Source organism: Arthrobacter sp. JB02-1C (assembly GCF_057748045.1).
Window position 1 is genome coordinate 281,787 of sequence record NZ_CM173235.1, and the last position, 56,203, is coordinate 337,989.

56 protein-coding genes, 1 tRNA gene and 1 pseudogene (1 of these 58 running past the window's edge) are annotated in these 56,203 nt (G+C 68.2%); 27 read left to right on the top strand and 31 right to left on the bottom strand.

The annotated features are described in order from the left end of the window. Positions 1–103 precede the first annotated feature (103 nt). The gene (locus AC3ANP_RS01330; protein ID WP_488331573.1) at positions 104–1,303 is read left to right on the top strand and encodes an acetyl-CoA C-acetyltransferase; all 1,200 of its coding nucleotides are present in this window, start codon (positions 104–106) and stop codon (positions 1,301–1,303) included. Continuing rightward, positions 1,303–1,806, top strand: a complete 504-nt coding sequence (locus tag AC3ANP_RS01335) for an aminoacyl-tRNA deacylase (protein ID WP_488331574.1) — start codon at positions 1,303–1,305, stop codon at positions 1,804–1,806. Before AC3ANP_RS01330 ends, AC3ANP_RS01335 begins: the two co-directional genes overlap by 1 nt. 156 nt (positions 1,807–1,962) lie before the next feature. Here the strand turns inward: AC3ANP_RS01335 and AC3ANP_RS01340 are convergent, their stop codons facing one another. From AC3ANP_RS01340 to AC3ANP_RS01385, 10 genes are all read right to left on the bottom strand, one after another. Continuing rightward, entirely contained in the window at positions 1,963–3,795 is a 1,833-nt protein-coding gene (locus tag AC3ANP_RS01340; protein WP_488331575.1) for a bifunctional metallophosphatase/5'-nucleotidase, read from the bottom strand. A gap of 211 nt (positions 3,796–4,006) precedes the next feature. Continuing rightward, on the bottom strand, positions 4,007–4,384 hold the full coding sequence (gene rplL, locus AC3ANP_RS01345) for a 50S ribosomal protein L7/L12 (protein ID WP_488331576.1): 378 nt from the start codon (positions 4,382–4,384) through the stop codon (positions 4,007–4,009). 75 nt (positions 4,385–4,459) lie between these two features. Beyond that, entirely contained in the window at positions 4,460–5,056 is a 597-nt protein-coding gene (rplJ, locus tag AC3ANP_RS01350) for a 50S ribosomal protein L10 (protein WP_488331577.1), read from the bottom strand. A 293-nt stretch (positions 5,057–5,349) separates the two neighbouring features. After that, positions 5,350–6,468: a GNAT family N-acetyltransferase gene (locus AC3ANP_RS01355; RefSeq protein WP_488331578.1), complete on the bottom strand. Its 1,119-nt coding sequence runs from the start codon at positions 6,466–6,468 to the stop codon at positions 5,350–5,352. 143 nt (positions 6,469–6,611) lie between these two features. Then, the gene (locus AC3ANP_RS01360) at positions 6,612–7,721 is read right to left on the bottom strand and encodes a GNAT family N-acetyltransferase (RefSeq protein WP_488331579.1); all 1,110 of its coding nucleotides are present in this window, start codon (positions 7,719–7,721) and stop codon (positions 6,612–6,614) included. Between the two features lie 80 nt (positions 7,722–7,801). Further along, complete coding sequence (rplA, locus tag AC3ANP_RS01365; protein WP_488331580.1) at positions 7,802–8,509, bottom strand: 50S ribosomal protein L1; 708 nt, start codon at positions 8,507–8,509, stop codon at positions 7,802–7,804. Positions 8,510–8,682: 173 nt separating this feature from the next. After that, positions 8,683–9,114, bottom strand: a complete 432-nt coding sequence (gene rplK, locus AC3ANP_RS01370) for a 50S ribosomal protein L11 (RefSeq protein WP_488331581.1) — start codon at positions 9,112–9,114, stop codon at positions 8,683–8,685. Between the two features lie 130 nt (positions 9,115–9,244). After that, on the bottom strand, positions 9,245–10,051 hold the full coding sequence (gene nusG, locus AC3ANP_RS01375; protein ID WP_488331582.1) for a transcription termination/antitermination protein NusG: 807 nt from the start codon (positions 10,049–10,051) through the stop codon (positions 9,245–9,247). 110 nt (positions 10,052–10,161) lie between these two features. Next, positions 10,162–10,446, bottom strand: a complete 285-nt coding sequence (gene secE, locus AC3ANP_RS01380; RefSeq protein WP_488331583.1) for a preprotein translocase subunit SecE — start codon at positions 10,444–10,446, stop codon at positions 10,162–10,164. 82 nt (positions 10,447–10,528) lie between these two features. Next, positions 10,529–10,601, bottom strand: a tRNA-Trp gene (locus AC3ANP_RS01385). Positions 10,602–10,888: 287 nt separating this feature from the next. Between AC3ANP_RS01385 and AC3ANP_RS01390 the strand changes: the two genes are divergently transcribed. After that, complete coding sequence (locus AC3ANP_RS01390; RefSeq protein WP_488331584.1) at positions 10,889–12,103, top strand: pyridoxal phosphate-dependent aminotransferase; 1,215 nt, start codon at positions 10,889–10,891, stop codon at positions 12,101–12,103. A gap of 80 nt (positions 12,104–12,183) precedes the next feature. On the opposite strand, the gene AC3ANP_RS01395 is transcribed toward AC3ANP_RS01390, so the two are convergent. Together AC3ANP_RS01395 and AC3ANP_RS01400 are read right to left on the bottom strand one after the other, a co-directional pair. Next, positions 12,184–12,816 carry a LuxR C-terminal-related transcriptional regulator gene (locus AC3ANP_RS01395; protein ID WP_488333120.1) on the bottom strand — a complete coding sequence of 211 codons (633 nt, stop codon included), beginning with the start codon at positions 12,814–12,816 and terminating at the stop codon, positions 12,184–12,186. A 65-nt stretch (positions 12,817–12,881) separates the two neighbouring features. Continuing rightward, entirely contained in the window at positions 12,882–14,222 is a 1,341-nt protein-coding gene (locus AC3ANP_RS01400) for an ATP-binding protein (RefSeq protein ID WP_488331585.1), read from the bottom strand. A 125-nt stretch (positions 14,223–14,347) separates the two neighbouring features. On the opposite strand from AC3ANP_RS01400, the gene AC3ANP_RS01405 reads away from it, so the two are divergent. The 5 genes from AC3ANP_RS01405 (at position 14,348) to AC3ANP_RS01425 (ending at position 18,370) form a co-directional block, all read left to right on the top strand. After that, positions 14,348–15,883, top strand: coding sequence for a PspC domain-containing protein (locus tag AC3ANP_RS01405; protein ID WP_488331586.1), 1,536 nt, complete (start codon positions 14,348–14,350; stop codon positions 15,881–15,883). A gap of 2 nt (positions 15,884–15,885) precedes the next feature. Beyond that, entirely contained in the window at positions 15,886–16,158 is a 273-nt protein-coding gene (locus AC3ANP_RS01410; RefSeq protein WP_488331587.1) for a hypothetical protein, read from the top strand. A 3-nt stretch (positions 16,159–16,161) separates the two neighbouring features. Next, positions 16,162–16,416, top strand: a complete 255-nt coding sequence (locus tag AC3ANP_RS01415; protein WP_488331588.1) for a PspC domain-containing protein — start codon at positions 16,162–16,164, stop codon at positions 16,414–16,416. Between the two features lie 176 nt (positions 16,417–16,592). Further along, the gene (locus AC3ANP_RS01420) at positions 16,593–17,618 is read left to right on the top strand and encodes a 6-phosphofructokinase (RefSeq protein WP_488331589.1); all 1,026 of its coding nucleotides are present in this window, start codon (positions 16,593–16,595) and stop codon (positions 17,616–17,618) included. 41 nt (positions 17,619–17,659) lie between these two features. Beyond that, positions 17,660–18,370 (top strand): GNAT family N-acetyltransferase, encoded by a 711-nt coding sequence (locus AC3ANP_RS01425; protein ID WP_488331590.1) that lies wholly within the window; start codon positions 17,660–17,662, stop codon positions 18,368–18,370. Positions 18,371–18,423: 53 nt separating this feature from the next. On the opposite strand, the gene AC3ANP_RS01430 is transcribed toward AC3ANP_RS01425, so the two are convergent. The 6 genes and pseudogenes from AC3ANP_RS01430 to AC3ANP_RS01455 form a co-directional block, all read right to left on the bottom strand. Continuing rightward, positions 18,424–19,980, bottom strand: a complete 1,557-nt coding sequence (locus AC3ANP_RS01430; RefSeq protein WP_488331591.1) for a DHA2 family efflux MFS transporter permease subunit — start codon at positions 19,978–19,980, stop codon at positions 18,424–18,426. 112 nt (positions 19,981–20,092) lie between these two features. Further along, positions 20,093–20,512, bottom strand: coding sequence for an ankyrin repeat domain-containing protein (locus AC3ANP_RS01435; RefSeq protein ID WP_488331592.1), 420 nt, complete (start codon positions 20,510–20,512; stop codon positions 20,093–20,095). After that, positions 20,509–21,591, bottom strand: coding sequence for a CAF17-like 4Fe-4S cluster assembly/insertion protein YgfZ (ygfZ, locus tag AC3ANP_RS01440; RefSeq protein ID WP_488331593.1), 1,083 nt, complete (start codon positions 21,589–21,591; stop codon positions 20,509–20,511). The genes AC3ANP_RS01435 and ygfZ overlap by 4 nt, the downstream gene beginning before the upstream one ends. Before the next feature lie 22 nt (positions 21,592–21,613). Further along, positions 21,614–21,744 (bottom strand): annotated as a pseudogene (locus AC3ANP_RS01445) (flavodoxin family protein); the annotation flags it as partial. A 24-nt stretch (positions 21,745–21,768) separates the two neighbouring features. After that, the gene (locus AC3ANP_RS01450) at positions 21,769–22,383 is read right to left on the bottom strand and encodes a nitrobindin family protein (protein WP_488331594.1); all 615 of its coding nucleotides are present in this window, start codon (positions 22,381–22,383) and stop codon (positions 21,769–21,771) included. 179 nt (positions 22,384–22,562) lie between these two features. Next, positions 22,563–23,297, bottom strand: a complete 735-nt coding sequence (locus AC3ANP_RS01455) for a permease (RefSeq protein ID WP_488331595.1) — start codon at positions 23,295–23,297, stop codon at positions 22,563–22,565. A gap of 376 nt (positions 23,298–23,673) precedes the next feature. Between AC3ANP_RS01455 and AC3ANP_RS01460 the strand changes: the two genes are divergently transcribed. The 13 genes from AC3ANP_RS01460 (at position 23,674) to asd (ending at position 36,277) form a co-directional block, all read left to right on the top strand. After that, the gene (locus AC3ANP_RS01460; RefSeq protein ID WP_488331596.1) at positions 23,674–24,372 is read left to right on the top strand and encodes a winged helix-turn-helix transcriptional regulator; all 699 of its coding nucleotides are present in this window, start codon (positions 23,674–23,676) and stop codon (positions 24,370–24,372) included. 233 nt (positions 24,373–24,605) lie between these two features. Next, the gene (gene mshD, locus AC3ANP_RS01465) at positions 24,606–25,598 is read left to right on the top strand and encodes a mycothiol synthase (protein ID WP_488331597.1); all 993 of its coding nucleotides are present in this window, start codon (positions 24,606–24,608) and stop codon (positions 25,596–25,598) included. Positions 25,599–25,699: 101 nt separating this feature from the next. Further along, positions 25,700–27,964 (top strand): RNA degradosome polyphosphate kinase, encoded by a 2,265-nt coding sequence (locus AC3ANP_RS01470; RefSeq protein ID WP_488331598.1) that lies wholly within the window; start codon positions 25,700–25,702, stop codon positions 27,962–27,964. Between the two features lie 11 nt (positions 27,965–27,975). Continuing rightward, on the top strand, positions 27,976–28,941 hold the full coding sequence (locus AC3ANP_RS01475; RefSeq protein WP_488331599.1) for an NUDIX hydrolase: 966 nt from the start codon (positions 27,976–27,978) through the stop codon (positions 28,939–28,941). A gap of 75 nt (positions 28,942–29,016) precedes the next feature. After that, the gene (locus AC3ANP_RS01480; RefSeq protein WP_488331600.1) at positions 29,017–30,666 is read left to right on the top strand and encodes a hypothetical protein; all 1,650 of its coding nucleotides are present in this window, start codon (positions 29,017–29,019) and stop codon (positions 30,664–30,666) included. Further along, on the top strand, positions 30,663–31,094 hold the full coding sequence (locus AC3ANP_RS01485; RefSeq protein WP_488331601.1) for a GntR family transcriptional regulator: 432 nt from the start codon (positions 30,663–30,665) through the stop codon (positions 31,092–31,094). Before AC3ANP_RS01480 ends, AC3ANP_RS01485 begins: the two co-directional genes overlap by 4 nt. A gap of 9 nt (positions 31,095–31,103) precedes the next feature. Continuing rightward, the gene (locus AC3ANP_RS01490; protein WP_488331602.1) at positions 31,104–31,907 is read left to right on the top strand and encodes a thymidylate synthase; all 804 of its coding nucleotides are present in this window, start codon (positions 31,104–31,106) and stop codon (positions 31,905–31,907) included. Between the two features lie 122 nt (positions 31,908–32,029). After that, a complete protein-coding gene (locus AC3ANP_RS01495; RefSeq protein WP_488333121.1) occupies positions 32,030–32,497 on the top strand; it encodes a dihydrofolate reductase in 468 nt (155 codons plus the stop codon). Further along, positions 32,497–32,715 (top strand): NF038396 family protein, encoded by a 219-nt coding sequence (locus AC3ANP_RS01500; RefSeq protein WP_488331603.1) that lies wholly within the window; start codon positions 32,497–32,499, stop codon positions 32,713–32,715. Before AC3ANP_RS01495 ends, AC3ANP_RS01500 begins: the two co-directional genes overlap by 1 nt. 208 nt (positions 32,716–32,923) lie before the next feature. Then, positions 32,924–34,036 carry a WXG100 family type VII secretion target gene (locus tag AC3ANP_RS01505; protein WP_488331604.1) on the top strand — a complete coding sequence of 371 codons (1,113 nt, stop codon included), beginning with the start codon at positions 32,924–32,926 and terminating at the stop codon, positions 34,034–34,036. Positions 34,037–34,045: 9 nt separating this feature from the next. After that, positions 34,046–34,699 carry a hypothetical protein gene (locus AC3ANP_RS01510; RefSeq protein ID WP_488331605.1) on the top strand — a complete coding sequence of 218 codons (654 nt, stop codon included), beginning with the start codon at positions 34,046–34,048 and terminating at the stop codon, positions 34,697–34,699. Next, positions 34,686–35,066 carry a hypothetical protein gene (locus AC3ANP_RS01515; RefSeq protein WP_488331606.1) on the top strand — a complete coding sequence of 127 codons (381 nt, stop codon included), beginning with the start codon at positions 34,686–34,688 and terminating at the stop codon, positions 35,064–35,066. Before AC3ANP_RS01510 ends, AC3ANP_RS01515 begins: the two co-directional genes overlap by 14 nt. Before the next feature lie 68 nt (positions 35,067–35,134). Next, the gene (gene asd, locus AC3ANP_RS01520) at positions 35,135–36,277 is read left to right on the top strand and encodes an aspartate-semialdehyde dehydrogenase (RefSeq protein ID WP_488331607.1); all 1,143 of its coding nucleotides are present in this window, start codon (positions 35,135–35,137) and stop codon (positions 36,275–36,277) included. Between the two features lie 6 nt (positions 36,278–36,283). Here asd and AC3ANP_RS01525 read toward each other — a convergent pair whose 3' ends face one another. Next, positions 36,284–37,399, bottom strand: a complete 1,116-nt coding sequence (locus AC3ANP_RS01525; protein ID WP_488331608.1) for a winged helix DNA-binding domain-containing protein — start codon at positions 37,397–37,399, stop codon at positions 36,284–36,286. Between the two features lie 88 nt (positions 37,400–37,487). Between AC3ANP_RS01525 and AC3ANP_RS01530 the strand changes: the two genes are divergently transcribed. Next, positions 37,488–38,000 carry a hypothetical protein gene (locus tag AC3ANP_RS01530; protein ID WP_488331609.1) on the top strand — a complete coding sequence of 171 codons (513 nt, stop codon included), beginning with the start codon at positions 37,488–37,490 and terminating at the stop codon, positions 37,998–38,000. 15 nt (positions 38,001–38,015) lie between these two features. Here the strand turns inward: AC3ANP_RS01530 and AC3ANP_RS01535 are convergent, their stop codons facing one another. The 5 genes from AC3ANP_RS01535 to AC3ANP_RS01555 form a co-directional block, all read right to left on the bottom strand. After that, positions 38,016–39,083, bottom strand: coding sequence for a UDP-N-acetylmuramate dehydrogenase (locus tag AC3ANP_RS01535; protein ID WP_488331610.1), 1,068 nt, complete (start codon positions 39,081–39,083; stop codon positions 38,016–38,018). 30 nt (positions 39,084–39,113) lie between these two features. Next, positions 39,114–40,352 carry an IS110 family RNA-guided transposase gene (locus AC3ANP_RS01540; RefSeq protein WP_488330904.1) on the bottom strand — a complete coding sequence of 413 codons (1,239 nt, stop codon included), beginning with the start codon at positions 40,350–40,352 and terminating at the stop codon, positions 39,114–39,116. Between the two features lie 302 nt (positions 40,353–40,654). After that, positions 40,655–41,935 (bottom strand): MFS transporter, encoded by a 1,281-nt coding sequence (locus tag AC3ANP_RS01545; protein ID WP_488331611.1) that lies wholly within the window; start codon positions 41,933–41,935, stop codon positions 40,655–40,657. A 14-nt stretch (positions 41,936–41,949) separates the two neighbouring features. Next, positions 41,950–42,387, bottom strand: a complete 438-nt coding sequence (locus AC3ANP_RS01550; protein ID WP_488331612.1) for a MaoC family dehydratase — start codon at positions 42,385–42,387, stop codon at positions 41,950–41,952. A 3-nt stretch (positions 42,388–42,390) separates the two neighbouring features. Next, positions 42,391–42,867, bottom strand: coding sequence for an FAS1-like dehydratase domain-containing protein (locus AC3ANP_RS01555; RefSeq protein ID WP_488331613.1), 477 nt, complete (start codon positions 42,865–42,867; stop codon positions 42,391–42,393). Positions 42,868–43,009: 142 nt separating this feature from the next. Between AC3ANP_RS01555 and AC3ANP_RS01560 the strand changes: the two genes are divergently transcribed. Next, complete coding sequence (locus AC3ANP_RS01560; RefSeq protein ID WP_488331614.1) at positions 43,010–43,387, top strand: ArsR/SmtB family transcription factor; 378 nt, start codon at positions 43,010–43,012, stop codon at positions 43,385–43,387. Further along, positions 43,384–45,063, top strand: coding sequence for a SulP family inorganic anion transporter (locus AC3ANP_RS01565; protein WP_488331615.1), 1,680 nt, complete (start codon positions 43,384–43,386; stop codon positions 45,061–45,063). Before AC3ANP_RS01560 ends, AC3ANP_RS01565 begins: the two co-directional genes overlap by 4 nt. On the opposite strand, the gene AC3ANP_RS01570 is transcribed toward AC3ANP_RS01565, so the two are convergent. From AC3ANP_RS01570 to AC3ANP_RS01585, 4 genes are all read right to left on the bottom strand, one after another. Then, positions 45,053–45,277 (bottom strand): DUF3188 domain-containing protein, encoded by a 225-nt coding sequence (locus AC3ANP_RS01570; protein ID WP_488331616.1) that lies wholly within the window; start codon positions 45,275–45,277, stop codon positions 45,053–45,055. The genes AC3ANP_RS01565 and AC3ANP_RS01570 overlap by 11 nt on opposite strands. Before the next feature lie 403 nt (positions 45,278–45,680). Further along, entirely contained in the window at positions 45,681–46,544 is an 864-nt protein-coding gene (locus tag AC3ANP_RS01575) for an HpcH/HpaI aldolase/citrate lyase family protein (protein ID WP_488331617.1), read from the bottom strand. Positions 46,545–46,638: 94 nt separating this feature from the next. Beyond that, entirely contained in the window at positions 46,639–47,556 is a 918-nt protein-coding gene (locus AC3ANP_RS01580) for an aldo/keto reductase (protein ID WP_488333122.1), read from the bottom strand. Between the two features lie 56 nt (positions 47,557–47,612). Beyond that, positions 47,613–49,319, bottom strand: a complete 1,707-nt coding sequence (locus tag AC3ANP_RS01585) for a glycoside hydrolase family 13 protein (protein WP_488331618.1) — start codon at positions 49,317–49,319, stop codon at positions 47,613–47,615. An 87-nt stretch (positions 49,320–49,406) separates the two neighbouring features. Between AC3ANP_RS01585 and AC3ANP_RS01590 the strand changes: the two genes are divergently transcribed. After that, on the top strand, positions 49,407–50,711 hold the full coding sequence (locus tag AC3ANP_RS01590) for an ROK family protein (RefSeq protein ID WP_488331619.1): 1,305 nt from the start codon (positions 49,407–49,409) through the stop codon (positions 50,709–50,711). Here AC3ANP_RS01590 and nhaA read toward each other — a convergent pair. After that, positions 50,650–52,491: a Na+/H+ antiporter NhaA gene (nhaA, locus tag AC3ANP_RS01595; RefSeq protein WP_488331620.1), complete on the bottom strand. Its 1,842-nt coding sequence runs from the start codon at positions 52,489–52,491 to the stop codon at positions 50,650–50,652. The genes AC3ANP_RS01590 and nhaA overlap by 62 nt on opposite strands. 222 nt (positions 52,492–52,713) lie before the next feature. Between nhaA and AC3ANP_RS01600 the strand changes: the two genes are divergently transcribed. Both AC3ANP_RS01600 and AC3ANP_RS01605 read left to right on the top strand, forming a co-directional pair. Beyond that, on the top strand, positions 52,714–54,183 hold the full coding sequence (locus tag AC3ANP_RS01600) for an MFS transporter (protein WP_488331621.1): 1,470 nt from the start codon (positions 52,714–52,716) through the stop codon (positions 54,181–54,183). Beyond that, entirely contained in the window at positions 54,176–54,781 is a 606-nt protein-coding gene (locus AC3ANP_RS01605) for a universal stress protein (protein ID WP_488331622.1), read from the top strand. Before AC3ANP_RS01600 ends, AC3ANP_RS01605 begins: the two co-directional genes overlap by 8 nt. 16 nt (positions 54,782–54,797) lie before the next feature. On the opposite strand, the gene AC3ANP_RS01610 is transcribed toward AC3ANP_RS01605, so the two are convergent. Continuing rightward, positions 54,798–55,457, bottom strand: a complete 660-nt coding sequence (locus tag AC3ANP_RS01610; RefSeq protein ID WP_488331623.1) for an SDR family oxidoreductase — start codon at positions 55,455–55,457, stop codon at positions 54,798–54,800. Between the two features lie 124 nt (positions 55,458–55,581). Beyond that, on the bottom strand, positions 55,582–56,203 hold the 3' portion of the coding sequence (locus tag AC3ANP_RS01615; RefSeq protein WP_488331624.1) for a response regulator. The gene runs 74 nt beyond the window's last position; only the last 622 of its 696 coding nucleotides appear in the window; its start codon lies off the right edge, out of view; the stop codon is at positions 55,582–55,584.

Here is a 56,203-nt window from a genome sequence, read left to right on the forward strand (position 1 = left end):
AAGGGCCCTTCCGGCGTTTTAATTCAATAGCTGGTCGGCCCGTGAGGGTGACCGGGCCCACGGTAGCCTGTGAATACGCCATTAGAGATCGGAAGAGACAGCCATGAGTAACCCCACGGACAACAATGATGTTGTCATCCTCGCCGCCGCCCGCACCCCGCAGGGCCGGCTGAACGGCCAGCTGGCGAGTTTCACCGCCGTCGAGCTTGGTGCCCATGCAATCCGGGCGGCCCTCGATGCCAGCAGCGTGAAGCCAGACCAGGTCGATGCGGTCATCATGGGGCAGGTCCTGCAGGCCGGCGCGGGCCAGAACCCGGCCCGGCAGAGCGCCATTGCCGCCGGCATCGGCTGGAACATTCCGGCGGTCACGATCAACAAGGTCTGCCTGTCCGGGCTGACCGCGGTGATCGACGCGGCCCGGATGATCCGCAGCGGCGACGCCACCGTCGTCGTCGCCGGTGGCCAGGAGTCCATGACCCGGGCACCGCACCTGCTGCCGGGCTCGCGGCAGGGCTGGACCTACGGCTCGGTCCAGGCGCTCGATGCCGCCGCCCATGACGGCCTCACCGATGCCTTTGACGGCCAGTCCATGGGACTCTCGACGGAAAGCAAGAACCTCACCCTCGGCATCGACCGGACGGCCCAGGACGAGGTGGCGGCGGCCTCGCACCAGCGTGCCGCGGTGGCCGCCAAGGAGGGCGTCTTCGACGGCGAGATCGCCCCGATCAGCGTCAAGCAACGCAAGGGCGAACCGATCCAGGTCCGTACCGACGAGGGTGTCCGGCCGGACACGTCCGTCGCCTCCCTGGCAGGCCTGCGGGCGGCCTTCGCGACCGACGGCACCATCACCGCCGGCAATTCCTCCCCGCTCTCCGACGGCGCCGCCGCCCTCGTGGTGACGTCGCGGAAGTTTGCCGAGGAGAACGGCCTCGAGTACCTGGCCGTGGTTGGCAAGCCCGGCCAGGTCGCGGGCCCGGACAACTCGCTGCACTCCCAGCCGTCCAATGCCATCAACGCCGCCCTCGCAAAGGCCGGCTGGACCACCGCTGATTTGGATTTCATCGAGATTAACGAGGCGTTCGGCTCCGTCGCCGTCCAGTCCCTCAAGGATCTCGGCTACCCCCTCGAGCAGTGCAACATCCACGGCGGGGCCATCGCCCTGGGCCACCCGATCGGAGCTTCCGGAGCCCGGCTGGCGCTGCATGCCGCGCACGAACTGAAGCGGCGTGGCACCGGCAAGGCTGCCGTGTCGCTTTGCGGCGGCGGCGGCCAGGGCGAGGCCCTGTTGCTGTACCGCGACTGATGACGGAACTGACCGGCGGCCAGGGGCGGGGCGGCAGCGCGGGCCGGGAGCGATTCCTGGCCGACGCCGCCGCCCATGGCCTCACCGTGGAACTGGTGGAGCGGTTCGCCGCGAACAGCCTGGCGGAAGCAGCCGCCATTCTGGGCATCCGACCGGCCGACATCGTCAAGTCGCTGGTGGTCAAGCACAAGGACGGCAGCTTCCTTTTCGCGCTGATCCCCGGCGACCGGCAGATTTCCTGGCCCAAGCTCCGCGAACTGCTCGGCGTGAACAAACTCTCGCTGCCGCACGCCGACGTCGCTCTGGCCGCGACCGGGTACGAGCGCGGCACGATCACCCCGCTCGGAAGTACCACCGCGTGGCCGGTGTACGCCGACAGCAGCATCAGCGGCCGGCGGATCTCACTGGGCGCCGGGGAGCACGGCTACAGCGCCTTCGTCGATGCGGACGCCTTGACCGCGGCCCTCGGCGCCGTCGTCGCGGACATCTCCGAACCCGCCTAGCCCGAACTCGCACAACCGGGTTAACAACCGGGTTCATAGCCGGGCCAGGTACAGTGCCCTCTCTGGCAGCTGCCTCACCCGTCGGCTGCTCCGTAACTGCCGTTATCAGCGCTCAGAAGGGCACTTACGGAGCAACCGATGGTGATGGGCGGGGGGTCAGGCGGTCACGGTCAGCGGCTTGCCGTTGACCGTGAGCCGCCAGTTGTCCTGGCTGAAGACCGCGGCGTCCAGGCTTCCGTGGGCTACGACGTAGTCGATAATGCGCTGCCGGATTTCCTGCTGGCTGTTCGACAGCACCGGTGCCGTCTTCACGGCCGGGAAGTTTCCGCCGCCGCTCTGCCGGTAGTTGTTGATCGCCATCGCAAACTCCTGGTCCGCGGGCACCGGGACACCGCCATAGCTGACGTTGGTGATCCTGTCCCCCACCGGCCGGGCCAGGTCGATCTCGTAGTTCAGCGGCGCGTCAAGGCCGTAGACGGCGTCGTAGTTGTAGTCCGGGGTGCCGTTCGGAGCCAGCGCGGTTGCGGCGTTGGTGACGTCCTGGGCCCGGGCTGTGGTGGCCGTGACCGGCTTGAAGTACTGTGCGGACCACTCCAGATAGGCCTTGAGCTGGGCGCCCGTCACCTCGATGGAGAGCAGGGTGTTGTCAAAGATGTAGAGCCCCGCCACATCGCGGATGGTCAGCGGGCCGGCCGGGATATCCACCGAACGCGAAAACGCGGCGGCAATCGAGAGCACCGGCAGCCCGGCGGCCGGGCCGTTGGCCAGCTCCGCCTTGATGGTGGTTGCCTGGACGTAGTTGATCGCGTCGATGGCGGCCGAGTCTGCCCAGCACGCCGTCGCGGTGGAGAGCGGCGCGGTCGAGGAGCCGATCACCTGGTTGACGTACTGCACTGTCGCCTCGTGCCCGGCCTGCACTGCGGTGACGACGGCGGGATCCGCGTCCACGGTCTTGGCGTCGAGCAGGTGGGAGTGCGCCGAGGTGACGGTCCACCGGCCGCGTTCCTTGACGAGGTCCAGGTCGATGACGGCCACCCGCATGCCCCACTTCAGCGGTTCGGTCAGGAGTATCTGCCGCCCGGTGGCCTTGTTGGTGACGTACCGCTGCGGGATTTCGAGGTGCGCGTGCCCGACCAGGATGGCGTCGATGCCGGGAACCTCTTCGGCCAGCTGGGTTGAAGCGTTTTCGGCGAAGGGCAGCGCGTCACCGTAGGAAGATCCCGGCGTGGCGCCCGAGTGGCTGGAGACGACGACGACGTCGGCCCCGGCAGCCTTCATCTCCGGGATCACGGACCTGGCCTCCTCGACAATGCCGTTGAAATCGAGCTTGCCCGCGACATTGTCCCGGTCCCAAAGCGCGCAGCCGGGGGTGACGAAACCGACCAGGCCGACGGTCAGCCAGCCGTTCTCGGTCTTGACCCGCTTGAGCACGTAGGGGGTGAAGGCGCGCCGGCCGGTCCCGGCGTCGTGCACGTTCGCACCGAGCAGCGGAAAGTCCAGCTGCTTCTCCCAAGTGCGCAGGAGCGGGATCCCGTAGTTGAATTCGTGGTTGCCCAACGCCACGGCGTCATAACCCACGGCGTTCATGGCCAAGGCCATCGGATGCTTGACCGTGCTGGAAATCGGGTTGATCTTGGCGAAGTAATAGGCCAGGGGTGTCCCCTGGATGGTGTCGCCCGCGTCGATGGTGAGGGTATTGCCCGCCCCGCGTTCTGCCCGGACGGCCTTGATCAAGGTGGAAGCCTGGGCGATGCCGATCTTGTTGCCGGCATTGTCCGCGTAGGTCTCGTCTTTGAAGTAGTCCCAGTTGAAGACGTTGTTGTGCAGGTCCGTGGTGCCGAGCACCGTCAGCGTGAACTGCTTCCTGGTGTTCGCGGGTGCGGCCTGTGCCGCCGGCGCGCCGGAGAGGGCGGTGGCCGCGGCACCGCCACCGACGAGGGCCGCGGCGAGCATGGTCCGGCGGGAGAGTGCAGGGTTCGGGTCGATCATTGTGTGAGCTCCTCAGGGGTGGGCGGCCGGTCGGCACAGTGCCAGAGTCTATGGGCTGCGGGCCGCCGGGGAAGGGAGAACGCCCCCTCGTTTTCCCTAAGTTCACCAAATCATTTCCACAGGTCACGCAGGAAATCCCCGCCCACCGAAGTGGACGGGGATTTCCGGTAAAGAACTGGGCCGCTCCGCGGAGCCGCCCGGGCAGCGCGAGTTACTTGAGGGTAACCGTTGCGCCGGCCTCTTCGAGCTGAGCCTTTGCCTTCTCGGCAGCTTCCTTGGTGGCGCCTTCGAGAACAGCCTTCGGAGCGCTGTCAACAACGTCCTTGGCTTCCTTCAGACCCAGGGAAGTGATGGCACGAACTTCCTTGATCACTGCGATCTTCTTCTCGCCAGCAGATTCGAGGATAACGTCGAATTCGGTCTGCTCTTCAGCCTCTTCAGCAGCAGCGCCACCGGCGGGGCCGGCAACTGCGACAGCAGCAGCGGTGACTTCGAAGGTCTCTTCGAAGAGCTTGACGAACTCGGAGAGCTCGATGATGGTCAGTTCCTTGAAAGCTTCAATGAGCTCTTCGTTGGTGAGCTTCGCCATGGTTGGCGTCCTTCCTATAGTGGTGCTCGGCGGCCGGAGCCTAGCGTTCGCACCGGAGTCTGGTCTGAAAGAGAGTTAGTTCTCTTCGGTAGCTGCGGCGTCGGCCGGAGCGGCAGCTTCGGCTTCCTCAGCGGCGGGTGCTTCGGCTTCTTCAGCGGCGGGTGCTTCGGCTGCTGCCGGCGCACCGTTCTCTTCTTCAAGCTTGAGGCGCAGAGCATCAATGATGCGTACAGCGGCGGCAGCAGGGGCCTTCAGGACGCCTGCAACCTTGGCGAGCTGCAGCTCGCGGGACTCGAGTGCTGCCAGGGCGGCAACTTCGGTGGCGTTCAGTGCCTTGCCCTCGAAGTAACCGGTCTTGATGACCAGCTGCTTGTTGGCCTTGGCAAAATCCGTCAGGCTCTTGGCAGCGGCAACTGCGTCACCCTTGATGAACGCGATTGCAGTGGGGCCGGCGAACTGTCCGTCGAATGCTTCGACGCCAGCTTCCTTGGCTGCAATGGCGGTAAGGGTGTTCTTGACGACCGAGAACTTGGTTTCCTGGCCGAGAGAAACACGCAGCTGCTTGAGCTGTGCAACGGTGAGCCCACGGTATTCGGTCAGGACAGCGGCGTTCGATTCCTTGAAATCGTTAGTGATCTCAGCTACTGCTGAAACCTTGCTAGGCGTTGCCATAACCCTCCTTCCGGGGATAATGCCGGTTTGTCCGGGTCCCCGCTCAGAATGAGCTAAAACTAAAAACGCCCCGCGCAGATGCACGGGGCTTGTCTCGACGCGGGCTTGCCGCGGAGCTTTGCTCGTTCACCTGCGCCGGCCGCCCTACGTTGAGGGTCCTTCGTCCGGAGACCCACTGGGCCTCCCCGCGCGGCTGCAGAAGTGAGCCTTGCCTGGGAGAGTGGATTTCCAACAACCGACGGTCTTTGGTTTCTCCAGCTTACGGGACGGCACCGTGGTGCTCCAAATCGGGCTTAGCTGACGCTCGGTCCGAAGTCCGGCAACTCTTTCTGCCAGATGCCGGTTACGCCGGCCGTGGTGAACCCCAGTTGCCGGTTAACCGTCAGCAGGTACCGGTTTTCCGGGGCGTTCCAGGTGTACAGCACGCGCGCGTCGGGGAACTGCTCGCTGAGCCGTTGCATGTTGCCCACCTTGATCAGCAGGCCGAGCTTGTTGCCCCGGTGTTCCCGCAGGATCACCGTATCGTCTTGGAACACGACGTCGGGCCGCAGCGCCAGGACGCTTATGGTGGTCAGCCCCACCAGCGCGCCGGAGGCGAGGTGTTCGACGGCGGTGACCACGGTCCGGCGGCCCTGTGCGATGGCTACGTCCTCGGCTTCGCGCAGGATGCCGCCGTCGAAGACCATGTCGCCGTCGTCCGCGCCCGGGACCCCGTCCTCCCGCGCATGGTTCTCCAGTGCCGCCACCGCCTCGAGCCACTGTTCCGGGCACCGGTCTGTCCAGTGGTGCAGCCGGTACCGTCCCGCGTTGGCTTCCTCGGCCTCGGCGTTGAGGTCGGCGACCAGCACGCTGTCCAGCGGCAGCGTGCAGGAGCTGAACTGTTCGATGTGCTGCAAGGTGTAGCCGGTGTGCTGCGCGAACTCGACCTCGCGGCTTTTCAGCGGGACGAAGCCGAGGCCCGAGCCGGGCATCAGTTGCCCGGCAGCGTTGTCTGCCAGCGTCGCGCCAGGGTGGTTGGTGTCGACCAGGATGGTGCGCCTGCCCTCGTCCCGGGCAAAGTGTTCGGCGGCCTCCAGCAGTTGCCGGCCCACGCCCCGGCCCTGGAACTCCGGCAGGATGTCGAGGGTGAATTCGGCGACGTCCAGGTTGTCCGCCAGCGGCAGCGCGATGTCTACGGTACCCACGATCACGCCGCCGACCCTGGCCACCAGGATGACCTGGCGCTCGTAGGGGTCGGCCATTTCCAACAGCTTCTCCAGCGGGGCGTAGGCGAGATCGTCACTGCCCCAGGTCTGCATCCGCACCTTGCGGCCCACCTCGACGGCGGCAATAAAGTCGGCTGCATCCGGCGTGTCCAAGGAATCCGGGATCCACAGCTGCTCGACGCGCACCTCGTCTGCCGTAGCGGGCATCTTCCCAGCCGATCTGCCGCCCAATGCTCCACCCCCAATGAGTGGCCCGGCTAGCGTCGGGCTTCAAGCGCCAGCATATGCCCGTTTCGGCGTGCATTCCATGCCCGGTTTTGTGATTGGACCGCCGCGGCCCCGGAGCGTCCTCAGCGGGTTGCGGTCTCCTTTTTGCTTGCGGTCCGCTGCCATTCGCCGTCCCAGCCGGCCGGCCGGAAGCCGAGCGCGGTGTTGATCGCCAGCATGTGGCCGTTTTCCGCCGCGTTGTAGGTAGCGACGCGTTCCACGGCCGGGAACTCCGCCAGCCGCCGAAGGTTGGCGATCTTGACCAGCATGCCCAGCCGGTGGCCGCGGTGGGTCGCGGCGACCAGGGTGTCATCCTGTTCGGCAAGCCAGGGTTTGCTGGGCGCGAGTTCCAGCACTGAGTAGGCGGCCAGTTCCCCGCTGTCCCGATGCCGGGCCGCGGTCACCAGCGAGACGTTTCCGGCGCGCTTCCAGGTGTCCTCGACGTGCCGGACCCGTGCCTCATCCCACTGCTCCGCTTCGAAACGGAGTCCGCCGGAAGGCGCGTCGGTGCTCATCCGGGACATCAGCTGGGCCAGCTGGGCCACGTATTCGTCCGGGCAGCGGTCGGTCCAGGAGAGCAGCTCGTACCCGGCCGCCTTGCTGCGCGCCTCGCTCTCGAGCCTGTCGAGGTCCGGCACTGCCGCCGCCAGCTCCAGGCTGCTGTACCTCTCGACCTGTTCCAGCCGGTAGCCCGCCGCGGCGGCGAAGCGGACATTCCGTGCCGCCGCCGGCAGGGCTCCCGTGCCGGTCAGCGGCGTGAGCACCGCCGGGCCGTCCGGGTCGAAGTCCGCGGGGTGTTCGGTGAAGCTCATCAGCGTGCTGCGTCCCTCGGCTTCAGCCAGGGCCTCCACATGCGCCAGCAGCGTCCGGCCGATGCCCCGGCCGGTATACCCGGCGAGGACAGCCACGTGCAGGAGCCCCACGTCCAGGTTCTCCTGCTGGTCGAACCGGATCCAGGACCTCGCGACCATGTCGCCGTCGACGCGGACGAAGAAGAGCCTGGTCCGCGAGTAGGCGGTGTCCCGCCAGAATTGCAGCCGCGCCGGCGCCGGCGTCGCCCGGTCCAGGCTGCCCCAGCTTTCCAGCGTGAGCGCGTCGCAGAGGCGCCCGAATTGGAGAAATTCGGCGGCGTCCGGCCCGGCAAGGGAGTTGGGCAGCTTCAGGGGCTCGATGAGGTGTGTGCTGGCAGTCACCCGCACAGCTTAACCGCCCGGAGCGCGGAAAAGGCCGCCCCGCGGAGGCGGGACGGCCTTTTCCTGGTACCTGCGGAGGATTACGCCTCGGTGAGGACCTTGGTGACCTGGGGGTCGACGGCAATGCCGGGACCGAACGTGGTGGCGACGGTGGCCTTCTGGATGTAGCGGCCCTTGGAAGCGGACGGCTTGAGGCGAAGAACCTCTTCCAGTGCGGCTGCGTAGTTCTCGGCCAGCTTCACGGCGTCGAAGGAAACCTTGCCGATGATGAAGTGCAGGTTCGAGTGCTTGTCGACGCGGAAGTCGATCTTGCCGCCCTTGATGTCGTTGACAGCCTTGGTGACGTCGGCGGTCACGGTACCGGTCTTCGGGTTTGGCATCAGGTTGCGCGGGCCCAGAACCTTACCGAGGCGGCCAACCTTGCCCATCAGGTCAGGGGTGGCGACGGCGGCGTCGAAGTCGGTCCAGCCGCCCTGGATCTTTTCGATCAGGTCGTCGGAGCCAACGAAGTCGGCGCCGGCGGCGATAGCGGCCTCAGCCTTGTCGCCCGTGGCGAAGACGAGGACGCGGGCGACCTTGCCGGTGCCGTGCGGCAGGTTGACGGTGCCGCGCACCATCTGGTCCGCCTTGCGGGGGTCCACGCCGAGGCGGAAAGCGACCTCAACGGTGGCGTCGAACTTGGACGGGTTGGTGTCCTTGGCGAGGGTTACGGCCTCGAACGGCGCGTAGAACTTCTCCGCGTCGATCTTGGCGGCGGCTGCCTCATATGCTTTGCTGCGCTTTGCCATGCTGCTTATTCTCCTTGTGCAGTTGTGGTCTGCGGACCGCGCTGGGCCCTGCCACAGTCGGGACTCCGGAAGGGAATCCCAACATCTATGTTTAGGTGGTGCCGGTTGCCCGGCGGTGCTGTTCGGCGTCGTGAGCGGTATCCCGATCCCTGAACCGCATCAGCGGTGGGGAATTACGCCTCGACGGAGATACCCATCGAGCGGGCGGTGCCGGCGATGATCTTCGCGGCGCCTTCCAGGCTGGTGGCGTTGAGGTCGTCCATCTTGGTGGAGGCGATCTCGTTGACCTGGGCCTGGGTCAGCTTGGCCACCTTGACGGTGTGCGGGGTAGCCGAACCCTTGGCGACGCCGGCAGCCTTCTTGATGAGCTCTGCAGCCGGCGGGGTCTTGGTGATGAACGTGAATGAACGGTCCTCGTAGACCGTGATTTCCACCGGAATAACGTTGCCGCGCTGGGCTTCCGTCGCAGCGTTGTACGCCTTGCAGAATTCCATGATGTTGACACCGTGCTGGCCAAGCGCAGGACCGATCGGCGGGGCCGGGTTGGCGGCACCTGCCTGGATCTGCAGCTTGATGAGGCCGGTGACCTTCTTCTTGGGAGCCAATGTAGGGTCCTTCTCTCAATTTCGTCCTGGGACACAGGAGCGTGCCTCAGGTTGGTGGCCGCCATGGCGAGGCGGCCGGCCGCTCCAAGGCTGCTAAGCGGGCAGCCCGGAACGAATTCTGGGGGGAAAGCTAGATCTTGCTGACCTGGTTGAACGCCAGCGTGACCGGGGTCTCGCGCTCGAAGATGGAGACCAGCACCACGAGGGTCTGCGAATCCACCTTGATTTCGGAGATCGTGGCCGGAAGGGTCTCGAAGGGGCCTTCCTTGACAATGACCGACTCGCCGACCTCGAAGTCGACGTCGACGGCGGCCGCAGCGTGCTTGACCGGCTTGCCCTTCTCCGCCTGCTCTTCTTCGAAGACCGGTGCGAGCATGGAGAAGACCTCGTCGATGCGCAGCGGCACGGGGTCGTGGGCGTTGCCCACGAAGCCGGTGACACCGGGCGTGTGCCGGACGGCACCCCAGGAGGCATCCGTCAGGTCCATCCGGACCAGGACGTAACCGGGAATCCGGACGCGGTTGATGACCTTGCGCTGAGCGTTCTTGATCTCAACGACTTCCTCCATCGGGACCTGGATCTCGAAGATGTAATCTTCCATGTCCAGGGTCTGGATGCGGGTTTCCAGGTTGGCCTTCACGCGGTTCTCGTACCCGGCGTAGGAGTGGATGACGTACCAGTCACCCTCCTGCCGGCGCAGCTTGGCCTTGAACTCTTCCGCCGGATCCACTTCGGCCTTGGCGGCCGCAGCAGCCAGGGCGTCTGTCTCTTCGCCGGCTTCGGTTTCCTCGGCAGCTGCGGCTTCGGTTGCGGACTCGTCGTCGGCGTCGGCTACGGGCGCAGCAGATACAGCCTCGGACTCGTCCGTGGTTTCCACCGCGGCGGCCTGGCCCTTATCCAGCTCAGTCTCAGTTACCTCGAGCTCCTGCTCAGACACTTGGTCTCCTGCTTCCTCATTGCCTAACATGCCTATTTAAATGACTCAATTCCGCAGACCCCGGCGAAGCCCCGATTCCGGGTGTCAACGCGGTCTGCGGACCGGTCGCCTTAGCGGTCCGTGGCGCCGGTTCCGCCGAAGATCCAGCTCACTCCGGTTCCGAAGGCCAGATCCAGCAGGGTGACGATCACCATCATGATGACCACGAACACCAGCACGACGAGCGTGTAGTTGATCAGTTCCTTGCGGGTTGGTGCAACGACCTTCTTCAGTTCGCCGATGACCTGGCGGACGAAGAGTGCAATCCGAGCGAAGAATCCCGCCTTGGGGGCATTCCTGGCGGGGCGGCCTTTGGAGCTGCTCGCAGCTGTTTCGGTCACCTGATTCTCACTCATCCTCGCGATGTCGGATACCCGGCTCTGAACTGAACCATGGTTGCTGCGCCTGCCCCGGCGATAAACCCCGGAACAGCTTGCGCAGGGCAGACAGGACTCGAACCTGCAACCTGCGGTTTTGGAGACCGCTGCGCTACCAATTGCGCCACTACCCTATGGATCGAAAACCGGTCAGACCGCGCTACTCCGCAGGCCAACCTGAGGCGCACGCTATCGTCGTGTTTTCAACACCGGAGAACCAGTCTACGCAACAACTGCGCCTGCGTCGAACTGGCCCGCCGTCAGCCTAGGCTGACGGCGAAAATCCGCGGCGCTTGCCGCCTCATTTCCGCGTTGGGTCACATTTGCTGGCCCGGCACCTCTAAGGATCCGCTGAACAGCATAGAGTGGATCCCGTCGAATCCCGCATCCAGCCCCGAGCTGCACGAAGAACGGACCCGCAATGCCAGCCCGCATTTCCCAGCGCATTTCCGCCATAGCCGAATCCGCCACGCTGGCTGTCGATGCCAAGGCGAAGGCGCTGAAGGCGGCAGGCCGTCCGGTCATCGGTTTCGGTGCCGGCGAGCCTGACTTTCCGACCCCGGAGTACATCGTCCAGGCCGCCATCGAGGCCGCGAGCCAGCCCAAGTACCACCGCTACTCCCCCGCCGGCGGCCTGCCCGAACTCAAGCAGGCAATTGCGGAAAAGACCCTCCGGGATTCTGGTTACAAGGCGGAAGCGTCCCAGGTGCTGGTGACCAACGGCGGCAAGCAAGCGGTCTACAACACGTTCGCGACTTTGCTCGACCCGGGCGACGAAGTCATTGTCCCCACGCCGTTCTGGACCACCTACCCGGAGGCGATCCGGCTGGCCGGAGGAGTTCCGGTGGAGGTCTTTGCCGGCCCGGAACAGGGCTACCTGGTCAACGTCGAACAGCTCGAGGCGGCCGTCACGGAGCGCACCAAGATCCTGCTCTTCGTCTCCCCGTCCAACCCGACCGGCGCCGTTTACTCGGCCGAGCAGGTCAAGGAGATCGGCCGGTGGGCTGCCGCCAAGGGCCTCTGGGTCGTCACCGATGAGATCTACGAGCACCTGACCTACGACGGCGTCCCGTTCACCTCGATTGCCACTGCCGTCCCGGAACTCGGCGACAAGGTGGTCATCCTGAACGGCGTGGCCAAGACCTACGCCATGACGGGCTGGCGCGTGGGCTGGATGATCGGCCCGGCGGACGTGATCAAAGCAGCCACCAACCTCCAGTCACACGCGACCTCGAACGTCTCCAACATCATGCAGATCGCGGCCCTCGCCGCCGTATCCGGGCCGCTGACCGCCGTGGATGAGATGAAGGTGGCCTTCGACCGCCGGCGGAAGGCCATCGTGGCCGGGCTCAACGCGATCGAGGGCGTGGAGTGCCCCACCCCCAAGGGCGCGTTCTACGTCTACGCGGACGTCCGGGCGCTGCTGGGCAAGGAATTCCCGAGCGCTGCGGGACCGGTCCGGCCCTCGACGTCGGCCGAACTCGCCGCGCTGATCCTCGACGAGGTGGAGGTTGCCGTGGTCCCCGGCGAGGCCTTCGGCCCGTCCGGCTACCTGCGGCTCTCCTACGCGCTGGGCGACGAGGACCTCGCCACCGGCGTCGGCCGGCTTCAGGACTTCCTGGGCAAGGCCAAGTAACCCGCCCACCCCCGATGCGCTATCACTTGTGGTCCCTAAGCCTCCGGAATAAGGACCCCAAGTGATAGCGCATCCGTGGTTTAGAGGAGGCGGCGTTCGGCGGCCCACCGGGTCAGCTCGTGCCGGCTGGAGAGCTGCAGCTTACGAAGCACCGCGGAGACGTGGGTCTCGACCGTCTTGATCGAGATGAACAGCTCCTTGGCGACTTCCTTGTAGCTGTAGCCTCGGGCAATCAGCCGCATGACCTCCAGTTCGCGGGCCGAGAGCCGATCGAGTTCGTCGTCGGCGAGGTCGGCGGGTGCCGTGCCGAACGCGTCGAGGACGAAGCCGGCCAGCCGCGGGGAGAACACCGCGTCTCCGCCCGCCACGCGGCGCACCGCGTCGCTGATCTCGGCGCCGGAAATGGTCTTCGTGACGTAGCCCCGAGCGCCGGCGCGGATCACCGCGACGACGTCCTCCGCGGCGTCAGAAACGCTCAGCGCCAGGAATTTGGTGGTGCCCAGCAGCGGCGCGGAACCTGCCAGCACTTCCCGGCCGCCGCCGCCCAGGCCTCCGGGGAGGTGGACGTCGAGCAGGACGACGTCGGGCCGCATCTCGGCGATGACAGCAACCGCTTCCTCCACCGTCCCCGCCTCGCCAACGACGACGATGGCGGGATCCAGGTCGGCCTTCAAACCGGACCGGAAGATCGCGTGGTCATCGACGAGCACCACCCTCGTGGCCCCGGGTGTTTGCCCCGGAAGCGCTCCGGGCCTGTTGCTGCCCGGGAACTGGTTGTTCACTGGCTGTCCTCTCCGCTGGTTCCGTAAGGGCCGCCCGCCCCGCTGCCGGGGCCGGCGGCGGTGCGCGGCAACCTGAGCCGGACTTCGGTGCCGCCCGGGCTGCTGGAAATGGTCGCAGTGCCGCCATGGCGCCGCATCCGTCCGATCATAGATTGCCGAACCCCGAGCCGGTCTGCGGGGATGGACTCGGGGTCGAAGCCCGGCCCGCGGTCCTTGACGAAAACTTCGGCCACGTCATCGCGCACTTCCAGATACACCGAAACGGCACCACCGCCGTGGCGGGCCGCGTTCAGCATGGCCTCGCGCGCGGCCTGCACCAGGGCTTCGAGCCGTTCGGTCATGGCGCAGTCCCCCACGGCAACGACCTCGACGGCGTGCCCCAGGGCGTCTTCCACCTCCGCGGCGGCGGCCTGCAGCCGGGCCGAAAGCTGCCCCGAGTCCCGGCCCCGGTCCCGGTAGAGCCAGCGCCGCAATTCGCGCTCCTGGGCGCGGGCCAGCCGGACGACGTCGTGCTCGTTGCCGGCGCGCCGTTGGATCAGCGCCAGGGTCTGCAGCACCGAGTCGTGCAAATGGGCCGCGATCTCGGCGCGTTCCGTAGCCCGCACCAGGCCGGCGCGTTCGGCCTCCAGGTCGCGCCAGAACTTCAGCCCCCACGGCAGCAGGACCAGCACGACGCCGCCCAGCACGGCGACCGAGGCCAGCAGGGCAAGCCAGGTCTGTTCCCAGGAACCCGAGCCGGAGACCATCAGCAGCACCCCGGCCACCACCAGGCCCAGTCCGGCCGCGAGCCGAGCCCAGCCGCCGGCCTGGTTCGCCTTGGTTTTGTCCACGATGCCCGCGCGGCGGGTCTCGTCCAGCTGCATCCACGCGATCGCGGCGCCGCCCAGGATAGCTGCGACCGGGATCAGTGTCCCCAGCGGGACGTCCAGGCCCAGGAGCCGGGCGATCAGGATCGCCGCGGCCAGCAGCAGGCCGGCGCCCAGCAGGATTTCCTTGCCATAGGCCATTCCGGGGAACCAGGCCCGCCACGGCCCGGGCGGGTTCCCTGCGGGCCGGCCTGCGGGCACCTGGCCCAGCGCGGGTTCGCTCACCGCCGGGGCGATCGGCGACGCCGGCTGGCGGGCGTTGCGGGTGGCGCTCTCATCCGAGGTGGGAACCATGATCCAAAGCCAGGCGTAAAACGCGACGCCGGCGCCCCCGGCGAGCGCGGCCACCACCATGCCGATCCGGACCATCCGCACCGGCAGGCCCAGATGGCGGGCGAGGCCGGCGCAGACGCCCGCGATCACACGGTCGCTGCCGCGGGTCAGCGGCGGACGGGAAACGGCTGTGGTCATAGGTCAATCCAAACATGGACCGGGGTTTCCCGGAGCCGTTTTCCGGCCGAACCGGGGTCCACTCAGGGATCGTTCAGGGTGTTCCCCAGTAGTGCGGCTGGCCCCGGAGGCGGGAGGATCGAAGTATGAATCCGCACTCTCCGCACCCAGATGACGATCCGAGCGCCGCAGGCCGCCCGGGCACCACTCCGGACGCCGAACCCGGCGTCACCGCAGAAGGCGCTGCTGCCGGCGCGGCGCCGGCCGGTGAGCCGGCCCCGGAGCCGCCGCCGCTATATCCGCCGGGCGGCCCGTACCCCTCGCAGTCCGGGGCCGGCTATCCACCTCCCAACGACGCCGCGTCCGCACCCTTCGGCGGCGGCCAGCCCAACAACTTTTTCGACTGGGTCCGCAGCCAGGGGATCTACCGGGGCCGCGAGCGCTGGATCGGCGGTGTCGCCAGCGGGATCGCGCACCGGTTCGGCGTCGACCCGTTGATCGTCCGTGGCGTGCTGATTGTTCTGACGGTGTTCGCCGGCGTCGGAGTCCTGCTTTACGGGGTGGCGTGGGCGCTGCTGCCCGAGCCGGACGGCCGAATCCACGTCCAGGAAGCGGCCGCGGGCCGTTGGTCCTCGGGCATGACCGGTGCCCTCATCACCTCCCTGATCGGCTTCCCCAGCCTGGGCGGCGGCGTCTGGGGCTGGGACCGCCACGGCTTCGGCGCCTTCGTCTGGACCGTGTTCTGGGTGGGTGCCGTCATCTACGTCATCTACTACTTCAGCCAGCGCAACAGGGCACGCCACGGCGGGACACCACGGTCCCAGCGTCCAGCACCGGGGACAAGCTATGCCTTCCCGGAGGCCGGAACCGCGGGCGGTAGCGGCACGGCCGGCAGCACCGGCTACGCTGCGGCCCCCGGCGGCACCGGCTACCGTACCGACGGCACGAGCACGTACGGCGACGCCCCGGGCTGGTCCGCGCCGCCGCCCTTGGACCCCCTCCCGCCCTACGGCAGCGGCTACCGGCCCGTGCCTCCGCCGGCGCCGAAGAGCCGGCCGCTTGGGCCCGGGGCACCGGCGGTGGCCGTCACCGCCGGCCTCGCCCTCCTGGTGGGGGGTGGCATTAAGGCCCTCGACGCCGTCCACGTGATCAGCCTGGGCGCCGCCGGCAACGCCGTCGTGTGGGCCAGCGGCGCGGCGGTCCTGGGACTCGGCATCCTGGTGGGCGGCCTGCGGGGCCGGACGTCCGGGCTCCTGGGCTTCCTCGCCGTCGTGGCCCTGCTGGTGGGCGGCCTGTTCAACCTGGTGCCCAACGCCGACAGCGCACGCTTCCAAAACGTCAGCTGGACCCCGGCGAGCATCGAGCAGGCGCGGGACGGTTTCGAGCTCACGGGCGGCTCCGGCGCGGTGGACCTGACCAAAATGAGCCTGAATCCGCCGCTGCGCACGGACCTTGTGGTCCGGATCGACGCGACCGCAAGCAATGTCACGGTGACGATCCCCAGCAGTGTCCCGGTCCAGGTCCAGGCGGACCTCACCATGGGCAATCTCAGTGACGGCCGGGGCAACCACGGCGGCACGACCAGCCAGCAAACCAACTACAACACGGACCAGCCCGGCAGCCGCCTCATCCTCAAGGTCTCGGGCACCCTCAGCAACATCACCGTGAAGGAAGGGAACTGACCATGAGTAGCTATGATCCAATGCCGGAGCCGGCTGACGCCGCCGGGGCGCACCCCGTGTCCGGCAGCCCGGGGGCCAGGGTGGGAACGGTGGTCTGGGGGCTGATTGTGCTGGCCCTCGCCGCGCTGATCATCATCTCGCGGCTGGGCCTGGTGGCCCTGAACGGAACCTACGTTTTGATCGGCCTCATGATTGGGGCCGGCGCTGCCCTGGTTATCGGCGGACTGCTGTCCGCGCGCAGGCGTGACAATGACACCACGACAAGGAAGTCTTGAGCCATGGATAAGTTCTTCAGCATCGTCCGGGGCCTCGGCCTGAACCGCGGTCCGCAGCGCTGGCTCGGCGGCGTATGCGGCGGAATCGCCGTGAAACTCAACGTCGACGTCGCGTACGTCCGCATCGCGTTCCTGCTTTTCGCCCTGCTCCCGGGACCCGCCTTCGTGTTCTACCTGGCGGCGTGGCTGATCCTGCCGGACCAGCGGAACGCGATCGCCCTGGAATCCTTTTTGGACAGGCGGGCGTCCCGGCCCTGACCCGCCCGCGCGCCGGCCGCCCCGCCCGTCGCCCACGGCCAATGCCCCCGCCCAGCCGGCAGGGGCATTGGCCGCTGGGCGGTTTGTGTGCTGCCCCACATCCACCAGTAGACTGCCACTGAGCTCAGCGTGGCGCTCTGCCTGCACCCCCTTCGAACCAGGATTTGAGCCGAGACATGAAAATTGGAATCCTCACCAGCGGCGGAGACTGCCCCGGACTGAACGCCGTCATCCGCGGCGTCGTCCTCAAGGGAATCGCCGTTCACGGCCAGGAGTTCGTCGGATTCCTGGACGGCTGGCGCGGCGTGGTCGAGGGCGACGTCATCGACATCCCCCGCACCCTGGTCCGCGGCATCGCGAAGCAGGGCGGAACCATCCTCGGCACCTCCCGCACCAACCCGTTCGAGAACAACGGCGGGCCTGACGTCATCAAGGCCAACATGGACCGGCTTGGCATCGACGCGATCATTGCGATCGGCGGCGAGGGCACCCTGGCCGCCGCCAAGCGGCTGACCGACGCCGGGCTGAAGATCGTGGGCGTGCCCAAGACCGTGGACAATGACCTGGACGCGACCGACTACACGTTCGGCTTCGACACCGCCGTGGAAATCGCCACCGAGGCCATTGACCGGCTCCGCACCACCGGTGAATCCCACCACCGAACCATGATCGCGGAGGTGATGGGCCGCCATGTGGGCTGGATCGCCCTGCACGCCGGCATGGCCTCCGGCGCCCACGCCATCCTGATCCCTGAACAGCAGGCCTCGATGGAGCAGATCACCGACTGGGTCCTCTCCGCCCGCGACCGCGGCCGGGCCCCGCTGGTGGTGGTCGCCGAAGGCTTCGTGCCCGAGGGCCAGGAATCCCCGCACTCCGAGCGCGGACTGGACACCTTCGGCCGGCCGCGGCTGGGCGGCATCGCCGAACTGCTGGCGCCCGAGCTGGAGGCCCGGACCGGCATCGAGACCCGGGCCACCGTGCTGGGACATATCCAGCGCGGCGGCGTCCCGACGGCGTTCGACCGGGTCCTCGCGACCCGCCTCGGCCTGGCCGCCATCGACTCGGTCGTCGAAAAGCGCTGGGGAACCATGGTGTCGCTGAACGGCACCGACATTGTCCACGTCGGCTTCGACGCTGCGCTCGGCAACCTCAAGAGCGTGCCGCAGGACCGCTACGACGAGGCGGCGGTGCTCTTCGGCTGACGCGTTCCGGGCTCCGGCCCGGCGCTGGGTAGGGTTGGAGCATGACTCTTGAGCCCGGTTCCGCCGAAATCATCCAGCTTGCCTGGGCGCGCAACCTGGGGCTGGACGACGGCGCTTTCGGCGCCGCCGCCGGCCGCCGGCTGACCAGGGCCGACGACGGCGCCGGCACCGTGCAGTTTGTCCGGCTGTTCGGCAGTTCAGCCCTGGTGGGACCGCAATGGGCCCTCGACGCGGCCGCCGGCTACACGGATGAAGAACTGGCGCAGCACGTGACGCTGCTGACCATCACCCGCGCGCACGGCGGACACGGGCTCGGCGCCGCCGCCCTGTTCTTCGCCGATGACCTGCCGCTCCGGCAGCCCGCCGAGGAGTTGACCGTCTCCCAGGGGAACCAGGAGGCGATCGAACTTGAGGCGTTTTGCCCGCCGGACGACGTTAACGAGGTGGGCCTGGCCGACCTCGAGCACCGGTTCACGATCATGCACGTCGACGACGGCCGGCGGACTCCGGTCGCGTGCGGCGCCTACACCGAATGGCAGGGCCTCCTGGCGCAGCTCGGAGTTTTGGTGGCGCCGGAGTGGCGGCGGCAGGGCCTCGGCACGCTGGCGGCCTCGATTGCGGCACACGAGGCGCTGGCGTCAGGGCTGACCCTGCAGTGGCCCTCCGACGTCAGCAACAAGGGCTCGCTGGCCCTGGCCCGCAGCCTGGGCTTCACCGCCGGCGGAATCCACACCAGCGTCCTGCTGGGCTGACCGGCACCTGCTGCCGGGCTGACCGGCACCTGCTGCCGGGCCAGCCGGCCGCGCTAACCGCGCGTGGCTTCGGCTCCGTCCGTGGCCGCCGACTCGCGGTCCGCCGCGGGGGCAGGACGCGACTGCGCCGCCGGCCCGGTGCCCTGGGCGCCCCAGCCCGGCTGCGGCTGGGGTTTAGCGAAGAACAGCGCCACGGCGGTGCCAATCAGAACCACGGCCGCAGGCAACAGGATGGACTGCCCCATCGCCGTCGAAAATCCTTCGTGCAGCGCCGGCGGCAGGGCTCCGCCAAACGCCATCGGGCTGGCCCCGCCGGCCCCCGGCGCGACCGGGAGCTCTGCCGCGAGCCGTGCCTGGATCAGCACCGCGACCGCGGCGCTGCCCAGCACGGCACCGATCTGGCGGGTGGTGTTGTAGACGCCGGAACCCGCGCCCGCCTGCCGCGGCGGCAGGTTCCGGGTGGCCGTGGAGCTCAACGGCGCCCAGATGCCGGCGTTCGCGAAGCCCAGCACGGCGCTCGGCAGCAGGAAGAGCCAGATCGGGGTGTCCGGGTGCATCAGCGCGGCGTTCCAGAAGAGGGCGACCGACATCAGGGTCAGGCCGGCGGCGGTGATGAACTTGGGATTGACCCGGTCGATGATCTTGCCGACGACCGGCGCCAACCCACCCGAAATGACGGCCATCGGCACCATCATCAGCGCGGACTGCGTCGGGGTCAGGCCGCGGACGATCTGGTAGTAGAAGATCAGCGGAAGGCTGAAGGCCGTCACAGTGAATCCCACCGTGGTAATGCCCACGTTGGCCAGGGAGAAGTTGCGGTCCCTGAACAGTCCCAGCGGCAGGAGCGGTTCGCCCTTGTTCACCCGCTGCCAGACCACGAATCCGGCGAGCACCACGATGCCGCCAATAATCAGTCCCCACACCGTGATGGGGCCGGTGATCGTGCCCCAGTTGTAGGTCTCGCCTTCCTGGATTCCGAAGACCAGCAGGAACAGCCCGACGGCGCTGAGCAGCACCCCGGGGATATCAAATTTGTGCGGGTGTGTGCTCAGGGACGGGACAAACCGGAGCGCCAGGATAAAGCCGACGATGCCGACCGGGATGTTGATGAAGAAGATCCATTCCCAGCCCAGCCCGTCCACCAGGACGCCGCCAAGGATCGGGCCCACCAGCGTGGCGACGCCGGCAGTGGCACCCCAAATGCCCATCGCGGCGCCGCGCCGGTCCGGCGGGAAGATGCGGGTGATGACGGCCATGGTCTGCGGCGTCATCATGGCGGCTCCGAGCCCCTGCAGCACCCGGGCACCGATCAGGGTCTGGACGTCGCCGGAGAGCCCGCACCACAGCGATGCCAGGGTGAAGACCACCAGGCCGGCCAGGTACAGCCGCTTCGGCCCGAAACGGTCGCCCAGGCGGCCGGTGATGAGCAGCGGGACGGCGTACGCCAGCAGGTAGGCGCTGGTGACCCAGATGACGGAGTTGATGTCCGCGTTCAGGCCTTCCATGATGCGCGGGTTGGCCACCGAAACAATGGTGGTGTCGATCAGGATCATGAAGAACCCGATCACCAGCGACCAGAGTGCGGCCCACGGCCTCGCTACGTTTTCCATCGGTTTTCCTTAGGGTGCGTGTTGCCGGGTTCGGGGGTGGTGAAAAGGACGTGGCGCCGGCGGCATTGGTTCACCCGCCGCGGCGCCGGTGGCCGAGCGGCCGGCGGCTGAATTAGCCCAGCAGCGTCAAAATATCGTGGTGGCCGAACATTTGTGCCGCCGCCCGCGCCGAGGGGCTGCCTGTGTCAGGATCGGCACCGGCGCCCATCAGCAGCTTCACAACGTCGGCATAGCCTTTGAAGACCGCCCCGGCGAGCGGGGTCTGGCCGCGGTCGTTGGCAGTGTTGGCGTCCCCGCCGTGGGCCAGAATCAGCCGGACGGTGTCCGCGTGGCCGTGGTAGGCGGCAAGCATGAGCAGCGAGTCGCCGGCCGCATTGGTGAGCGTTGCCGGTGCACCGGCTGCGAGGTACCGGCCCAGCAGGGCCGAGTCGCCCTCGCGTGCGGCGTCGAACAGGGCGTGCGCCAAGGCGAGGGCTTCGTCGTCGGGCGCCGGAACCCCGCCCTGCTCCGGCGGCACCGGGCCCGCGCTCACCGGGGCCCCCGCAGGAAGCCCGTCTGGCGGCCCACGACCTGGCCGGCGTCGGGCGCCACGATGAGCTCCTGGGCCGCGGTGTACGGTTCCTCGCCGTCCATCACGGTCAGCACCTCGTCCGGGGCGACGGACCGTTTAATGACGGCCAGCGCCACCGGGCCCATCTCGTAGTGCTGCCCCACCGAGGTGACGGTGCCGACCTTCCGGCCACCGGCCCGGACCTCGCTGCCGGCCGCCGGCATGGTGTGCTGTGAACCGTCCAGTTGCAGGAACACCAGGCGCCGCGGCGGGTGGCCCAGGTTGTGGACCCGGGCGATGGTTTCCTGGCCCTTGTAGCAGCCCTTGGCCAGGTGCACGGCGGTGCGCAGCAGGTCCAGCTCGTGCGGGATGGTTTTGTCGTCGGTCTCGGCGCCCCAGCGGGGACGCCAGGCCGCTATGCGCAGTGCCTCGGCGGCCAGGACGCCGGCCAACGGGCGGCCGGACACCCTTTCGACCAGCTCAGGCGCGGGCACCAGGTATTCGAACCACGGCCGTTCGAGGCCGGGGTGGGCGTCCTCACCGACCACGGCGTAGGAGTAGCCGCCGGCTCCGACGTGCGGCCACGGGTCCTCCCAGACCAGCAGCCCCTCCCATTCCGGGACGGCCCGGGTGGTGGCCAGCACCGCCCAGTCCGCGGAGGCGTCGGCTACCTCGACCCGGAGCATGAACTTCATCCGGGCCAGCCATTCCGCCAGCGGTGCCGCCTCTGCTGCTTCGACCATGAGCCAGGTGGTGGCCCCGTCGTCCAGGACCCGGGCGTCGAACTCTATCCGGCCCTGCACGCTGAGCAGCAGCAGTTCGGTGGACTGGCCGGGGGCCAGCCCGGTGAGCTGCTGCGAGGAGAGGGTGCTCAGCCAGCTCAGGCGGTCGGGTCCGGTGACGGTGACCACGCCGCGGTGGGAATAGTCGACGACGGCGTTCCCGGCGGCGAGGGCGCGCTGCTCCGGCAGCGGTTCGCCGTAGTGCGCCGCGACGCCGGCGTCTGGCCCGGTGGCTTCGACGGCGCCCGGACGTGCGAGCAGGGGGCTCTTGGTTGTCATATGTAGTAGAAGTCCTCGGTGCTTAGCGGTATTCCGGATTTTCGAAGCCGAAGTGGGTGCCGGCTTTCCAGGCCTCGGGCAGGTTGCCGTGAAGTCGCTTTCCGGTCCGCCGGAGCCGTCATCCAGGTAGCCGGGCCCGGAATTCGGGGCGCCCCGGCACCGGCTCGGGACGGGGGGTCAGCCGACCTTGCTGAGGATCGCGGAGGCGTGGGCCTCCAGGCCGCCGCCCGGCGTCGAGCCCTTGCCGGCCGCCACGTCCCAGCGCCACAGCAGCTTGCCGTCCACCAGGCCGAAGATCCGGGTGGCCGCCGCGTAGTCCTTCGAGTGGCTGCCGCGCATCACCATGTCCGTACTGAGCTGGATCTGCGGGCCCTTGATCTGGCCGTAGTAGAGCTCGGAGATGCCGCCGGGGTGGGCGATGGAGACGGAAATGTCGAAGCCGCCGTCGCTGTTGCGGAGCTCTTCGACTTCATCGGCGCTCTTGAGGACGGGGACGATGTCCGCCGGGACCAGTCCCGGACCGCCGTCCTCCTCGCGTTGTTTGCGTTCGAGCGCCCAGAACCCGGTTTCCACCGTCAGCGGCCGGAGCTTGGTTCCCTCGTCATCGGTCAGCCAGGACTCGGCCCGGTACTGCAGGTACGGGAGGCCGTTGTGGGTGAACGAGACGTGCTGGCGGAAATGCTCGGAATCCTCGTCGCCGGCGCCGAGCCGTCCCCGGCCCTCCCATTCGCCGATGAGCCAGGACAGTGGAACGATTTCAGGGGTCAGATCGACAGGAATTTCAATAGGCACAGCTACCTCTGGAAAACGTCGCGTTCTGGACGGAGCGGGCCTGGTGGCCTACTTCTGTCCCTTGAAGAGCCGGTACACCACGAACCCGGCGAACCAGGCCATCGACAGGCCGGCGACGGCGAGCAGGACAAGGAAAAAGATTTCAAATGCAAGTACGGACATGGTGCCATCCTAACGCGTTAGTGAATGAGGAGTTTGTCTATGAAGTAGGCCAGCGAGCCCACCGCCGAGACGGGCGCCAGGCCCATGCCCAGCACGGCCGGCAGGTTCAGCGCCTCGCCGCGGATGATCACCAACCGGCGGAAGCTGACCAGCACGGCGCCGACGACGACGCCCACCAGGGCCGCCGGCAGCACGGCAATGTCGGAGAGCACCAGGCCGGCGAGCGGGCCGGCGAGCCCGGCACCGACGATGCCCAGCGGCGCGACGATCCGGTCCGGCCAGCGGATCAGCCCAGCCAGCAGGGCGATCGCGGCACTGACGGCGGCGATCAGCAGCATCTCCCGGACCCCGTTGAAACGCGAACAGGCGATCCAGCCTGCGCCCAGGCAGGCCAGCAGGACCCCGGCGCAGGACCCCAGCGTTGATTCCAGTCGTTGCGCCTGGCCGGTGCCGCGGATCAGCTGCATGACGAAGATCGCCATGACGCCGGCGGCCACAAACCCGGGGGTCCAGTCGAGGAAGCCCGGGGCGGGCAGGTACGTCGCGGCGATGGCGGAGCCTATCCCCGGCAGCCCGATCAGCGCAGCCAGGGTCTTCTTGGCGGGGATGCCCAGGAAATGCGGCCAGCCGATGCCGACGCAGGCAGCCGTCACCACGGCCACGGCCAGCAGCACCTCGGGCGCCGCGTAGGTCCCTGCGACGATAGCGGCGAGCCCGGCAAGGCCAGCGATCCCGACACTGCGCGACCTCACGGGATTATCCCCGGCGCTTGCCCAGCCGTCCGCCCGGGCAGGACGCCCACTCCGCGGTCCCCCGCGCTCAACTTCGCCACGATCACCGGCACCTTCGCTCACTGCGGGCCTGGCTCGGCCCGCTCGACTCGCCGCGACTGAAGGCCCCGACGCATCAATCCTGCCCTATCTGAAAGTTTTGTGTCGCACGGAAACCACGGTGGCGCGGCCGGACAGTGTCCGCGAGATGGCGTTTGGGTATACTCAAGGCTCAGCTAGGCTTCCTCCGGCACCCCGGGTGAGGGCCGGAATCGGGACGCCGCCGGGAAGCCTGGTACCGGCCGGTGCGAGCCCGGCTCAGACGCCCAACGATGCGCGGACACCCCTTGGAGGAACCATGTCGCACATCCTGCTCTTGACGAACAGCACCGGGTCATCGGTGGACGTCCTGCCTGCGTTGGAACTGCTGAACCACCGCGTCCATATCCTTCCGGCCGAGCCGACCGCCCTGCTGGAGACCGAGCCCTGCGACATCGTGCTGCTGGACGCCCGCAGGGACCTCGTGGGGGCCCGCGCCCTGACCCAACTGCTCAAGGCAACCGGCCTCAGCGCCCCCCTCATGCTGATTCTGACGGAAGGCGGCATGGCCGCGGTCTCCTCGGCCTGGGCCGTGGACGACATTCTGCTGGAATCCGCCGGCCCCGCCGAAGTCGAGGCCCGGATCCGCCTCGGCATCGCCCGGGCGCTGCCGGACCATGACGACACCCCGGCGGAGATCCGCGCGGCCGGCGTGGTGATCGACGAGGCCAGTTACACCGCCCGGGTCAACGGAGCGGTGCTGAACCTGACGTTCAAGGAATTTGAGTTGCTCAAGTACCTGGCCCAGCATCCGGGCCGCGTGTTCACCCGCCAGCAGCTTCTGACCGAGGTCTGGGGCTACGACTACTACGGCGGTACCCGGACCGTGGACGTCCACGTCAGGCGGCTGCGCGCCAAGCTCGGCGCCGACCACGAGACCCTGATCAGCACGGTGCGCAACGTGGGGTACCGGCTGACCCTCGTCCGGCAGCCGGACGGCGAACTCTCGGAAGCCTGAACAAACAGGAAAGCCCCGGACCTGGGGTCCGGGGCTTTTCTGGCGTTGCCACTTCGTGGTGGAGGACATACGGGTCGAACGTATCGAGGCCACCCCACTGGTGGATCCCCCTCGCATCCGGTCGGTGAAGCACTCTCCCGGACGAGTTAACGACTATACGTTGCCGGCACCGGCACGCCAAATCGGCTGTCCGCCCCCGCGCGGACGCCGGCCGGGCCGTATAGCCTTGCACCATGAGTCCCGCGAATCCGGAGAATTGGCCCGTACTCACCGTCCGGGGAACTGCCGACCCGCAGCTGCTGCGGGACGTGGGGAATCTCGTGGCCGCCGCCGAAGAGGCCGACGGCAATCCGCCGCTCTCCGAGCAGACCCTGGTGACCCTGCGCGCGGCGGAGCCCGGGCCGCACACCGTCCTGGCGCTGGCCCTCTACTCCCCCGACTACTCGGGCAGCGCGGAGAGCAACACGGCGGGCGCGGCCCGGGGCAACGACCTGGCCGGGTTCGGCGTCGTGGTTGAAGAACCGGACGGGACCGGAGTGCTGGAGGTGGCCGTCCATCCGAGCTACCGCAACCAGGGCGTCGCCGACCGGCTGGTCGGCGAACTCCGCAGGGTGCGCGGGTTCGAGGGGCTGAAGGCGTGGTCGCACGGCAACCACGAGGCGGCGGCAGACCTGGCCGCCCGCTACGGCTACGCCCCGGTCCGCGAACTGTGGAAAATGCGGCTGGCTACTGCCGCGGCCAACCTCCCCGCCGCCGGCTTCCCGGCCGGCACTACTTTGCGCAGCTTCGTCCCCGGGCAGGATGAGGAGGCCTGGCTGGCGGTGAACCGGGCCGCCTTCGCCCACCACCCCGAACAGGGCGGCATGACCCGTGCCGACCTGGACGCCCGGATGGCCGAGCCGTGGTTCGATCCCGCCGGCTTCCTGCTCGCGGTCGACGACGCCGGCCAGATCCTCGGTTTCCACTGGACCAAAGTGCACCCGCGGCATGGCGAACACCCGGCGATCGGCGAGGTATACGTCGTCGGCGTCGCTCCCGAGGCGCAGGGCACCGGCCTGGGCAAGGCCCTGACCATTGCCGGCATCGAGCACCTGCAGCGCCAGGGACTGCACGCGGTGATGCTGTACGTCGACGGCGACAACATTCCCGCCGTCGCACTTTACCGGCGGCTCGGCTTTACCCGCTGGGACATGGACGTCATGTACGCGCCGGCGCCGGGACGTTAAACCCTGCCGGCTGCGGCGTCCGGAACGCGCCGAATCCGGGCTCATCCGGACTGGAATGCTTGTAAGGTTGAAGCTAAATCGCGCCAGCACTAGGAGAGACCATGCAAGGGGAATCTGCCCGGACGGCCACGTTTGAAAGCACTGCAGCGGAGAAGGCGGCGCGTCCCGCGCGTGCACAGTTCGGCTCCTCGGAGGTTCCGGCCTCCCGCGCCACCCAGGACCGGATCGACATTCCCGAGTTCGCCCCCAACCTTGAGCCGGAGGGCGACATCAGTCCGGACCGGTTCCTGGACCGGGAACTGAGCTGGCTGGCGTTCAACGCCCGCGTCCTGGAACTGGCCGAGGATCCGGAGCTCTACCTGCTGGAACGGGTCGGCTTCCTGTCCATCTTCGCCTCCAACCTGGACGAGTTTTTCATGGTCCGCGTCGCCGGGCTCAAGCGCCGCATCGCCACCGGCCTGGCCGTTCCGTCGCCGGCCGGGCTGAGTCCGATCCAGGTCCTGGAACAGATCGGGGAGGCAGCCCACCAGCTCCAGCAGCGCCACGCACGCGTCTACGCCGAGCAGATCCGGCCCGCGCTGGCCTACGAGCACATCCACCTGGTGCAGTGGGACGAACTGGACGACCAGGCCAAGGACCAGCTCAGCGCCATGTTCGCGGAAAAGGTCTTCCCGATCCTGACGCCGCTGGCCGTCGACCCGGCCCACCCCTTCCCCTACATCTCGGGGCTCTCGCTCAACCTCGCCGTGGTGGTCCGCAATCCGGTCAGCGACAAGGAGCTTTTTGCCCGGCTCAAGGTCCCGGACCAGCTTCCCCGCCTGATCTCCATCGACGGTCCGCGCGCAGGCTCCGTCCCGGGCCGGGTGGCACGGTTCATCGCGCTCGAGGAAGTCATCGCCGTCCACCTTGACCAGCTCTTCGCAGGCATGGAGGTGCTGGAGCACCACACCTTCCGCGTCACCCGCAACGAGGACGTCGAAGTCGAGGAGGACGACGCCGAGAACCTGCTGCAGGCGCTGGAAAAGGAACTGCTGCGCCGCCGTTTCGGGCCGCCCGTCCGGCTGGAGGTCACCAATGACATCAACCCCAATATCCGGGCGCTGCTGATCCGCGAACTCGGCGTCGAGGAGTCCGAGGTCTATTCCGTGCCGGCCCCGCTGGACCTGCGCGGCCTTTCGGTGATCGCCGGCATCGACCGGACGGACCTGCACTACCCCAAGCACGTCCCGCACACCTCCCGGTACCTCAACGAATCGGAGACGGCGAAGCCCGCCAACGTCTTCGCCGCCATGCGCCGCCGCGACATCCTCCTGCACCACCCGTACGATTCGTTTTCCACCTCCGTGCAGGCCTTCCTCGAGCAGGCCGCCGCGGACCCGAAGGTGCAGGCCATCAAGCAGACCCTGTACCGCACCAGCGGCGACTCGCCCATCGTGGATGCCTTGATCGACGCCGCCGAAGCCGGCAAGCAGGTGCTGGCCCTGGTGGAAATCAAGGCCCGTTTCGACGAGCAGGCCAACATCTCCTGGGCCCGGAAACTCGAGCAGGCCGGCGTGCACGTGGTGTACGGCATCGTGGGCCTGAAGACGCACTGCAAGCTCTCCCTGGTGGTCCGGCAGGAGGTGGACGGGCTGCGCCGCTACTGCCATATCGGCACCGGCAACTACCACCCGCGCACGGCCCGCTACTACGAGGACCTGGGCCTGCTCACGGCCAACGAACAGGTCGGCGAGGACCTGTCCAAACTCTTCAACCAGCTCTCCGGCTACGCCCCGAAGTCGACCTTCAAGCGGCTGCTGGTTGCCCCGCGGTCGGTGCGCTCCGGGCTGATCGACCGGATCGAAACGGAGATCCGCAACGCCCGGGCCGGGATCCCCGCCCGGGTCCAGATCAAGGTGAACTCGATGGTGGACGAGGCCATCATCGATTCGCTCTACCGCGCCTCGCAGGCCGGGGTACCGGTGGACATCATTGTCCGCGGCATCTGCTCCCTGCGCCCGGGGGTGCCGGGGCTGAGCGAGAACATCACCGTCCGCTCCGTGCTGGGCCGCTTCCTGGAGCACTCGCGTGTCTTCGCCTTTGCGAACGGCGGTGATCCGGTGGTCTACATCGGCTCCGCAGACATGATGCACCGCAACCTGGACCGGCGGGTGGAGGCCTTGGTGCAGCTCAGCAGCGGGGACGACACCACCTACGTGCTGGACCTGTTGCGGCGCTACATGGATCCGGGCACCGCCAGCTGGCACCTGGACCGGAACGGGGAGTGGACCCGCCACCACCTTGCCGACGACGGCACCCCGCTTCAGGATGTCCAGTCCTGGCTGCTCGCCTCCCGTTCGCGGCAGCGCTCGGCGAGCCTGCGCTAGGGCCGCCGGTTGTGAGCAGCGATGCACTGATTGCGGACCAGCATGACCATCCGGGCGAGGCGGTCGCCGTCGTGGCGGCCGGAGCGTTGCCGTGGCGCGTCAACAAGGATGAGCTGGAGGTCCTGCTGATCCACCGTCCACGGTACGACGACTGGTCCTGGCCGAAGGGCAAACTCGACCCTGGCGAGACGATCCCCGAGTGCGCGGCGCGCGAGGTGGAGGAGGAGATTGGGCTCAGGGCCCGGCTCGGCATCCCCTTGCCGCCGATCCACTACCACGTCCAGGCCGGGCTGAAGGTGGTGCACTACTGGGCCGTCGACGTCGACGGCGCACCGCTGCACCCCGACGGCAAGGAGGTGGACAGCGTCCTCTGGTGCACGCCGGCGAAGGCCGCTGAACTGCTGAGCAATCCCAGCGACCGGGCCCCGCTCGAGCATCTGGTCGCAGCCCACGCCCGCGGCGAACTCGATACCTGGCCGCTGCTGGTGATCCGCCATGCCAAGGCGAAGCCCCGCTCGTCCTGGTCCAAGGCCGAAGGTGACCGGCCGCTGGCCGCCACGGGCACCCGCCAGGCGCAGGCCGTCGGTCGGTTGCTGGTTGCCTGGCGTCCGCCCCGGCTGGTGACCAGTCCGTGGCTGCGCTGCGTTGCCACCGTGGCGCCGTACGCGAAGGCCGCCGACCCCAAGGTCAAGCTGGACGATTCGTTCACCGAGCACCGGCACGGCCGCAGCCCGCACAAGACCGCCAACGCCGTCGAGTCCCTCCTCGACAAGGAGCGCGCCGTGGCCGTGTGCACCCACCGCCCGGTCCTGCCGACGGTTTTCGCGCAGCTTGCCAAGCACATGAACTCCCGGCTGCGCGCGCAGCTGCCCGCCGCCGAACCGTTCCTTTCGCCGGGCGAAATCCTGGTCTGCCAGGTCGCGCACGGCAAGGGCAAAATTGTGTCGGTGGAGCAGTTTCGTCCCTTCGACGACTAGGTCTTGACCCGGCGCGGCCGAACGTCCAAGCTTGTATCAAAGCGTTGATACATAACGCGCGATTTGGGGGACACCATGCCGGGCCAGTTTTACCTTCCACCGATGCTGCTGCTCGGCCCCATCGTCGCGGCCCTGATCGTCTATGCCGCACTCCGCTTCGTGATTTGGTCGCCCAAAACGGGAACCTCGCCCTCGACGGTGTCCCAGCACGCCCTCTGGGTCGGAGTCATCGGATGGCTGGCCAGTTCCCTCCAGGGTGCCGTCAATCTGGGTATCCTTCCTGCGTTCCCGTACACCGGCTCGCCGAATACCCCGGCGGAGATCCTGCCGGCCCTGGCCTGGCCCGTCCTCGGCTGCCTCGGAGTGCACGCACTAGGGCAGGTCAGCTATCCGGGACCCCTGCGGATGCGGCGTCAGACCGTTCTCAGCGTACGGCGGATCCGGGACTTCCTGCCGCGCCGCCTGGCGGCCGTAACGGCCGCCATCTTCGCGGCTGCCCTGGCGATGATCCTCTGGACGGCGACCTTGCCGGGGTTCCCGCGCGTTCCCCCTGCCCCCCTGCCGGAAGGTTCACCGCCGCAACGCGTGACGGGGATGGACGGCCGGATTCCGGGGATCGAGCTTGCCTTCTGGCTGGGCGGTGCCCTGGTGGTCCTCGCCGCGGGAACCTGGCTGGTCCTGCGGCTGATTGCGGGCCGCCGGCAACTGGAGGCCCTCGACGCGGCGGACAACGCGACCCTGCGCACGGTCGCCATGAACCGGCTGCTGCGGACCGTGGCCACCGTGGCCTCCGGGCTGGGCGTCATTGCCGGGAACTACGCGGCGCGGCCGGACCCGGCCGCCGGCGCTTCGTCCTGGAGCAACCCCGCGGGCCTGGCGGGCTCAGCAGTGCTGTTGGTAATGCTGTGCTGGCGCCCCCCGGTCCTGGCAGCGGCCCGGCTGGGAGCTGGAAACCGTCCCGTTGCCGGGCTTGACGCCGGCCGCCAGCACCCTGCGGTGCGCCTGGTCTCCGCATTGGGCCCCGTCCTGGCAGTGGCAGCCGCGGTGCCGCTGCTGGCCGGGGTCTTCGTCCTTCCGGGCCTTGCAGGCGCCGGCGCCTTCGGGATGGCAGGGGTCGTAACGCTGATGGCGGCCGCCGTGCTTCTGGTGCTGGCCGGCGGCGAACTGCTCCTGCACCGCAATTACGGGGACCCCGCCGCGCCGCGCAGCTGGCCGCGGCAGCCCGCCGGCCCGGCACTGCTGAGCACCGCCGTCCTGGCTGCGTTGCTCTTCGCTGTGGCCCTGGCGGTGGCCACGGCGGGCCAGCTCCGGCTGCACGCCGAGACCACCTGGCTTGTCCCGGCCCTCTTAGCGGGCGCGGGGACGGCGGCTGCCGTGCCTGCCGGCCTTGCCGCGCGACGCCGTCAGGCAGTGTCCGGGCTGTCACCGGGGATGGACGCGGCACTCCGTGCGATCACGGTGCACCGGTGCGTGCGAACCCTGGCTGCAATGTTCACTGCCCAGGCCGCTGTCGTGCTGCTGACGCAGGGCCCGGCGCTGGCCGCGGTCTTTGCCGCCGGCGTGTTCGGCGGTCCGTTCAATCCTTCGGCAACCACCTGGTGGCCGGCAAACCTGGCCGGCGCGGTCCTCGTCGTCGCCGCGGCGGGCATCGCCCTCGTCCCCGTGGCCGGTGCCACCCGCCGTGTGCCTGCTGTGCCGGCGCCGGACCGGGAGCCCGCGGCGTGACCGCGGGGATTTCCATCGATCTACGCTCCGCCACACCGCCATACGAGCAGATCCGGGTCCAGATCGCGGCGCTCATCGCCGTCGGAACGCTGCCGCCGGGCGCCCGGCTGCCCACCGTCCGGACGCTGGCCGCGGACCTGGGCATCGCCGCCGGAACCGTCGCCCGGGCGTACCGGGAACTGGAACAGGCCGGGCTCCTGAACACCGGCCGGCGCAATGGCACCGTGGTGGCCGAGCGGACCGCCGGCACTCCCCCGGGCACCCCCGGCGGGACCGCGTCATCACGGTTTCCCGGCGTGGTTGCCGCCGTCGACCGGTGCATCGCGGAGGCGCGCGCCGCCGGTCTCGACGACGCCGCCCTGCTCGCCGTCGTCAGGACCCGCCTGGGCGGGCGCGACGGATACGGCGTACGGGGCCCTTCTCAGTAGACTGGGCCTGTGAGCATCCCAACGCCCTATGAAGACCTTTTACGCGATGTCCTGGAGCACGGCACGCACAAGTCCGACCGCACCGGGACCGGCACCCGCAGCGTGTTCGGCCGCCAGCTCCGCTTCGACCTGGCCCGGAGCTTCCCGCTGATCACCACCAAACGGGTGCACTTCAAGTCCGTTGCTCTGGAACTGTTGTGGTTCCTCCGTGGGGACAGCAACGTGCGGTGGCTGCAGGACCAGGGCGTAACGATCTGGAATGAATGGGCCGACGCCGACGGCGAACTGGGCCCGGTCTACGGCGTGCAGTGGCGTTCCTGGCCGACGCCCGACGGCGGCCACGTCGACCAGATCGCCGAGTTGGTGGACAACCTCAAGAGCAACCCCGACTCGCGCCGCCACATCGTCTCGGCGTGGAATGTGGCCGAACTGAAAAACATGGCCCTGCCGCCGTGCCATGCCTTCTTCCAGTTCTATGTGGCCGACGGGAAGCTGTCCTGCCAGCTGTACCAGCGCTCGGCGGACACCTTCTTGGGCGTGCCGTTCAACATCGCTTCCTACGCCCTGCTGACCTGCATGCTGGCCCAGCAAACCGGGCTGGCGCCGGGCGAGTTCGTCTGGACCGGCGGGGACGTCCACATCTATGACAACCATCTGGACCAGGTGCTCACGCAGCTCGACCGGGAGCCGTACGAATACCCGCAGCTGAAGATCACCCGCAAGCCGGAGTCCATCTTCGACTACACCCTGGAGGACTTCCAGGTGGTCGGCTACCAGCACCATCCCACGATTAAGGCCCCGATCGCCGTATGAGCAACGAAACCAGCAAACCCACCGAACCGGCCGGCTTCACCGAACAGCTCCGCGGCTCCCTCTCCGGGCTTGGCCTGGTGTGGGCCCAGACCAGCACCGGGGTGATCGGCCAGGCTGGCTCCATGCCGTGGCACCTGCCCGAGGACATGGCGCACTTCAGCCGGCTCACGGCCGGCCACCCGGTGGTCATGGGCCGTAAGACCTGGGAGTCGTTCCCGGACAAGTACCGGCCGCTGCCGGGCCGGACGAACATCGTGATCACCCGGCAGAAAGGCTGGGGCGACCGGCCGGAGGCCGACGGGGCCGCGGCGGTCGGCTCACTCGACGAGGCCCTGCTGGAGTCCCAATTCGCGCCCGGACCGGAAATGGTCTGGATCATCGGCGGCGGTGATATCTTCACCCAGTCCCTGGACCTGGCCGACCTTGCGGTGGTCACCACGATCGACGCCGCGACCGAGGGAGACACCTTCGCCCCGGAGCTCGGATACGAGTGGACCGCCAAGGCAAGCCTGCCAGCCGACGGCTGGCTGACCGCCGCTAACGGCACCCGGTACCGGATCACCCTGTGGCGCCGGACGGAGGCGAAGTAATGCTGCGTAAACCGGAAACGCTCTTTGTCCTCGGCTACATGCTGCTGCCCCTGCTGGCGCTGCTGTCCGCAATCGTCGGGCTGACCATGATCCTGGGCGGCAACAAGATCGCGGGGGCAATCGTGCTCGTCATCATCACCCAGGTGTTCGCCTTCGGCGCCGTCTTCGCCCTCCGCCGGCGGAAGAGTGCCCTGCTGGCAGAGTCCGACGGCGAGTAGCCGGCTGGCCCGGTCGCCTGCTCGGCGGCGCTCCGGCGCGCCGGCGCTCCGGCACCGATGGCTAGGGCTGGCACTGATGGGCAGATCAACCCATCGCAGGATCCGGACGGCCGGGTTAGATTGGGTCGGGCCGGGAAATGCGGCCCGAATGTATGTGGTCTTGGCGATGGCCGGTTAGGCTGTTGCCCGTAAAAGGGGGGGTGCCACCATGGCAGCTAACGTGTGGGGTGCGGACGTCGCCCAACTGCGGGAGCTTGCGCAGCATTTCGGCAAAACGTCGGAGACGCTGCTGCAGCAGTCGGCGGCTCTGACCTCGGTCATCAACAACAACACCTCCTGGAAGGGCGCGGACAGCGCCCGGTTCACGTCCGAGTGGAACGGCAGCCACCGCGCCCTGATCCAACAGACCGCCCGGGCCCTCAAGTCCGAGTCCAAGCGCCTGATGACCAACGCGGATGAGCAGGAGCGGGCCAGCAACGCTGCTCCCGGCTCCGGCGGCGGCCCGCGACGCCCCGGAACGCTGGGATCCGCCGGCAGCTGGGCCCTCCTTGGCGGCGCTGCCGCCCTGGGTGGCCTGCAGAATTTCATGGCCATCCAGAAGAACATCAAGGCCCCGCTCACCCTGGCCAAGCATCTTGGCCAATACGGGTGGGTCTTGAAGAACCAACGGGCCGATCTGGTCAAGAGCATGCTGACTAAGGGCCGCCACCGGCTCGGCGGACCGACTTTCGATCCGCGCCACCTGTACCAAAACACGACTGGCAACAAGGCCCTCGAGGATCTGCTGAAGAAATCCAGCGCAAAGAGCCCAGCCCTCAAGCTGGTCGACCAGGCGTCCGATATCGCTTCCTTGAAGAACCTGCAGGACATCAAGGGACCACTGGACAAATTCGTCCCGGCGCTGAACAAAGTCGCCAGCCTCACGGCGGAGAGACCGTGGCTGGACGCGGGCGGCAAGTATGAATGGCTCGGCAAGGCCGGGCTGGCCCGTGGCCTTGGCTGGGCCGGGGTGGGCTTCAGCGCCTACGACTCCGTGCAAGCCTTCGCGAAGGGCGACATCGAACAAGGCCTCGGCAGCGCGTTCAAGGCCGGCCTCGGGGTCGGCTGCTTCCTGCCGCCGCCGGCCGGTACTGTCTGCCAGGTCGCCAGCGTTGGCATCGCCATCTATGAGAACTGGGACACCATCAGCAGTGTCGGCAAGAACATCGGAGAAGGCGTGGTGAACGCGGTCAAGGATCCCGGCAAATTTGTCAGCGATACCGCCAATAACCTCAAGGATGCCGGCAAATCCGTAGCCAAGTTCCTTGGCTTCGGGGGTTAGGAGACCCGCATGACTGTTCAGGACGAGACCACCCAGGAACCCCGGCTCGGAGTCGACGTGATCGGCTTCGGTATCGGCGAATTCGCTTATCTGCTCAATGTTTTCGACGGCCCGGCACGCGACCGCTCGGTCGGGGTGTTCCGTGCGGAGGAGCTCGTGGACGACGACGCGCTGTGCACGGCCGGCGCGTCGTCCTTGGTCGCCAGGGATCTGGCAACGCTTGATGATGATGGCGACCTCGCCGTGAAGGGGGTGGCTGCCGCCGTCGCCACCGCCCTGGGACACGCCACGCGCTGGACCGAAATCTCCCTGCTGACCCGGGACGGCATGGATAACGTGGTGCTCCTCGAAGCGCCGGAAGGTGCGCTGCTGCTGCAGCCCAGGATGCTGGGGACGTGGTTCGTCTTCGCCCAGGACCCCACGATCAGTTCGGCCGAAGCGACCTTGCGCGTCGTCCGCCGGCATGTCGAGCAGCAGCCCGAGGGCACCGCATATCTGGTCTTCAAGACCGCCGACGCCGAGCAGCACCTGCTGGTCCGCCGCGACGAAGACTCCTGGACCACAGGTGTCCCCGACTTCGCCACGGACGAGGTCGCCGAAGCCGGCGGCCTTGACGATTCAGGCCTGCTGCGGGCACTCGAGGAGTCACGTGGCCAGGCGTAGCCGGGACGTGCCCCAGGAACCGGGCTACCAGGAGCGGGTCGTTCACCGCGCGGAGAACGGCGAGCTGGTCGCGTACACCGGCGAGGAATACGGCGTCCGCAAGGATGACCGCCTTAGCCTCGTCAAGCCCGTTAACTCCTCGCGCGGGCTGCTGTTCCTCGCGGTCCTGATCAGCCTCGCGTTCGGCGGGATGCTGTACGGCCTGGCGCAGATCGCCATCACGGGTCAATGGGACATCCTCGGCCGCACCTGGTGGATGTTCCTGCTGATCCAGGTTCCGCTGATAGCGAGCTGGGCCGGCTACGCCTCGGAACGGAAAGCGGAAAAGTTGCGCCGGGCCCGGAACCTGCCGCGGCCCGTTGACTGACCCCGCAGCGTCCCGGCCCGTGACGTAACCAACTGCGGGCCAGCGGCCGCAAAGTCTAAACTGGCCCAATGACTACAGCAGCTATCCCATCCGTCGGACTGGTCGGTTGGCGTGGCATGGTCGGCTCCGTCCTGATGCAGCGCATGCAGGATGAGGGCGACTTCGCCAACATTAACCCGGTCTTCTTCTCCACCTCGAACGCCGGAGGTGCCGCCCCGGACGTCGCTGGAGCCGCGGCCGGTGCCGCGGGCAAGCTGGAGGACGCGTTCGACGTCGAAACGCTGGCGAAGCTGCCGATCATCGTGACCGCCCAGGGCGGCGACTACACCAAGCAGGTCCACGGCGAGCTGCGCGGCCGCGGCTGGGACGGCCTCTGGATCGACGCGGCCTCCACGCTGCGCATGAGCGAGGACTCGATCATCGTGCTGGACCCGATCAACCGCGACGTCATCGACGCCGGCCTCTCCGGCGGGGTCAAGGACTACATCGGCGGCAACTGCACGGTCTCCTGCATGCTGATGGGGCTGGGCGGACTGTTCAAGAACGGCCTGGTCGAATGGGGCACCTCGATGACCTACCAGGCCGCCTCCGGGGGCGGCGCCCGGCACATGCGCGAACTGCTCAGCCAGTTCGGCACGCTCAACGCCGAGGTCAGCAGCGAACTGGACGACCCGGCGTCGGCCATCCTGGAAATTGACCGCAAGGTCCTGGCGCACCAGCGCACCGGGATCGACGCCACCCAGTTCGGCGTGCCGCTGGCCGGCTCGCTGATCCCGTGGATCGACGCCGACCTCGGCAACGGCCAGTCCAAGGAAGAGTGGAAGGCCGGGGTGGAAACCAACAAGATCCTGGGTACCTCCGGGACGGACCGCGTCATCATGGACGGCCTGTGCGTCCGGATCGGCGCAATGCGCTCCCATTCGCAGGCGCTGACGCTCAAGCTCCGCGAAGACCTCTCCGTCGAGGAGATCGAAAAGCTGCTGGACGCGGACAACGAGTGGGCCACCGTGGTGCCCAACACCAAGGAAGCGTCGATGGCTGACCTCACCCCGGTGGCCGCGTCGGGCACCCTGAAGATCCCGGTGGGCCGCATCCGCAAGCTTGAGATGGGCCCGAAGTACATCAGTGCCTTCACCGTGGGCGATCAGCTTTTGTGGGGTGCTGCCGAGCCGCTGCGCCGGATGCTGAAGATTGCCACCGGAGCCCTCTAGGACCCGCTAGGGGGCGCCCGCTCCAAGGAACCGCCGGTACTTCGCGGCCTGCAGCTCAAAGGACCGACCGGCTGCAGGCCGCAGAGCGTCCGTTCCGCCGAACGGCTCCGGCACGACGGCCAGACCGTGCCTGGTGGCGCGCGCCGACCAGGTGCCGACCACTTCGCCGCCGGCCACCATGATTTTCTTGAACACCCCGTTGCCGCCGGGGACCACCAGGTCAGCGTGCTCGGGCTGCAGGGTGATGGACCGGTCCGTGTAGCCCAGCAGGAACTCGTCGAATCCCGGCAGCGCGAGCACGCCGCGCTGGCCGGGTACGCCGTCGTCGAGCAGCGCCGCCGTCTCCGGCGAGAGCCAGTAGGTGCACCCGTGGAACTCAAGCCCCACCAGCTGGTCCTTCACCCCGGACAGGGCGGCCCGTGTCTCGGTCAGCGGGATCCCGGCCCACCAGGCGAAGTCACGCTCCGTGGCGGGGCCGTGGCTGCGGAAATACCGTAGCAGCCACTCGGCGATCCCTTCAGACCGCGGCAGGACCCGCGACCGCGGAACCCAGTCATCGAACGCGACCACCAGCTGCTGGTTCCCGGCCAGCGGACCCTGCACCAGCAGCGCGCGTTGGCAGAGCATGGCCAGCAGGTGGATGCCGCGCTGGCCCTGGGTGGGCTGCCCGGCTGCCTCGAAGACCTGGAACAGCTCGGCCCGGCTGACCGCCGCCCCGCCGGCGACCCGCGACAGGGCCGCCTCCGCGGCGGCGTCGACGTCCCCGGCCGTGATGCCCAGGTCCCGGTGCCGGCCGGCAAGGCCCCTGACCAGGCGGCCCGAGGTGATCTCCAGGATCCACTTCAAATCCTCCGGGGCGAGCAAGTGCAGGGTTCCCCGCATCGGCCAGGAGCGGACGATTTCGCCGCTGTCCAGGGCTGCCCGGACGTCGGCCGCGCGCGACCCACGGACGCGTTGGCCGACGGCCCATATCGCGGCCGGGAGGTCCTGCGCCTGCATCGCCGTCATGGCCCGGACCGCGGCGGCAGCGGAACCGAACCCTGCTCCGGCCAGGCCCTGCGAGGCGAGCCGGAGCCTGGCCAGGATGCCGCGGCTCAGCCGCGCACGTAGCACTGTTGGCATGGCAACATCCTAGGCCCGGGCTGCTGGACCCCCGGAGTGCACAACCTCCTCCCAGCCTTCGCCCAGCGAGCTTCCCTAGGGTGGATGCATGACTTTGGGTGATGTGTGGCCGCGCCTGCGGCCCCTGTGCAGGAGGCTCGCCCTGCTGGGCTGGGCCGCCAGCGCGGCCGGCATGGCCGCGGGCCTCGCCGTGGCAATCGCCAGCGGCACCCGGCTGTCCCCCCTGATGACACTGTTCCAGGCTGTCGCCACCGGCTGCATGGCCGTTGCCGTCGTGTGTTTCGCCACGGCCACCATGCTGCAACCGCGGCGTCCGGGGCTGCGGGAAGGCGAGCGTCACGAACCTGAACTGGACCTTTCCGGCGAATTCCCGGCCACGGTGCAAAGCCTGCTGCTCGGCTCCCTGGCGCTGCTGGGCGGCGCGGTGGCGTTCGCGTGTGCCGGCCTGTTGCTCCGAAGCGGGCCGAGTGCGCAGTCCGTGGCCTTCTGCCAGGTATTCCTGCTCGGAGCAGCCGCCACCGGGTTCACGTTCATGCTGGTCAGCAAGGTTTCCCCGCGCCGGGCTTCCGTCCGCCGCACCGGGACCCGGACGGGGCCGTAGCGGCTGGCGCCGGTCTTACAGCTCGACGCCGATCAGCAGCGGCTCCGGCTGCAGTTCGATGCCAAAGCGCTCGACGACGCCGCGGCGCACCTCGCGGGCGATGGCCAGCAGATCCTCGGTGCTTGCGGCACCGCGGTTGGTGATGGCCAAGGTGTGCTTCGTGGACAGCGCCGCCCGGCCGGCGGACACGCTGCCTGGTTCGAGGCCGAAGCCCTTGCCGTAGCCTGCCCGGTCAATCAGCCACGCGGCGGACAGTTTTGTCTGGCCGTCGGCTCCGCCCGGGTAGCGGGGGGCGTCCGCGGGCAGGCTCGCGGCGGTCTCGGCCGGCACGATCGGGTTGGTGAAGAACGAGCCGGTGGAGTACGTGTCCGGGTCCTCCGGGTCCAGCACCATACCCTTGGCGGCCCGGAGCCGGAGTACCTCACGGCGGACGTCGTTGGCGTAGGCCCGCCGGCCCACCTCGACCCCCAGTGACTGGGCCAGCTCGGCGTAACGGATCGGCGCGCTCATCCGGCCCAGCGGCAGCTGGAATTCCACCGTGAGCACCACGTACCGCGGGGACCCGCCCGACGTCGTCTGTTTCAGGAGTGAATCGCGGTAGCCGAACTTCAGTTCCGAGTTGGTGAACGTCTGTACCGCGTTGCGCTCCCGGTCCCAGGTGCGGACGGCGGCAATCGTCTGGGACACGTCGGCGCCGTAGGCACCGACGTTCTGCACCGGGGTCGCGCCGGTGCCGCCGGGGATGCCGGACAACGCCTCGATGCCGGACCAGGCGTGCTTGACGGCGTGCTCCACGAGCGCGTCCCAGTTGTGGCCGGCCTGGACGACGACGGCGACCCCGCCGCAGGAATCCTCGGCATTCACCGCGAAACCCTCGGAGGCGATCTTCAGGACGGTTCCCGGGAACCCTTCGTCGGCCACCAGCAGGTTCGAACCGCCACCGATGATCAGCAGCGGCTCACCGCTGGCGTCGGCCTCCCGAACGGCGTCGATGATCTCCGCCTCGGTCCGGGCTTCAACGTAGTTCGCGGCGGGCCCGCCGACGCGGGCCGTGGTCAGGGCGGAAAGCAGTGTCTGGGTCACCTCTCCAGCCTAATACGAAAGTAAGGGTTGTCAGGCTGCGGCGGCCGGGGTGATGGTGACGTCGAAGCCGAGGCTGTTGAGTTTCTTGATGGCGTTGTTTTTAGCTTTGATCGGGTCGAGGCGTGTGAAGTGGTCGGCGCCGGGGTCGGCGTAGCATTCGCCGTCGGCGAGTAGGTGCCACGCCGCTGTGAGAATGCAATGTTCCAGCGCAACGATGGCTTTCATCGGGCCTCGGCGGGCTGCGATGCGCCGGAATTTGGCGGCCAGGTAGGTGTCCTTGCTGCGGGAAGCGGACAGGGCCGCGGTGCCGAGGGCAGCTTTGAGGTATTTGTTGCCGGGCAGGATGTGTGCGGATTTGATCCGGCCGGCGGATTCGTTGGAGCCGGGACAGACGCCGGTCCAGGATGCGAGCCGGCCGGGGGTTTCGAAGCGGGACATGTCCGCGCCGGTTTCGGCGATGATCACGTCGGCGACTTTGAGGGAGACTCCGGGGATGGTGGCCAGGAATTCCCTGGCGGCACGAAAGGGTGTCATCGCCTCTTCGATCCGGCCGGTGAGTGCGTCGACGATGCGGGACTGGGCATCGATCTGGTCCAGATGCAGCCGGGCCATGAACGCGTGGTGGGCCTTGAACCGGCCGGTGAGTGCGTCGACGAGCTCGGGGATTCTTGAGCGCAGGGTGCCTTTAGCGAGGCCGGCGAGGACCTCCGGGTTGCGTTCGCCGTCGATGAGGGCTTCGAGCATCGCCCGGGACGACACGCCGGTGAGGTCCGAGACGACGGAGGAGAGCTTGATCCCGGAGCTCTCCAGGAACTTCTCCAGCCGCTGGATCTCACGGGTCCGGTCACGGATGGCAATGGCCCGGGCCCTGGTCAGGTCCCGCAGTTCACGGATCGGTTCGGGTGGGACGAACGAGGCCCGGAGCAGGCCATGGGCGCCGAGCTGGGCGAGCCAACCTGCGTCAGAGACATCGGTTTTTCGGCCCGGGATGTTCCTTGCGGCCTTGGCGTTGACCAGCATTACCGGCAGCGTTTCTTCGAGGAGATAGAAGAAGGGTTTCCAGTAATCGCTTGTGGCTTCCATGACGACCGTGGTGACGTGTTCGCGTTCCAGGAAGTCCCGCAGGGCAAGGATCTGGCCTGTGGTTGCGCCCCAGGTCGTGACCGTGGAGGTGTAGGTTCCGGCCCGTTGCCCGGGAAGCCGGAGACAGACCTTTGCGTCGCGTTTGGAAATGTCCATTCCCGCGGCCCGCTCGTGGACGATATCCATGACTGTTCCTCCTGACACCTTTGATCTCGTCATGTCGGCGTCTGCCGAGGGGAGGACAGGGAAAACAGAGGAATCTAACACTCGTGCTCCAAAGGCAACAATCCACGGTTCCCGTGGGAGCCCTCCGCGCCACGCTAGCCGACAGGCTCAACCACAGCACCACAGACCAACCGGCGTCCACCGCGGCAGACACCTCCATGATCTGCCCGAAACCTCATCCGCGGCCAGAGCCCGAGGCGAGGCAACCGCATACTTTCTCCCACCACGGCGCGACAGCGGCTCTGGACCGCTAGCCGGGTTCGTCAGCCGGCCTTGCGGGCCACCGGGGAGAGCAGGAAGCTGACCACCAGCATGACCATGACGGCCAGCAGCGAATGCAGGATCCCCACGTGTTCGGCGAGCAGGCCCAGCAAAGGCGGCCCGCAAAGGAACGCCCCGTACCCGATGGTGGAGACCACCGAGACGCGGGCCGCTGCCCTTCCCGGGTCGTCAGCGGCGGCGGACATGCCCACCGGGAAGCCCAGCGAGGCGCCCAGCCCCCACACCGCCAGCGCCACGTAGGCCAGCCACGGAACCGGCGCAAAGACGAACAGCCCCAGCCCGGCCACGGCCAAAGCGGCGCACCAGCGCATCACCGGGACCCGGCCGTAGCGGTCCAGGACAAGGGTTCCGGCGAAGCGGCCGATGGTCATGAAGGAAACGAAGAGACCGTAACCTGCGGCTCCGGCGGCGTCGGACTGGCCATGACCGTCGGCGAGCGCCAGTGCCACCCAGTCCCCGGCTGCACCCTCCGCCAGTGCCAGCCCCAGCACCAGGACGCCCAGCAGCAGGGTCCGGCGGTCCCGCCACGCCTGGGCGATCTGCCGTTTATGGTCCAGCGGCGCCGCGGTGCCCTGCGTTGCCTGGCTGATAATGGGCAACGGGCCGGTGGAGGGATCATCAAACGTGTCCGGGCTGGCCGGGCTGAACACTTTTTCCTGCTCCACCGGGGTGACGTCGGCACGGAACCAGCCGGCGGCGGTCGCGACGGAGCCGGCGACCAACACCCCAGCAACGGCCAGGTGCCAAAAAACCGGCACGCCGCTGCCTGCCGCCCAGGCGCCGGCGCCGGCACCGGCGACCGTGCCCAGGCTGAATGAGCCGTGCAGCCGCGGCATGATGTGCCGCCGCACCGCACGCTCGACGGCGGCGCCCTCGACGTTGGAGGCCGTGTTCCAGCTGGCCGTGCCCAGTCCGATCACGGCGAGCCCCGCAGCCGCAGCCAGCGGATTGACCAGGACGGAGGTGCCGAACCCGGTCAGGACCAGCCCGGCGCCGACCATGATGCTGCCGATCCGGATCGTCTGTTTCGACCCGAAGCGGAGCACAATCAGCCCGGAGGCGGTCACCGAGACGAAGGATCCGAGGGTCATGCACAGCAGCAGCAGGCCTACGTTCCCCGGGGTCAGGCCCAGCCCGTCACGGATGGCCGGCAGCCGGGAGACCCAGCTGGCGAAGGCGACGCCGCTGAACGCGTACGCGACCACCACGGCGTTGCGCCAGCGGGTGACCTCCGCGGAGGCGGCTGCCGGGCGCACGCTCACCGGTGCAGCATCGGTCAGGCCAGCCTCACGACGGCCTGCGCCTTCATCAGGACTTTCTGGCCGGCCGAGGTCACGGTGAGGTCCACCCGGGCGGTGCCTGCGTCGGCGTCGAGCGCGCCGATGGCGGCACTGACGTCAACCACCGCGCCCGCCTCCGGGGTTCCGGTGGTGTCGGGCACGGGGACCGGTTTGGTGAAGCGGGTCTGGAAGTCGACGACGGCGGCCGGGTCCCCGGCCCAGTCCGTCACGAGCTGGACGGCTGCACCCATCGTGAACATCCCGTGGGCGATCACGCCGGGCAGGCCGACGCCGGCGGCGAACGCCTCGTTCCAGTGGATCGGGTTGAAGTCGCCGGAGGCGCCGGCGTATTTGACGAGGTCGGTGCGGGTGACCTCGACGCTGCGGCTGCCGAGGTCCTGGCCGACGGTCAGCTCTGAAAGCGTGGGGCGCATGGCCTACTGCTCCTCTCCGCGGACCAGGATGGACGAGGTGGTGGTGGCGACGGCTTCGCGGGCGGCACCCGGCCCGGTACCCGCTTCGGCGAGGGCGAAAATCTCGGAGCGGGTGGTGATCATGGCCCCGCCGCCCATGGCGCGGACGCCGTCGACGTGCAGTTCGGCGACCAGCCGGTCCCCGGCGATGATCGGCCGGTGGTGCACGAACCGCTGGTCTGCGTGCACCACGCGGGAAAAATCAATGCCGGACTCGGGGTCCCGGATCAGCTGCGCATCGGCGCGCTGGGCGACGATGATCGCGAAGGTGGGCGGGGCCACCAGGTCGCCGTGGCCCAGGGCCCGGGCGGCGTCCACCTCGAAATGTGCGGGGTGGGTGGCCTTGACCGCGCGCGCGAACTCCCGGATCTTCTCGCGGCCGACGTCATACACCTCCGCGGCAGGGTAGCTGCGGCCCTGCAGGGCCGGATTGATAGTCATGGCTCCAGCCTAGCGCCCGGCCCCGGGCGGCCGGTCCGCGTTACGCTTCCGCGCCGGGGGCGCCCCGCGGTATGATGAAAACATCAATCCATTAATCCGTGGGGGTCGTCCGGCGCACGCGGAGAGAGCGAAGGTCCTTCCGATGATGCCCGCAGCACAGGCTCCGCTGTACGAGATCAAGGCCAATCTGTTCAAGGCCCTCGCCCATCCGGCGCGGATCCGGGTGCTGGAACTGCTGGCGGCCGCGCCGGGCACCGCGGCCCCGGTCAGTCACCTGCTGGCCGAGACCGGGCTGGAGGCCTCGCACTTGTCCCAGCATCTGGCCACGCTGCGCCGGCACCGGGTGGTGACCTCGGTCCGGACGGCCAACGCCGTGACTTACCGGCTGGCCCACCCGAAGATTGCCGAGCTGCTGGCCATCGCGCGGATCTTCCTGCTGGACAGCCTCGCGGAGTCGGGCGAGCAGCTCCGGCTCGCGCAGGAACTGCCGGCCGCGCCCCTGCAGGGTTCCGCCTCGTGACTGCCGGGACCGCGACCCGCGGCGCCCGGGGCTACCTCGCCCGTTTCCTGCCCTCCCGCCGCGACTACGACGGGCTGCGCAGGTCCTGGCGGACTGATCTGCTGTCCGGCGCCACCGTGGGCATTGTGGCCCTGCCGTTGGCCCTCGCCTTCGGGGTGAGTTCTGGCGTAGGCGCCGAGGCCGGGCTTATCACGGCGGTGGTCGCCGGGCTGGTGGCCGCGGTGATGGGCGGATCGCATGTGCAGGTTTCCGGCCCCACCGGCGCCATGGTGGTGGTCCTGGCCCCGGTGGTGGCTGCCCACGGTGTCGGCAGCATCGCCCTCGTGTCCGTGCTGGCCGGGCTGCTGGTCATTGTCCTGGGCGTCAGCGGCCTGGGCCGGGCCGTCGCTTTCATCCCGTGGCCCGTAGTGGAGGGGTTCACGCTGGGCATCGCGGCCACCATCTTCCTGCAGCAGGTGCCCATGGCTACCGGCACCGAGGGGGTGCCGGGCCACAACACCGTGCTGGCCGCCGTCGAGAGCGCATCCCGCGCCTCGGCTCCGGTCGCGCTGCAGACCCTGGCCGTCGTGGCGGCCGTCGCCGCGGCAATGGTCCTGCTCCCCCGGCTCAACAAGGCCATCCCGGCAAGCCTCGCAGCGGTGCTGCTGGCCACCTTGGCCGCCGAAGTCCTGGATCTGCAGATCCCGCGGATCGGCGCTTTGCCCCATGCGCTCTCCGCCCCGTCCCTGCCGTCCGTGGACCCGTCGGCGCTGGGCGGGCTCCTCATGCCGGCCGTGTCCATTGCCACGCTGGCAGCCATCGAGTCCCTGCTGTCCGCGCGGGTGGCCGCCGGCATGGTGGGGCCGGACGGCCGGCCCACCGGTAGGTACAGCCCGGACCGCGAACTCACCGGGCAGGGTCTGGCGTCGGTCGCTGCGGGTCTCTTCGGCGGCATGCCGGCCACGGGCGCGATCGCCCGGACGGCCGTAAACGTCCGTTCCGGAGCCAGGACCCGGCTTGCGGCGATCGTGCATGCGCTGGTGCTGCTGGCCATCATCTACCTCGCGGCCGGGCTGGTCGGCAGGATTCCGCTGGCGGTGCTGGCCGGGATCCTGATGGTGACGGCCACCCGGATGGTGTCGCGGCAGACCATGGCGGCGGTGCTGCGGTCCACCCGGTCCGATGCCTTCGTTTTTGTCCTGACCGCCCTGATCACCCTGGCCCTGGACCTGATTGTGGCGATCGAGATCGGGCTGGTCGCGGCGGCGGTGTTCACGCTGCGGAAGTTTGCCTCGCTCAGCGGTGTACAGCGCGAGGAGATCCCGGGTCCGCCCGCACCCGGCGACCGTCACATCGCGATCTTCCGGCTGGACGGCGCCATGTTCTTCGGCGCGGCGGAGCGGGTCCTGCAGGAGATCAGCCAGGTCAGGGACATCCAGGTCGCGATCATCCGGCTCTCGCAGGTGCGCATGCTCGACGCGACCGGCGCGCACACCCTGGTCGACGTGATCTCGGCGCTGGAACTCCGCGGGGTCACGGTGCTGCTCAAGGGCGTCCAGCCCCAGCACCTGGACCTGGTGACCAATGTGGGCGTGATCCGCTCGCTGCGGCACCACAAGCACTTGTTCGGCAGTCTGTCCGAGGCCGTGGAGCATGCCCGGAGCCACGTGGCGCGGAACGCCGCCGCTAACGCCTGAGGTTTTTGCGGATCGTCTGGCCGCGGACCACGATGCCGGCGATGTGCAGGACGAGTCCGAGCCCGATCACGGCCAGCGATGCTACGGCCAGGGCCTGGTTGCCGGTGTTGTTGCCGAGCAGGTTGAGGATGATGCCGGCGGCGATCAGCCCCATGGCGCTGAAAACGAGCACCTTGTAGGGAGTTGGCGCGGTGGCCCAGAATTCGTTCAACACCGTGCCAGTCTACCGTGGCCCGATTGCCCGGCCGGAGGGGCTAAATTGCTGGCGACACTAAAATTTTCTGCCGACACCCATACTTCCTGACGCACCCGGAATACCAGGGGCGCCAGGTATTTTGCGCGTCGCGGGGCAAATACGGCGCTGGCGACGTAGCCGGGCATGACGGCGCCCTGCTCCGCGAACCGGCGCCATTTCCGCAGCTGTGACGCGGTGCCGATCTTGCTGTCCGGCGTCGAGCGCCACGTCGGTGAAGGCACCGGCGGAGTTCAGGAGGCGCAGGGCCGCGAGGACGGCGGCCGGCTGGACGGAACCCGCCAGCGCCGGACCATCCCAAAAGACCCCGAGGACCAGATAGCGGGTATCGGCCACGGGGGCTCCTTACTGGACCGGGAACCGGCTACAGGGCCGGCTGCACCCCGAAGGCTACCGCGAGCTTCATGATCTTCTCGGCGCGGCCGAGGCGCGGCAAATCGGAGCCGTCGCGGATGACACGGCCATTGGCTTCGAAGTCGGCCATGAAGTCCGTGGCCCAGGCGACGTCCGAGGGTGTCGGGCTGATGACTTCGTTGATGATGTGGGTCTGGTCAATCTGCAGGCACAGCTTGCCGGTCATGCCCATCGTCACCGTGATGCCGGTCTGCTCCCGCAGGATCGGGTGGTTGGTGCCGACCGTGGGGCCGTCGATCGGTCCGGGCAGGTTCCCGACGCGGCTGGCGACGACCAGCTTGGCCCTCGGGTAGGCCATCGCCTCCGGGGTGGCCGCCATGCCGGTATCGCGGCGGAAGTCTCCGGAGCCGAAGGCCAGCCGGTACGCGCCCTGGGCCTTGGCGATGTGGTTGGCTTCCTCAATGCCGACCGCAGACTCCACCAGCGGGATGACCGGGGTCTTGCCGTCCATGCGGTGGAAGCTCTCGGTGACCTGGTCCGCAGACTCGGTCTTGGCGAGCACCACGCCGAGCAGGCCGGGGGTGCCGCGGAGGCCGGCCAGGTCATCGGCCCAGAAGGGGCTGGTGGCGTCGTTGATCCGGACCCACGCGCTGCCGCCGGCGGTGAGCCAGTCCACGACGTGTTCACGGGCCGCGTCCTTCTGCGAGGGGTCCACCGCGTCTTCGATATCCAGGATGATGGCATCGGCGCGGGACTCCGCTGACTGACCGAAAAGTTCCGGCTTCATGGCATTGACCAGCAGCCAGGAGCGGGCAATCTCGGCCGGGATGTTGCGCTGGGGCCGGACGATCCCGGCGGTGGTGGTAGAGGTCATGCCTCTACGCTAGCCGTCCGGGGGCGCCCGCCGCCAAGTAATAGCCTGGTTACGGACGACCAATACGACCAAAATCACTCCCGGCCCCTGCCGCCTACGGGAGGTTGCTGCCGCGGGCGGTGATCCAGAGGCGGTACCACTGGGCCCGGGTCATGGCGGCGGCCACGTCTGCGGCGCCGGCACAGGCCCGGATTCTTTCCGGCTTTGCGGTGCCGATCACCGGTGCTATCCCGGCCGGGTGCTTCATCAGCCAGCCCAGCAGGACGGCTTCGGCCGTGGTGTCCATGGCGGCGGCCATCGTGGTCAGGAGTGCCGCGGTGGCCTCGTCGGCGGCAGCCGGGGCCGGCAGCTTCGCGCCGGTGTACCGGCCGCGGGCCAGCGCCCCGTAGGCCTGCAACCTGATCCCGCGCCGGAGGCAGTGCTCCACGGTCCCGTGCGGGAAGCTGTAGTCGACGCCATCGGCGTGGTTGACCAGCACGGTGCTTTCCAGCCAGGCCCGGGCAGCCAGGCTCATCTCCAGCTGGTTGGCCGTCACCGGGACGTCCAGGCGGTCCTGCAGCATCTCGATCTGCGCCGCCGACATGTTGGACACGCCCAGCGCCCGGACTTTGCCTTCGGCCATCAGCTGCCCGACGGCGGAAGCGACCTCGGCGGGGTCCAGCAGCGGGTCGGGCCGGTGCAGCATCAGCACGTCGACGTAGTCTGTCCGCAGCCGCGCCAGGCTGGCGTTGACGCGTTCCAGGATGCCATCGCGGCTCAGGTCGTAATGCGCCTCAAGGCCCTGCTCGTTGAGGCGGATCCCGCACTTGGTCTGCAGCCGGATCCGTTCCCGCAGCGCCGGGGTCTGCGCCAGGACCTCCCCGAACACGGCTTCCGCTTTGCCGTGGCGGTAGATGTCGGCGTGGTCAAACAGGGTGATGCCGGAGCTGAGCGCGGCATCGACGGCGGCGGCCGCCTCATCCACGTCCGCGGACGAGTATGGCGCCGGCGACCAGCTGCCGCCCAGGCCCATGCACCCGTAGATCAATTCCTGCTCCGCGGCCGCGGCCGGCCCGGCGGCCGGCACGCTCAGCGCAGCCAAACGGTGGTGCTGCCGGGGAGCAGCTGCCCCTCCAGCGGTCCGCTGCTGAGGAGCACCTCGCCGGCGGGCAGCTCGACGGCTTCGGTCCCGAAGTTGGTCACGGACTGCCAGCCGCCGTGCCGGCGGAAATGCAGCACGTCGGGCCGGCCGGAGTCCAGCCATTCCAGCTCTTCGGAGCTCTGGAGTTCGCGGCGCAGCCTGAGCGCTTGGCGGTAAAACTCCAGGGTGGAGCCTGGAACGCCGTCCTGGGCCGCCACGGCATAGCGGCTGAACCACGCCGGTTGCGGCAGGTGGGCGGGGCCGGCTCCGAAGCCAAACGAGGCACCCTCCGTGGTCCAGGGCAGCGGCACCCGGCAGCCGTCGCGGCCGATCTCGACGCCCTTGTTGCGGAAGAAAGTGGGGTCCTGCCGGTCCGCGTCAGGAATTTCGGCAACCTCCTGCAGACCCAGCTCTTCGCCCTGGTACAGGTACGCGGAGCCGGGCAGTGCCAGCATCAGCTGCGTCGCTGCGCGGGCCCTGCGCAGGCCAAGGTCGACGTCGAGCTCTTCGGCCGGTCCGCCGGCCAGGAGCCAGCCCTTGCCGTCCTGGCCTTTGGCATGCCGCCCGCTGCCCTGCGGCAGGCCATAGCGGGTGGCGTGCCGGACGACGTCGTGGTTGGAAAAGACCCAGGTGGACGAGGCACCGGACTCTGCCGCCTCGGCAAGGTTGCGGGTGATGATGTCGTGGAACTCGGCGGCATCGAAACCGGCCTGCAGCAGGTCGAAATTGAAGGCCTGGCCCAGTCCCGCGGGACTGGCGTAGCGGGCGCGGCGGCTGGCGTGCACCCAGGCTTCGGCGACGGCGGTGCGCGGAGGCGTGTACTCGTTGAAGACCTCTCGCCATTCGACGTAGATCTCGTGGACTTCGTCGCGGTCCCAGAACGGGTGCGAGCCGTCGAGGTGGCCGTCCGCGCCGGACCCCGCCGGGCTGAGTTCGACCTTGGAGAGCAACGGCTCGGTGAGGTCCTTGGTCAGGGCATGCGCGACGTCAACGCGGAAGCCGTCCACGCCGCGGTCGGACCAGAAGCGGAGTGTTTTGAGGAAGTCATCGCGGATCTCCCGGTTGGACCAGTTCAGGTCCGGTTGTTCCTTGGCGAAGATATGCATGTACCACTGGCCCGGTGTGCCGTCCGGCTCGGTGATGCGTTCCCAGGCCGGGCCGCCGAAAACAGACTCCCAGTCCGACGGCGGAAGCTCGCCGTGCTCACCCTTGCCGTCCCGGAAGATATAGCGGTCGCGGGCGGCTGACCCGCGCGGGGCGGCGAGGGCTTCCCGGAACCAGAGGTGGCGGTTGGAGGAGTGGTTCGGCACGATGTCCGCGATTAGCTTGATGCCGGCGGCGTGCAGCGCGGCGGACATGTCATCGAAGTCGGCCAGCGTCCCGAGTTTCGGGTCCACGGCACGGTAATCGTCCACGTCGTAGCCGCCGTCGGCGAGCGCTGACGGGTAGAAAGGCGAGAGCCAGACGGCGTCGATCCCGAGGTCTTTCAGGTACTGGACCTTGGCCGTGATGCCCTTGAGGTCGCCGAGGCCGTCGCCGTTGGAATCGGAGAAGCTCCGCGGGTAGATCTGGTACACCGTCGCCTGGCGCCACCAGTTCGGGTCGGCGGCGGAATCGGAACCGGACAGGGTTGCCAGCGTGGCGGTGTGGGGCAAGGGGAAATCCTTCGGGCCGGGGTCTGGTGCTGCGTTCGGGTCGTAGAATTTAGATAGAACCTAAATCTAATCTGGGTACCATCATGCGTGCGCGTTCATGGGGAGGTCAAGATTCAACAGCCGACGGCGGCCGCCAGGCCTCAGCTGCTGCGCCGGGTCAACGCCCAGGCGGTCCTCTCGGCGGCCCGCGCCGCCGACGTGATCACCGGCACCGACCTCATGGCGCAGACCGGGCTCACCCGCGCCACCGTGATCGCAGTCTGCGAGGACCTGATCAGGCGCGGCTGGATGCGCGAACTGGATGCCTCTCCCAGGGACGCCCCGCCCAGGGATGCCGCGCCCGGGGATGGGCTGCCCCCGAAGGCGCCGGCGGCCGGCGCTCCGCAGAAGGGCCGTCCGGCCAGGCGCTTCGAACTCAGCGCGCGGGCCGGCGTCGTCCTGGGCCTTGACATTGGTGCCGCCACCACCACCGCCGTGGTGGCTGACCTTCGCGGCCGGGTCCTGGGGCGGGCCAGTCACCGCTTCCGCGCGGCCGACATTCCGCCCGAGGAACGGATCAGCGTCGTGGACCAGGCGTGCCTCGATGCGCTGGCAGCTGCGGCCGAAGACCCCGGCAAGGTCCTGGCAGTGGGCGCGGGGATCGCCGCCCCGGTGGACCGGGGTGGAAACGTCCTGTCGTCCCGCCCGTTTTGGAGCCTGTTCGACGTCGGGCTCCGCTCGGCGCTGCAGGAACTGCACGGCTGGCCGGTGCTGCTGGAGAATGACGCCAACCTGGCCGCTCTCGGTGAACGCTGGCGCGGATCCGGGGCCGGCGTGGAGGACCTGGTGGTGCTTTTGGCCGGCGAACGCCTCGGTGCCGGCGTGCTGGAGTCCGGCCGCCTGCTGCACGGACACCGCGGTGGAGCCGGCGAAATGGGATTCCTGGAGATGGTGGAAGGGGTTGGTTCCAGCGACGGGATCGCGCTGCTGGCCAGGCGCTGGCGGGCAGCCGGCAGCGGCTCGGCGGCTGCAGACGCGGACGCGCGCCAGGTCTTTGCGGACGCCGCGGGCGGGGACCGTGAGGCGCTGGCCATCCTTGACCGGCTCGCGGAACGGATGGCCAGGGTCATCGCGGCGGTCGCAAGCCTCATCAACCCCCAGCTGGTGGTAATCGGCGGCGCGGTCGCGGAATCGGCCGCGGCGCTGCTGCCCGGCATCAACGCCGCCCTGCCGCGTTTCACCGCCACTCCCCCGCAGGTCACGGTTTCTCCGCTCGGCGATGCCATTGTGACAGTGGGTGCGGCCAGGCATGCCCTCGATTTCGTCGAAGCCAACGCCTGGGAACTGGACCTCACGGTCTCCCCTGCGGGTTCTTTGACCCAGCCGTCAGGTACTGCTCCAGAACGGTCGTGACGTACCAGGAATTAGGCGGCCCATCGAGCCGGCGGCCGTTCAGGTATAGCTGTGGCCGGTCCGGCAATTCAGCTGCCTCGGCGTCCAGGTTGTCGTCCTCCACGCGGGCCAGCTGCGCGGCGTTGTCCACGTCGTTGACAAACCGTTCGACATCCAGCCCCACCTTGCCGGCCAACTCCTCGAGGTCCACTTCTTCATCGGGCGGCACCGGTTTGGAAGTCAACTCGTCGTACATGTCCCAGAAGTGTCCCTGGGCGCCCGCGGCCTCCAGCAGGAGTGCAGACGCCACCGCTTCGTCGGTGACGGCATGATGGCGGAAGACCAGCGCCACCTGCGGACCAAGATGCCGGAGCACCTCCGAGAGCACTTCAGCGGTGTTCTGGCGGTACAGCGGGCTCAGCGCCGCATAAACAACGATGCTCCCCGGAGCATCGGACGGGCCGCGGACGTGGTCGCGGCTGGGGTCCACCGGCCTCTGCAGCATTTTTCCCGCGGGCGCTGGCAGCGGACGGAGCCGCACCCCAGCCTTGAAGACAGCCCAGGCCAGAATGAGTGCCAGCAGCGACGCGAGGAGCACCCCGACGCGGGCTTCATCCTGCAATTGCGACTTCGGCAGCGCAATCCCGACGACCAGCAGGGAGATAGTGAAGCCCATTCCGGACAGCGAACCAACCCCGAGAATCCGGGGAGCGTCCAGTCCAGGAGCCCGGGCGGCCGGGAGCAAACGGAGCACCGTTTCGGACGCGGCCGTGATGCCGATCAGCTTGCCGAGGACAAGGCCCGCCACGATGCCCCATGTCAGGGGGGAGGTCAACGATGCCGCCAGCATCGCGCCGGAAAGGTGAACGCCCGCGTTCGACAGGGCGAAAAGCGGTACGACGACGAAATTCACGTAGGGCGGCAGCATTTCGCTGAGCCGCTGGTTCATGGGAACCGAGCGTTCAATGCTCAGCCGCGCGGCGCGTGCCATCTGTGGCCGCGGAGCCTGCCGGAAGAGATGCACGACCTTGGCCGCCCGTTCAACGTCGCGGCGCCGCGTCGGGTAGACCGGAATCAGCAGCGCCACCAGCACGCCGGTAAGCGTTGAATGCACGCCGGACGCGAACATGGCTAACCAGGTGGCGACGGCGGCCACGAGGTAGGGGGTTACACGCCATACCTTGGCGCGCTGCAACCACCAGATGACGAGGAGCCCAAGGCCGGCCCCGCAAAGAGCAAGAACGTTCAAATTCTCCGTGTAGAAGAAGGCGATGACTGTCAGTGCCCCGATGTCATCCACCACGGCCAGAGTCAGCAGGAATACCTTGAGTCGCGGCACGTTCCTGGGCCCGACCAGCGCCAGCATGCCGACGGCGAAGGCCGTATCGGTGGAGATCACGGCTCCCCAGGCAACCGCACCTTCCGTGCCGGCATTGATGAGCAGGAAGATGACGGCTGGGACGATGAGCCCGCCCAGCGCTGCGCATACGGGCAGCGCAGCCCGCTCGGGCTGATGCAGCTCGCCGATGCTCAATTCGCGGCGCACATCCAGCCCGACCGAAAAGAAAAACACCGCCATCAGCGCGTCGTTGACCCATGATTCGAGCGTGAGTGTCAGCCGGACGTCCCCGACGCTGATGCCGGCATCCAGGGACCAAACCGCGTCGTAGCTGCTGCCCATATTGGCCCACACCAGCGCAGCGATCGTTGCGCCCGCGAGCACCACGGCGGCGATCGTGTCCGTGTGGGGATTCTGGCCGCTGGCCCGCCGGCGGAGTCTGGCCGCGATCGTCTCTGACATCAGCGGTGCGGCCTCCTTCTGAAGTCACGGGCACGTCAGGGTTACTGCCATTCCGGCCGCCTCACGCTCCGTACAAGAGGGAGGATACTCCCCCTCGTTCCGGTCCGGACCGGCGGATGGCATCCGCCGAAAAAAATGCCGTCCGGCCGGCGCCCAACCCGGGTCCGGAGCGTATCCTCAAATGATCCACGCACATACGACAAGGTGATCCGGGAGGGTCCCATGACAAGTGTGACTGCAACGGGGACACCGGCACCGATTGTCAGCTTGATCCCCGCCCGGATGGACCGTCTCCCGTGGACCCGCTTTCACTGGTCCGTCATTGTGGGACTGGGCGTGTCCTGGATTCTCGATGGCCTGGAAATCGAATTGGTGGCCTCCGCCGGCTTCCAGCACACGCTGCACATGAGTGCGCAAGAAGTCGGGCTGACGGGGACCGTCTATCTGGTCGGCCAAGTGACGGGCGCGCTGGTCTTTGGGCGGCTCTCCGACCGGCTTGGCCGGCGGAAATTCTTCATCATCACGCTGGCCATCTACCTCATCGGCAGCGGCGTCGCCGGGCTCTCCTTCGCCGTCTGGTTCCTGTGGCTTTTCCGCTTCATGGCGGGGATGGGCATCGGCGGCGAATACACAGCCATCAACTCGGCGATTGACGAGATCATCCCCTCCCGCTACCGCGGGCGGGTCGATATCGCGATTAACGGCACCTACTGGGCAGGAGCCGCCATCGGCGCCTTCGGCAACCTGTTCCTGTTGAACCCGGACGTCATCCCGGTGGACTGGGGCTGGCGGGTCGGATTCTTCATCGGGCCGGTACTAGGCCTCATCATCATCTATTTGCGCCGCCACATTCCCGAGAGTCCCCGCTGGCAGCTGACCCACGGGCATGCTGAGGAAGCGGAGGAAAACGTACGCCGGATTGAAGAAGAAGTCCAAGCCGAGGGCTACGAACTGCCGCGCGTGCCTGAAAAGAAGGCCATCGCCATCGTGCCGACGCAAAGCATCCCGCTGCGGCAGGTGCCCGACGTTTTTCTGCGGCAGTATCCGCGCAGGACCTTTGTCAGCTTCGTCATGATGGTCACCCAGTCGTTCCTGTACAACGCCATCTTCTTCACGTACGCGCTGGTCTTGCAGAACTTCTACGGCCAAAGCCCCAGCTCCACGCAGTACTACTTCTTTCCGTTCGCGATCGGCAACTTCATCGGTCCGCTCGTCCTCGGCCGGCTCTTCGATACCATCGGGCGCCGCAAAATGATCTTCGCAACGTATGCCTTCGCCGGCGCAGTGTTGGCAGTTTCCGCCGCACTCTTCAACGCGGGCGTCCTGAACGCGGTGACGCAGACCGCCCTGTGGTGCATCAGCTTCTTCTTCGCCTCAGCGGGGGCGTCCTCCGCGTACCTGACGGTAAGCGAGACGTTCCCGCTGGAGCTGCGGGGCCAGGCGATCTCGTACTTCTTCGCCACCGGCCAGGTTGCCGGCGCCATCGCCCCGGCGATCTTCGGAGCACTGATCGGCGACGGCAGCAGCAGGGGTCCGCTGGCGGTCGGGTACTACTTCGGCGCCGGCATGATGATCTTCGGGGGCATTATTGCCCTGTTTTTCGCTTTCGACGCCGAGCAAAAGTCGTTGGAAGACATTTCCGACCCACTCTCCAAAGCACCCGACATCGAGAAAGCCCCCAACAATGAATGAGCCAGAGCCCCTTGGCGACGCGGAGCAGCAGGGAGTGGCGGAACGGCAGGCCGGGCCCGGAGACGCACCGAGCGCCCAAACCAGCACGCCGGAGATCGTTGTGGTGGCCGTGAGTCCCCGGACGGGTTCTGTCGCGTCCCTCCGCTGGGGTGCCATTGAAGCCAGCCGCCGGAAGGCGGAGCTCTACGCCGTAAGCGCCTGGAGCGGCCCACGACCTCCAATGACCAGCGGCGCCCGGCTCCCGGGAGTGTTTTATGATCCCGATGCGGCCCTGGAGCAAGTGGTAGATGACCTGGAGCAGCACGTACAAAAGGTTCTGGGCCCGGATCGCCAGGTCGTCTGCAGGGTGGTACACGGCAGCGAACTGGAGGTGCTGGTCAAAGCTTCCCGCCGGGCCACGGTGCTGGTGACGGACGCCCCGCGACGTACTCAAAGGTCCGCGGCTGCCCCCGGCCGGCGGTGGTTCGCCCAATTGCTGCGCCGGGCCGAGTGCCCGGTGGTGGTCCTGCCACCGGCCCTGCAGACCGATATTGCCCTCTACACCGGCATCCTTCCGGCCCGACGTCGGACAGCGCAGCAGCAGGTGCCGGAACCATAGCCGGCTGCGCCGATCGCTAGTCTGTCGGCCCCAGCGCTGCGGCCAGTGGGAGAGTTCCGTCCCGGAACTCAATGGTCCGCCCAGCCGTCCGTGGCAATCCCAGGACCGCGGCGGCCACCATGGCTACATTGCTGCGGGAGGTTTCGGTGCCGTCGGAGGTGTCCGCCGGGTTGACGTCGATGAGTCCGTTGCCGGGGCCGTCGGTCAGCGCGCCGGGGCCCAGGATGGTCCAGTCCAGTCCGGTGGTCCGCAGGTGGCTGTCGGCGGCCGCTTTGGCTTCGGCGTAGGTGTAGAAGCTGTCCTCCGCCGGAACCCCATGGTCCGCCCGTGCGCCCAGATAGGACACCATGATGTAGCGCCGGACGCCAGCCTGCGCCGCGGCGTCCATCGAGCGGATGGCTGCGTCCCGGTCGACGGCGTACGTCCGCTGCGGGTCGCCGCCGCCCGCCCCGGCGGACCACACCACAGCGTCGTGGTTCTTCAACGCGGCGGCGATGTCCGCCGTCGACGCTGTTTCCACGTCCAGGACCAGCGGGCTCGCTCCCGTCGCGGCGACGTCGGCGCTCTGGGCAGGATTGCGGATGATGGACGTGACGCTGGCCCCGGCCCTGGTGAGCCTGCCGGAGAGTTCCAAAGCCACCTTGCCGTGACCACCAATGATTGCGATTCGCGTCATCGCCCCATTCTGTCCCAACTGTCCCGTGCCCGCACCCCTGGGTCCGCCCGGTTCATCGGCCAAGCCGGTCCGGATCGCCGGGCACTGCGGCTTCGAAGACGTCACGGTGTTCGAGGTGAGTCAGTCAGGATGGGCTTCTGTAGCGCTTTTCGGGGCGGCCACCCCCTCCGTACCGCGGTGTGAGGGTGGCGCGGCCGACGTCGACCAGGTGCTCCAAGTACCGCCTGGCACCGACGCGCGACATGCCCACCAGTTCAGCGAGCTCGGCCGCCGAGAGATCGGTGCCCGCGGAGTGGAGCGCGATGTGGACGCGCTGCAGCGTCGCATCTGAGAGTCCCTTGGGCGGCGGCGCATAGCGACTGCCGGTGCCGGTGCCGGCAATGATCGAATCAACGGTTCGCTGGTCGAGGAGTTTTCCACGGGATGTCCGGCGCACGGTGTCGTGTTGCTTGAAAACTTCGTCGAGCCGTTCAAACAAGGCGGATGCCATATACGGCTTGACCAAATAATGGCGCACGCCTTTTGCCCGGGCTTCCCGTACGCTTTCCAGGTCCCTCGCAGCGGTGACCGCGATGACTTCGAGGTTGCTCCCGCGGTCGAGGCTGAGTCGGGTGAGCACTTCCAAGCCGCTGAAGTCCGGCAAATAAAAGTCCAACAGCACGATGTCGGGCTTAAGCCTCTCGAGCATGGATACGGCTTCTCTGCCTGTATGTGCCTCACCGACGACGGCGAAGCCGGGATGCGAC

Coding starts and splice junctions, on each gene's coding strand:
- AC3ANP_RS01500 (WP_488331603.1), top strand. CDS start 32,497: ATGCTGCGTAAACCGGAAACGCTCTTTGTCCTCGGCTACATGCTGCTG.
- AC3ANP_RS01540 (WP_488330904.1), bottom strand. CDS start 40,352: ATGGATATCGTCCACGAGCGGGCCGCGGGAATGGACATTTCCAAACGC.
- AC3ANP_RS01550 (WP_488331612.1), bottom strand. CDS start 42,387: ATGCGCCCCACGCTTTCAGAGCTGACCGTCGGCCAGGACCTCGGCAGC.
- AC3ANP_RS01330 (WP_488331573.1), top strand. CDS start 104: ATGAGTAACCCCACGGACAACAATGATGTTGTCATCCTCGCCGCCGCC.
- secE (WP_488331583.1), bottom strand. CDS start 10,446: ATGAGTGAGAATCAGGTGACCGAAACAGCTGCGAGCAGCTCCAAAGGC.
- AC3ANP_RS01470 (WP_488331598.1), top strand. CDS start 25,700: ATGCAAGGGGAATCTGCCCGGACGGCCACGTTTGAAAGCACTGCAGCG.
- rplL (WP_488331576.1), bottom strand. CDS start 4,384: ATGGCGAAGCTCACCAACGAAGAGCTCATTGAAGCTTTCAAGGAACTG.
- AC3ANP_RS01335 (WP_488331574.1), top strand. CDS start 1,303: ATGACGGAACTGACCGGCGGCCAGGGGCGGGGCGGCAGCGCGGGCCGG.
- nhaA (WP_488331620.1), bottom strand. CDS start 52,491: ATGTCAGAGACGATCGCGGCCAGACTCCGCCGGCGGGCCAGCGGCCAG.
- AC3ANP_RS01400 (WP_488331585.1), bottom strand. CDS start 14,222: ATGACCACAGCCGTTTCCCGTCCGCCGCTGACCCGCGGCAGCGACCGT.
- AC3ANP_RS01460 (WP_488331596.1), top strand. CDS start 23,674: ATGTCGCACATCCTGCTCTTGACGAACAGCACCGGGTCATCGGTGGAC.
- AC3ANP_RS01580 (WP_488333122.1), bottom strand. CDS start 47,556: ATGGGCCTGGGCGGCAGCTGGTCGCCGGCGCCATACTCGTCCGCGGAC.
- AC3ANP_RS01415 (WP_488331588.1), top strand. CDS start 16,162: ATGGATAAGTTCTTCAGCATCGTCCGGGGCCTCGGCCTGAACCGCGGT.
- AC3ANP_RS01560 (WP_488331614.1), top strand. CDS start 43,010: ATGATGCCCGCAGCACAGGCTCCGCTGTACGAGATCAAGGCCAATCTG.
- AC3ANP_RS01420 (WP_488331589.1), top strand. CDS start 16,593: ATGAAAATTGGAATCCTCACCAGCGGCGGAGACTGCCCCGGACTGAAC.
- rplJ (WP_488331577.1), bottom strand. CDS start 5,056: ATGGCAACGCCTAGCAAGGTTTCAGCAGTAGCTGAGATCACTAACGAT.
- AC3ANP_RS01610 (WP_488331623.1), bottom strand. CDS start 55,457: ATGACGCGAATCGCAATCATTGGTGGTCACGGCAAGGTGGCTTTGGAA.
- AC3ANP_RS01530 (WP_488331609.1), top strand. CDS start 37,488: ATGACTTTGGGTGATGTGTGGCCGCGCCTGCGGCCCCTGTGCAGGAGG.
- AC3ANP_RS01555 (WP_488331613.1), bottom strand. CDS start 42,867: ATGACTATCAATCCGGCCCTGCAGGGCCGCAGCTACCCTGCCGCGGAG.
- AC3ANP_RS01355 (WP_488331578.1), bottom strand. CDS start 6,468: ATGCCCGCTACGGCAGACGAGGTGCGCGTCGAGCAGCTGTGGATCCCG.
- mshD (WP_488331597.1), top strand. CDS start 24,606: ATGAGTCCCGCGAATCCGGAGAATTGGCCCGTACTCACCGTCCGGGGA.
- AC3ANP_RS01605 (WP_488331622.1), top strand. CDS start 54,176: ATGAATGAGCCAGAGCCCCTTGGCGACGCGGAGCAGCAGGGAGTGGCG.
- AC3ANP_RS01600 (WP_488331621.1), top strand. CDS start 52,714: ATGACAAGTGTGACTGCAACGGGGACACCGGCACCGATTGTCAGCTTG.
- AC3ANP_RS01340 (WP_488331575.1), bottom strand. CDS start 3,795: ATGATCGACCCGAACCCTGCACTCTCCCGCCGGACCATGCTCGCCGCG.
- AC3ANP_RS01425 (WP_488331590.1), top strand. CDS start 17,660: ATGACTCTTGAGCCCGGTTCCGCCGAAATCATCCAGCTTGCCTGGGCG.
- AC3ANP_RS01480 (WP_488331600.1), top strand. CDS start 29,017: ATGCCGGGCCAGTTTTACCTTCCACCGATGCTGCTGCTCGGCCCCATC.
- AC3ANP_RS01405 (WP_488331586.1), top strand. CDS start 14,348: ATGAATCCGCACTCTCCGCACCCAGATGACGATCCGAGCGCCGCAGGC.
- rplA (WP_488331580.1), bottom strand. CDS start 8,509: ATGGCAAAGCGCAGCAAAGCATATGAGGCAGCCGCCGCCAAGATCGAC.
- AC3ANP_RS01430 (WP_488331591.1), bottom strand. CDS start 19,980: ATGGAAAACGTAGCGAGGCCGTGGGCCGCACTCTGGTCGCTGGTGATC.
- AC3ANP_RS01410 (WP_488331587.1), top strand. CDS start 15,886: ATGAGTAGCTATGATCCAATGCCGGAGCCGGCTGACGCCGCCGGGGCG.
- AC3ANP_RS01510 (WP_488331605.1), top strand. CDS start 34,046: ATGACTGTTCAGGACGAGACCACCCAGGAACCCCGGCTCGGAGTCGAC.
- AC3ANP_RS01575 (WP_488331617.1), bottom strand. CDS start 46,544: ATGACCTCTACCACCACCGCCGGGATCGTCCGGCCCCAGCGCAACATC.
- ygfZ (WP_488331593.1), bottom strand. CDS start 21,591: ATGACAACCAAGAGCCCCCTGCTCGCACGTCCGGGCGCCGTCGAAGCC.
- AC3ANP_RS01495 (WP_488333121.1), top strand. CDS start 32,030: ATGCCGTGGCACCTGCCCGAGGACATGGCGCACTTCAGCCGGCTCACG.
- AC3ANP_RS01505 (WP_488331604.1), top strand. CDS start 32,924: ATGGCAGCTAACGTGTGGGGTGCGGACGTCGCCCAACTGCGGGAGCTT.
- AC3ANP_RS01525 (WP_488331608.1), bottom strand. CDS start 37,399: ATGCCAACAGTGCTACGTGCGCGGCTGAGCCGCGGCATCCTGGCCAGG.
- AC3ANP_RS01390 (WP_488331584.1), top strand. CDS start 10,889: ATGCCAGCCCGCATTTCCCAGCGCATTTCCGCCATAGCCGAATCCGCC.
- asd (WP_488331607.1), top strand. CDS start 35,135: ATGACTACAGCAGCTATCCCATCCGTCGGACTGGTCGGTTGGCGTGGC.